Source organism: Williamsia sp., assembly GCF_036566845.1.
In the GTDB taxonomy this organism is placed as follows: domain Bacteria; phylum Actinomycetota; class Actinomycetes; order Mycobacteriales; family Mycobacteriaceae; genus Williamsia.
Map to the genome: position 1 here is coordinate 1 of NZ_DATCVM010000037.1, position 57,671 is coordinate 57,671.

At 62.9% G+C, this 57,671-nt stretch carries 50 protein-coding genes and 2 pseudogenes (1 of these 52 running past the window's edge); 25 read left to right on the top strand and 27 right to left on the bottom strand.

The genetic code is table 11. The annotated features are described in order from the left end of the window. From VIQ49_RS02985 to VIQ49_RS03030, 10 genes and pseudogenes are all read left to right on the top strand, one after another. Positions 1-603 (top strand): ABC transporter permease (locus VIQ49_RS02985; RefSeq protein WP_331880580.1); only part of this gene is annotated, 603 nt, incomplete at its 5' end. Beyond that, entirely contained in the window at positions 600-1,625 is a 1,026-nt protein-coding gene (locus VIQ49_RS02990; protein WP_331880582.1) for an MlaD family protein, read from the top strand. The genes VIQ49_RS02985 and VIQ49_RS02990, both read left to right, overlap by 4 nt. After that, the gene (locus tag VIQ49_RS02995) at positions 1,622-2,632 is read left to right on the top strand and encodes an MlaD family protein (RefSeq protein WP_331880585.1); all 1,011 of its coding nucleotides are present in this window, start codon (positions 1,622-1,624) and stop codon (positions 2,630-2,632) included. Before VIQ49_RS02990 ends, VIQ49_RS02995 begins: the two co-directional genes overlap by 4 nt. After that, on the top strand, positions 2,620-3,636 hold the full coding sequence (locus tag VIQ49_RS03000) for an MlaD family protein (protein WP_331880588.1): 1,017 nt from the start codon (positions 2,620-2,622) through the stop codon (positions 3,634-3,636). The genes VIQ49_RS02995 and VIQ49_RS03000 overlap by 13 nt, the downstream gene beginning before the upstream one ends. Positions 3,637-3,647: 11 nt before the next feature. Beyond that, entirely contained in the window at positions 3,648-4,751 is a 1,104-nt protein-coding gene (locus VIQ49_RS03005) for an MlaD family protein (RefSeq protein ID WP_331880591.1), read from the top strand. Next, the gene (locus tag VIQ49_RS03010; RefSeq protein ID WP_331880594.1) at positions 4,751-5,782 is read left to right on the top strand and encodes an MlaD family protein; all 1,032 of its coding nucleotides are present in this window, start codon (positions 4,751-4,753) and stop codon (positions 5,780-5,782) included. Before VIQ49_RS03005 ends, VIQ49_RS03010 begins: the two co-directional genes overlap by 1 nt. Next, positions 5,779-6,738: an MlaD family protein gene (locus VIQ49_RS03015; protein ID WP_331880596.1), complete on the top strand. Its 960-nt coding sequence runs from the start codon at positions 5,779-5,781 to the stop codon at positions 6,736-6,738. The genes VIQ49_RS03010 and VIQ49_RS03015 overlap by 4 nt, the downstream gene beginning before the upstream one ends. 12 nt (positions 6,739-6,750) lie before the next feature. After that, positions 6,751-7,536 carry a serine/threonine protein kinase gene (locus VIQ49_RS03020; protein WP_331880598.1) on the top strand — a complete coding sequence of 262 codons (786 nt, stop codon included), beginning with the start codon at positions 6,751-6,753 and terminating at the stop codon, positions 7,534-7,536. Further along, complete coding sequence (locus VIQ49_RS03025; protein ID WP_331880601.1) at positions 7,533-8,066, top strand: hypothetical protein; 534 nt, start codon at positions 7,533-7,535, stop codon at positions 8,064-8,066. Before VIQ49_RS03020 ends, VIQ49_RS03025 begins: the two co-directional genes overlap by 4 nt. Before the next feature lie 43 nt (positions 8,067-8,109). After that, a pseudogene (locus VIQ49_RS03030) lies at positions 8,110-8,328 on the top strand (oxidoreductase); the annotation flags it as partial. 56 nt (positions 8,329-8,384) lie between these two features. Here the strand turns inward: VIQ49_RS03030 and VIQ49_RS03035 are convergent. Further along, on the bottom strand, positions 8,385-8,909 hold the full coding sequence (locus VIQ49_RS03035) for an Lrp/AsnC family transcriptional regulator (RefSeq protein WP_331880604.1): 525 nt from the start codon (positions 8,907-8,909) through the stop codon (positions 8,385-8,387). A gap of 211 nt (positions 8,910-9,120) precedes the next feature. Here VIQ49_RS03035 and hppD point away from each other — a divergent pair, with 211 nt between their 5' ends. After that, a complete protein-coding gene (hppD, locus tag VIQ49_RS03040; protein WP_331880607.1) occupies positions 9,121-10,326 on the top strand; it encodes a 4-hydroxyphenylpyruvate dioxygenase in 1,206 nt (401 codons plus the stop codon). Positions 10,327-10,334: 8 nt separating this feature from the next. On the opposite strand, the gene fahA is transcribed toward hppD, so the two are convergent. The 11 genes from fahA to VIQ49_RS03095 all read right to left on the bottom strand — a co-directional run bounded on the left by fahA (position 10,335) and on the right by VIQ49_RS03095 (position 23,442). Next, positions 10,335-11,519 (bottom strand): fumarylacetoacetase, encoded by a 1,185-nt coding sequence (fahA, locus tag VIQ49_RS03045; RefSeq protein WP_331880709.1) that lies wholly within the window; start codon positions 11,517-11,519, stop codon positions 10,335-10,337. Further along, positions 11,516-12,709, bottom strand: a complete 1,194-nt coding sequence (locus tag VIQ49_RS03050) for a homogentisate 1,2-dioxygenase (RefSeq protein WP_331880610.1) — start codon at positions 12,707-12,709, stop codon at positions 11,516-11,518. Before VIQ49_RS03050 ends, fahA begins: the two co-directional genes overlap by 4 nt. 146 nt (positions 12,710-12,855) lie before the next feature. Beyond that, a complete protein-coding gene (locus VIQ49_RS03055; protein ID WP_331880613.1) occupies positions 12,856-13,476 on the bottom strand; it encodes a DUF1353 domain-containing protein in 621 nt (206 codons plus the stop codon). 78 nt (positions 13,477-13,554) lie between these two features. After that, complete coding sequence (locus VIQ49_RS03060; RefSeq protein ID WP_331880616.1) at positions 13,555-14,085, bottom strand: hypothetical protein; 531 nt, start codon at positions 14,083-14,085, stop codon at positions 13,555-13,557. 233 nt (positions 14,086-14,318) lie between these two features. Continuing rightward, on the bottom strand, positions 14,319-15,008 hold the full coding sequence (locus tag VIQ49_RS03065; protein ID WP_331880619.1) for a response regulator: 690 nt from the start codon (positions 15,006-15,008) through the stop codon (positions 14,319-14,321). Beyond that, a complete protein-coding gene (locus tag VIQ49_RS03070) occupies positions 15,005-17,536 on the bottom strand; it encodes a sensor histidine kinase KdpD (protein WP_331880622.1) in 2,532 nt (843 codons plus the stop codon). The genes VIQ49_RS03065 and VIQ49_RS03070 overlap by 4 nt, the downstream gene beginning before the upstream one ends. 12 nt (positions 17,537-17,548) lie before the next feature. Beyond that, positions 17,549-18,175, bottom strand: a complete 627-nt coding sequence (locus VIQ49_RS03075; protein ID WP_331880624.1) for a potassium-transporting ATPase subunit C — start codon at positions 18,173-18,175, stop codon at positions 17,549-17,551. A gap of 6 nt (positions 18,176-18,181) precedes the next feature. After that, positions 18,182-20,287 (bottom strand): potassium-transporting ATPase subunit KdpB, encoded by a 2,106-nt coding sequence (kdpB, locus tag VIQ49_RS03080; protein WP_331880626.1) that lies wholly within the window; start codon positions 20,285-20,287, stop codon positions 18,182-18,184. Then, the gene (gene kdpA, locus VIQ49_RS03085) at positions 20,284-21,969 is read right to left on the bottom strand and encodes a potassium-transporting ATPase subunit KdpA (RefSeq protein WP_331880628.1); all 1,686 of its coding nucleotides are present in this window, start codon (positions 21,967-21,969) and stop codon (positions 20,284-20,286) included. Before kdpA ends, kdpB begins: the two co-directional genes overlap by 4 nt. A 3-nt stretch (positions 21,970-21,972) precedes the next feature. Continuing rightward, entirely contained in the window at positions 21,973-22,071 is a 99-nt protein-coding gene (gene kdpF, locus VIQ49_RS03090) for a K(+)-transporting ATPase subunit F (RefSeq protein ID WP_331880631.1), read from the bottom strand. A 291-nt stretch (positions 22,072-22,362) separates the two neighbouring features. Further along, entirely contained in the window at positions 22,363-23,442 is a 1,080-nt protein-coding gene (locus tag VIQ49_RS03095) for a hypothetical protein (RefSeq protein WP_331880711.1), read from the bottom strand. Between the two features lie 195 nt (positions 23,443-23,637). On the opposite strand from VIQ49_RS03095, the gene VIQ49_RS03100 reads away from it, so the two are divergent. Together VIQ49_RS03100 and VIQ49_RS03105 are read left to right on the top strand one after the other, a co-directional pair. Next, complete coding sequence (locus VIQ49_RS03100) at positions 23,638-24,240, top strand: TetR/AcrR family transcriptional regulator (RefSeq protein WP_331880633.1); 603 nt, start codon at positions 23,638-23,640, stop codon at positions 24,238-24,240. A gap of 53 nt (positions 24,241-24,293) precedes the next feature. Further along, positions 24,294-24,895, top strand: a pseudogene (locus VIQ49_RS03105) (alpha/beta hydrolase); the annotation flags it as partial. 84 nt (positions 24,896-24,979) lie between these two features. Here VIQ49_RS03105 and VIQ49_RS03110 read toward each other — a convergent pair. Continuing rightward, on the bottom strand, positions 24,980-25,804 hold the full coding sequence (locus tag VIQ49_RS03110) for an SHOCT domain-containing protein (RefSeq protein ID WP_331880636.1): 825 nt from the start codon (positions 25,802-25,804) through the stop codon (positions 24,980-24,982). Positions 25,805-25,954: 150 nt separating this feature from the next. On the opposite strand from VIQ49_RS03110, the gene VIQ49_RS03115 reads away from it, so the two are divergent. Together VIQ49_RS03115 and VIQ49_RS03120 are read left to right on the top strand one after the other, a co-directional pair. After that, a complete protein-coding gene (locus tag VIQ49_RS03115) occupies positions 25,955-26,713 on the top strand; it encodes an ArsR family transcriptional regulator (protein ID WP_331880638.1) in 759 nt (252 codons plus the stop codon). Between the two features lie 11 nt (positions 26,714-26,724). Further along, positions 26,725-27,102, top strand: coding sequence for a VOC family protein (locus tag VIQ49_RS03120; RefSeq protein WP_331880640.1), 378 nt, complete (start codon positions 26,725-26,727; stop codon positions 27,100-27,102). Positions 27,103-27,169: 67 nt separating this feature from the next. On the opposite strand, the gene VIQ49_RS03125 is transcribed toward VIQ49_RS03120, so the two are convergent. Beyond that, on the bottom strand, positions 27,170-27,487 hold the full coding sequence (locus tag VIQ49_RS03125; RefSeq protein WP_331880642.1) for a LysM peptidoglycan-binding domain-containing protein: 318 nt from the start codon (positions 27,485-27,487) through the stop codon (positions 27,170-27,172). 356 nt (positions 27,488-27,843) lie between these two features. Between VIQ49_RS03125 and VIQ49_RS03130 the strand changes: the two genes are divergently transcribed. From VIQ49_RS03130 to VIQ49_RS03140, 3 genes are read left to right on the top strand one after another with little or no spacing between them, the layout of a single operon-like run. Continuing rightward, positions 27,844-29,568, top strand: a complete 1,725-nt coding sequence (locus tag VIQ49_RS03130; protein ID WP_331880645.1) for a caspase family protein — start codon at positions 27,844-27,846, stop codon at positions 29,566-29,568. Between the two features lie 24 nt (positions 29,569-29,592). Beyond that, entirely contained in the window at positions 29,593-30,510 is a 918-nt protein-coding gene (locus tag VIQ49_RS03135) for a hypothetical protein (protein WP_331880648.1), read from the top strand. A gap of 3 nt (positions 30,511-30,513) precedes the next feature. Continuing rightward, complete coding sequence (locus VIQ49_RS03140) at positions 30,514-32,826, top strand: CHAT domain-containing protein (protein WP_331880651.1); 2,313 nt, start codon at positions 30,514-30,516, stop codon at positions 32,824-32,826. A 55-nt stretch (positions 32,827-32,881) separates the two neighbouring features. On the opposite strand, the gene VIQ49_RS03145 is transcribed toward VIQ49_RS03140, so the two are convergent. The 3 genes from VIQ49_RS03145 to VIQ49_RS03155 form a co-directional block, all read right to left on the bottom strand. Beyond that, on the bottom strand, positions 32,882-33,307 hold the full coding sequence (locus tag VIQ49_RS03145) for an IclR family transcriptional regulator domain-containing protein (protein WP_331880653.1): 426 nt from the start codon (positions 33,305-33,307) through the stop codon (positions 32,882-32,884). A 518-nt stretch (positions 33,308-33,825) separates the two neighbouring features. Next, the gene (locus VIQ49_RS03150; protein WP_331880655.1) at positions 33,826-35,220 is read right to left on the bottom strand and encodes an aspartate aminotransferase family protein; all 1,395 of its coding nucleotides are present in this window, start codon (positions 35,218-35,220) and stop codon (positions 33,826-33,828) included. A gap of 35 nt (positions 35,221-35,255) precedes the next feature. Beyond that, entirely contained in the window at positions 35,256-36,767 is a 1,512-nt protein-coding gene (locus VIQ49_RS03155; protein WP_331880657.1) for a CoA-acylating methylmalonate-semialdehyde dehydrogenase, read from the bottom strand. Positions 36,768-36,847: 80 nt separating this feature from the next. Between VIQ49_RS03155 and VIQ49_RS03160 the strand changes: the two genes are divergently transcribed. Then, positions 36,848-38,464: a PucR family transcriptional regulator gene (locus tag VIQ49_RS03160; RefSeq protein ID WP_331880659.1), complete on the top strand. Its 1,617-nt coding sequence runs from the start codon at positions 36,848-36,850 to the stop codon at positions 38,462-38,464. Between the two features lie 158 nt (positions 38,465-38,622). Here VIQ49_RS03160 and VIQ49_RS03165 read toward each other — a convergent pair whose 3' ends face one another. From VIQ49_RS03165 to VIQ49_RS03175, 3 genes are all read right to left on the bottom strand, one after another. Next, positions 38,623-40,254 (bottom strand): thiamine permease, encoded by a 1,632-nt coding sequence (locus VIQ49_RS03165; RefSeq protein ID WP_331880661.1) that lies wholly within the window; start codon positions 40,252-40,254, stop codon positions 38,623-38,625. A gap of 112 nt (positions 40,255-40,366) precedes the next feature. Further along, the gene (locus VIQ49_RS03170; protein ID WP_331880663.1) at positions 40,367-42,379 is read right to left on the bottom strand and encodes a hydantoinase B/oxoprolinase family protein; all 2,013 of its coding nucleotides are present in this window, start codon (positions 42,377-42,379) and stop codon (positions 40,367-40,369) included. A 43-nt stretch (positions 42,380-42,422) separates the two neighbouring features. Further along, the gene (locus tag VIQ49_RS03175) at positions 42,423-44,474 is read right to left on the bottom strand and encodes a hydantoinase/oxoprolinase family protein (RefSeq protein WP_331880665.1); all 2,052 of its coding nucleotides are present in this window, start codon (positions 44,472-44,474) and stop codon (positions 42,423-42,425) included. A 407-nt stretch (positions 44,475-44,881) separates the two neighbouring features. Here VIQ49_RS03175 and VIQ49_RS03180 point away from each other — a divergent pair, with 407 nt between their 5' ends. Next, a complete protein-coding gene (locus VIQ49_RS03180; RefSeq protein ID WP_331880667.1) occupies positions 44,882-45,973 on the top strand; it encodes a transporter substrate-binding protein in 1,092 nt (363 codons plus the stop codon). On the opposite strand, the gene VIQ49_RS03185 is transcribed toward VIQ49_RS03180, so the two are convergent. The 3 genes from VIQ49_RS03185 to VIQ49_RS03195 all read right to left on the bottom strand — a co-directional run bounded on the left by VIQ49_RS03185 (position 45,923) and on the right by VIQ49_RS03195 (position 49,452). Continuing rightward, on the bottom strand, positions 45,923-47,464 hold the full coding sequence (locus tag VIQ49_RS03185; RefSeq protein ID WP_331880669.1) for a helix-turn-helix domain-containing protein: 1,542 nt from the start codon (positions 47,462-47,464) through the stop codon (positions 45,923-45,925). The genes VIQ49_RS03180 and VIQ49_RS03185 overlap by 51 nt on opposite strands. 317 nt (positions 47,465-47,781) lie before the next feature. After that, positions 47,782-48,987 (bottom strand): cytochrome P450, encoded by a 1,206-nt coding sequence (locus VIQ49_RS03190; protein WP_331880671.1) that lies wholly within the window; start codon positions 48,985-48,987, stop codon positions 47,782-47,784. Positions 48,988-49,203: 216 nt separating this feature from the next. Next, positions 49,204-49,452 (bottom strand): three-helix bundle dimerization domain-containing protein, encoded by a 249-nt coding sequence (locus VIQ49_RS03195; RefSeq protein WP_331880673.1) that lies wholly within the window; start codon positions 49,450-49,452, stop codon positions 49,204-49,206. Positions 49,453-49,570: 118 nt separating this feature from the next. Between VIQ49_RS03195 and VIQ49_RS03200 the strand changes: the two genes are divergently transcribed. Together VIQ49_RS03200 and VIQ49_RS03205 are read left to right on the top strand one after the other, a co-directional pair. Continuing rightward, a complete protein-coding gene (locus tag VIQ49_RS03200; protein ID WP_331880675.1) occupies positions 49,571-49,777 on the top strand; it encodes a hypothetical protein in 207 nt (68 codons plus the stop codon). A 113-nt stretch (positions 49,778-49,890) separates the two neighbouring features. Continuing rightward, positions 49,891-50,994 (top strand): glycosyltransferase, encoded by a 1,104-nt coding sequence (locus VIQ49_RS03205; RefSeq protein ID WP_331880677.1) that lies wholly within the window; start codon positions 49,891-49,893, stop codon positions 50,992-50,994. An 82-nt stretch (positions 50,995-51,076) separates the two neighbouring features. Here VIQ49_RS03205 and VIQ49_RS03210 read toward each other — a convergent pair whose 3' ends face one another. After that, on the bottom strand, positions 51,077-53,443 hold the full coding sequence (locus VIQ49_RS03210; protein ID WP_331880679.1) for an arylsulfatase: 2,367 nt from the start codon (positions 53,441-53,443) through the stop codon (positions 51,077-51,079). 272 nt (positions 53,444-53,715) lie between these two features. On the opposite strand from VIQ49_RS03210, the gene VIQ49_RS03215 reads away from it, so the two are divergent. Then, positions 53,716-54,546, top strand: a complete 831-nt coding sequence (locus VIQ49_RS03215) for an acyl-CoA thioesterase (RefSeq protein ID WP_331880713.1) — start codon at positions 53,716-53,718, stop codon at positions 54,544-54,546. A 5-nt stretch (positions 54,547-54,551) separates the two neighbouring features. Then, a complete protein-coding gene (locus tag VIQ49_RS03220; RefSeq protein WP_331880682.1) occupies positions 54,552-55,022 on the top strand; it encodes a DUF427 domain-containing protein in 471 nt (156 codons plus the stop codon). On the opposite strand, the gene VIQ49_RS03225 is transcribed toward VIQ49_RS03220, so the two are convergent. Further along, the gene (locus tag VIQ49_RS03225) at positions 54,990-55,295 is read right to left on the bottom strand and encodes a putative quinol monooxygenase (RefSeq protein ID WP_331880684.1); all 306 of its coding nucleotides are present in this window, start codon (positions 55,293-55,295) and stop codon (positions 54,990-54,992) included. The two genes, VIQ49_RS03220 and VIQ49_RS03225, sit on opposite strands and share 33 nt — an antisense overlap. Before the next feature lie 461 nt (positions 55,296-55,756). Here VIQ49_RS03225 and VIQ49_RS03230 point away from each other — a divergent pair, with 461 nt between their 5' ends. Further along, a complete protein-coding gene (locus VIQ49_RS03230) occupies positions 55,757-55,972 on the top strand; it encodes a hypothetical protein (RefSeq protein WP_331880687.1) in 216 nt (71 codons plus the stop codon). A gap of 118 nt (positions 55,973-56,090) precedes the next feature. Here the strand turns inward: VIQ49_RS03230 and VIQ49_RS03235 are convergent, their stop codons facing one another. Then, a complete protein-coding gene (locus VIQ49_RS03235; protein ID WP_331880689.1) occupies positions 56,091-57,173 on the bottom strand; it encodes a diacylglycerol kinase in 1,083 nt (360 codons plus the stop codon). A gap of 55 nt (positions 57,174-57,228) precedes the next feature. After that, a protein-coding gene (locus VIQ49_RS03240; RefSeq protein ID WP_331880691.1) for a glucose 1-dehydrogenase crosses the window boundary here: on the bottom strand, positions 57,229-57,671 show its 3' portion. 298 nt of this gene lie beyond the right edge of the window; 443 of the gene's 741 nt are visible here — the last part of the coding sequence; its start codon lies beyond the right edge, outside the window; its stop codon occupies positions 57,229-57,231.

Sequence of the window (57,671 nt, forward strand, 5' to 3'; positions counted from 1 at the left end):
GGCGGCATGATCGGGATCCTGGGTGTCACAAGCCTGTCGTCGCTCAACCTCGGACCCATGTCGGGTCTCATCACCGGCTATGCGGCCACGCGAGAGATGGCGCCTATCATCGCCGCCGTCGGCTTCGCCGCCCAGGCCGGATGCCGCATGACCGCCGAGATCGGCTCGATGCGCATCTCGGAAGAGATCGACGCCCTCGAGGCGCAGGCGATCCGGCCGATCCCGTTTGTTGTCGGTACGCGAGTGATCGCCGGGGTGCTCGCGATCGTGCCGTTCTATCTGATGTCACTCTGTCTGGCCTACCTCGCCTCACGGCTCGTGGTGGGCACCCTCTACGGGCAGTCGACCGGCGCTTACGACCACTACGTCGAAGCGTTCCTCAACCCGATCGATGTCATCTATTCGACGATCAAGGTGGTCGTGTTCGCCATCGTGGTGATCATCGCGCACACCTACTACGGCTTCTTCGCCTCCGGCGGTCCGGAAGGCGTCGGAATCGCCTCGGGCCGAGCGATCCGGGCCAGCCTCGTCCTCATCGTCACCACCGATATGGCCTTGTCCCTCGTCTTCTGGGGACTGAACTCAGGACTCAATTTCGCATGACGACGAATCCTCGTGAACCGTCCGCGGCCAAGCTCCGTGTCCGCGGACTCATCGCCGTCGCCCTCGCCGTCGGATTGATCGTCCTGCTGGTCGTTCAGCCCTTCTCGAAGAGCGACGAGATGGTCAAGTTCTCCATCGTGGCGCCGTCCCTGCCCGACGGAATCCAGAACGGTCTGCCGGTTGATGTTCGCGGTGAGACGGTCGGTTCGGTATGCGGGATCGACATCTCACATCGCGACACGACCACGGTGGACGTGTGCGTCACGAAGTCGCAGGCGGGCGAACTGACCCAGGACGCTGCGGTCAGCTTCGTGTCCCGCAACCTGTTCGGCTCCGACGCATTGCGGTTGGTCCCCACTGGCCGGGGTACGCACGTGTCGCAGGGCAGCGTCATCACGTTGTCACAAGCGCCTTCGGACTACACCGTCACCGCCACCGTTCGCAGCGCCGGCGCGTTCACGATCCCCGTCCTGACGCCAGAGTTGAGCCGACTGCTGCACCAGGTCAGCGACACCACCGTCCGGCTGGCGCCGTTCCTGACCTCCGCGACGATCGCCCTGCAGACCCTCGAGCGCGGCCAAACCGCGCGGCTCTCGACACTGCTGCCGACGGCGGCCGACGCCGTCAGTGGTATCGGCTCCGCAGGCGCCGGCGGAGTCTCGGCCCTACAGATCGTGCTGACCAACCCGCTCTTGGCCGACGAGGGATACACCAATCGCGTGTCGTCCATGATCGGCGACATCGGCAGCCTGTTCACCGGACTGGGCACCTTGTTCAACGGCATCAGCGGTCTCGGCGCGACGCTCGACCTCGTCAACGCCTTCACCACCCCGCTGACCGGTGCCCTCAGCGGGGTGACCGCCGCCCAGCTCGGCGAGCTCATCGACCATGCAGGCGGTGCGTTCCAGACCGATCCAAAGACGGGCAAGACGGTGTTGTCGGTCGAGGCAAATCTGGACATCGTCCCGGGCGTCTCCACGCCGCTGGGACGGCTGTTGGCCGGAACCGAGGAGGGCTCGTGAGAAGCGCTGGAGCGGCGACCAAGCGACTGCTACTCGTCCTGGCGGTTGTCATTCTGGCGGTCTACACAATCGTTCAGGCCATCAACCGACCGGTCGACGGTTCGGTCGAGACCTATCAGGCCGAGTTCTCCGACGCCTTCGGTCTGCACAACAACGCCGACGTCCGCGTCCGCGGTGTGCAGGTCGGCAAGGTCCTCGACGTCGAACTGTTGTCGTCGGGGGTCGCGCTGGTGAAGTTCACCGTGCGCAAACAGGACAGGCTCACGGACACAGACGAATTGGCCATCCGCTTCCAAAATCTCGTCGGACAGCGGTACCTTGCGGTCACCAAGGTCCCGAGCGATGCACCCGCAGTTGTTTCGGGCACGACGATCCCGGCGACCAAGACCACCGGATCGTTCGACATCACCACGTTGTTCAACGGGCTCCGGCCGATTCTGCAGGGCGCAGATCCGGCGGTGTTCAACACCTTCGCGTCCAACATGCTCGCCCTGATCCAGGGCGAAGGCGGTGTCGGGGTCGGCGACGTGCTCGGCGACGTCGAGCGGCTCACTCAATTCGCAACGGACAAAAGCGCCATGATCCGGATCATCGTGAACAACCTCGGTGTCATCTCGGCTGAGCTGCAAGGCAAATCGGCGATGATCAAGACACTCATGGAAAGCCTCGGAACGTTGTTCGACACGCTCGAGGTCAATCTCGAACTGCTCAAGGGTGCCTTCGGTGAAGGTGCCAAGGTCTTTCCCCCGATCGTCGAGCTCATGACCAAGACCTTCGACCTCGGCCTGGGCGGTCACGACAACGTGTCCGGACGGCTGATGGAGCTGATACCCGATACGCAGCAACTCACCACCGCCTTGGAGTCCATTCCGACCATGCTCGCGAACATCAACGCCATGGGAGGCGCATTCAGTTTCGACGCCGGCTGTTCCCGCGGCGAGGCCCCCCTGCCCGCCATGGGCGACGTACTACTCGGCGGCGGGAGGCTGACGCTGTGCAAGGCCTGAAACAAATCCAGGACTTCGCGGCGCGAGACGAAGTCCCGCGGCGAGCCGAGATGTTGTGGGCGGTAGGTGTTGTGGTTGTCGTCGCGGTGTTGGTGGCGGTGGTCTCGGTCTTCTACATCAACCCACCCGGCCGGGTGGAGTACCGCGCGGAGATGTCTGAGAGCGGGGGTATCAGCGCGGGCACGGAGGTGCGCGTCGCCGGCATCCCGGCAGGGTCGGTGTCCGAGGTGACACTGGCGGAGGACAAGGTCGAGGTGAAGCTGTCGGTGGAGTCGTCGGTGTTCATCGGCGACCAGACCTCGCTGGAGGTTCGGATGCTGACCGTGGTCGGCGGCGCCTACGTGGCCCTGGTCCCCGCCGGCGGCAAACCCTTGGGCAACAACGTGATCCCCATCGATCGCACGACGGTGCCGTACTCGACCGCGCAGGTGCTCGACGCGGCGGCCCACACGGTCGACGACATCGACGCCCAGACCCTCCGCAAGGTGTCGGTGTCGGTGACCGACAGTCTCGACGCGGCGCCGGGTGCAGTGCGGGGCATCATGTCCGACGTCGAGAAGCTGACCTCACTGATCAACCAGCAACAGGACCAGATCAGAGGCGTGGCCGCCATCGGCGACGAGTACACCACCGAATTGGTGGCCCATCGCGAGACGCTCCAGGAGATGATCCGGCGCATCCGTGCGGTGCTGCCGGTCATGGTCGGCTACAAGGACCGCGGCATGGTCACCTACGCCGCGCTGGCGGACATGGTGCTGTACGTCGGCGACATCTTCGGTGAGCCCTACATGACCAGGATCAAGCCGCCGCTGACCGAGCTCATCGGTGCCGCCGACGACACCCAGGCGATGGCGCAGCGGATGGACGAGACGATCACCTCGCTGCGTGGCATCGCCGACAATCTCGCCGGCGTCCTCGGTCCGAACGGTGCGGATCTGGACTTCGGCGACCAGGTCGTCGACAACACCGAGATCTGTATCCCGATAGCGGGTCGCCAATGTTGAGGTCGCCGACGGTGAAGCTGCAAGGACGCTGGACGGCTCTGGTGATCGCCGTAGTCGTGGTCGCGGTGATGTCCGTTGCAGGTCTGGCCTATGCGAAGACATCGGGCAGTCAAGAGCGGGCGTTGTGTGCCGAGCTGGCCGACTCCGCCGGGCTGTATGTCGGTAACGCGGTGAACATCCGCGGAGTGAAAGTAGGCACGGTCAGTTCGGTGTCGGCCGAGGGCGATCATGTCGAGATCGGCATGGACATCGAGAGCCGGCCGCTGAGCTCGGATCTCAAGGTGGTCGCCGTGAACAACTCGGTCCTGGCAGACCGTCGGCTCGAACTCGTCGACGCCGAGGCCAGAGGCGGGTCGGAGCTGGCCGACGACGACTGTGTCGACCTGGCCGACACGTTCACGCCGATCTCGGTCAGTGCGGCGTTCCAGACGTTCACCACGATGTTCGACGAGATCGGCGGCACGGGAGCCGATTCGGACGCTCCGATCGGCGATCTCCTCGATGCGGCCGGAGAGCAGTTCGAGGGCACCGGCGACGACATCAACAAAACCATCAGGAACCTCTCGGGGTTCATGGCCGATCCGAACGAGTTCCTGTCACAGATGCGCAAGATCTTCGACAACCTCGCGGTGCTGACCGCTATCGCCGACGACAACTGGGACTCCATTCGCGACATCGGCAAGAACTCCGCCGACCTCACAGAGTTGATGGGGGCATTGTTCCGGGACTTCGTGTACATCTTCGAGGGTCTGGGTGAGGCGGGCCCCGGGCTCGACGACCTGCTGGGCAACGTACTGCCTCCTGTCCTCGACTTGAGCGAGGCCGCGACGCCGATCATCGACGTCGCACTGTCCCGAGTAGACGACCTCAAGGCGATCATCGAGAACTTGCCAGGAATTGCCACGGGTCTGTCGACATCGGTCAACCATCGGGCGGAGGCCTTTCAGATCACCTACCGGTCACCGAAAGTCGTGGCCGGCACGCCCAACAGTTCGGCGCTGTGCACGCTGATGAATCAGAGTGCCCCGGGCAGCTGCGACCCGCGATCTCCGCGGGCTGCGGCCGTCGACCTGTCTGCCCTGGTGACCAGTGCCGTACAGGGGGGAATCCGTTGATGGTGCGCCGTGGGATCAGCTGGGCGCTGTGCGTCTGCGCGGTCGTTGTGGCACTTGTCGTGGTGACCGCGGGACGTGGTGTCAACCCGGCCAACGTCATTCCACGATTGATGACGTCCTCATCGGACAGTCGGGTGCTCTACGTCGACTTCGTATCCGTGGTCAACCTGCCACTCGGCGCGCGGGTTCTATTGCGTGGAGCCCAGATCGGGACGTTGGAGTCCATCGACCTGATCCCCGAGGCCGCCCGACTGCGGCTCGGCATCGACGAACAGGCGCAGGTCCCGGTCGGCTCCACAGCGGAATTGCGTCAGTCGACGTTGCTGGGCGACATCTATGTCGCGCTCACTCCCCCGCCCGATCAGACCAACGCCAATCTCGGTGACGGGGACACGATTCCACTGCAGGACACCGATCCCGGCCCGCAGATCGAGGACATCATCACCAACCTCGCCGACTTCATGTCCGGCGGCTCGATCCTGCGAGTGCAGGACGCGATCCGCGAGGTGAACGACTCCGTCGACGTCCCTGGAGGCAACCTGCCGGCCGCGGCCCGCGTGGGAGCGGAGGACATCCAGGACCTCGCACGCGGAACAGACGAACTCAACTCGATCATCAGCAGCCTGCAGGACGCCACCACCGAGGTGGCACGCGACCCGGAGGCGCTCGGATACTCCATGGGCCCGGCCGGACAAAAGGGCTTGATCGCCGTATTCGATTCGGTCAATGAAGGTTTCAAGCTGGTTGCCGGATCGGGAGCACTGGCCTTTGGCCTCAATTGGCTGACACCACGATTGGCTGAGCTCAATCCGTTCCTGGACGAGCTGGTCCCGCTCTTGCGTACCTATTCGACGAGCTCCACGCAGATCAACGGCAACCTCGGCAACCTGATCGACGTCGCCCAGACCAAGATCGGTCCGTTCCTGACCAATGGCGCGGTCTCGGTCGACGCTCTGACCGTGAACGGCGACGACACCGACGTCACCCGATCGGTCACCTCGGTGCTACGGATGATCGGAGCCCTGCGTTGAAGGTCCGTTTCCTGGTCTCGATCGTCGCGACAGTGGCGGTGCTGATCGTCTCGTTCGTCTATCTGACGTTCGGCGTTCTCAAGCTGAACGTCGTCAGCGACCAGACCACCGTCACCATCACCGCCCCGAAATCCAACGGGCTCCACGCGGGATCTGCGGTCCTGCTCCGCGGGGTACCGATCGGCGATGTGAAGTCGGTGTCGTACTCCGGTGAGAACGACATCGAGATCGAGATCGCGTATGACGCCGGCTATGCGATCCCGGCCGACACCAAGCTCGTCATCGAGAACCAGTCGATGCTCGGCGAGTCCGGGGTCTTCCTGACTCCCGAGCCCGGGGACAACGGTCCGACCATCACCAGCGGCCAGCGCCTGGTCGCCGCTGTCGTCGAGGTACCGGCCTCGGTGCCGGAGCTTCTCGGTTCTACGCAGACATTGCTCGACCAAGTGGATCCGACTTTGGTGAACAGCTTGGTGGAGACGATCTCGACCGCCCTGTCCGGTCTCGAAGAGCCGGTCGAGCGGTTGACACCTGCTGCGCAGCTTCTGGCCGCGACGATGATCTACTCGCAGCCGGCGTTGGTGAAGATCATCGGGAGCAGCACCACCATGCTGCAGAACGGGGAATGGGTCGGTTCGTCGTTGCGTGCGACCGAACCCGAGTTGATCTATGCCGGTGAAGCATTGCGAGATGTGATCACCCAGGTGAAGCCGTTCGCCGACTTCACCAATGGTGGTCAACTGATCCGTGAGCGCTGGAAGCCGACGCTGGACCGTGCAGCCGTCCTGTCGTCGAAGACCGTACCGGCGATCGGCAGCATCGCCGAGGTCCTCGTCCCGGCGGCGCAGCGGTCGGGGTCACTCCTGGGGACATTGAACATCTCCACCTTGATCGAGCAGGCAATGCCGGCGTTGCCGGGTGACAGCCTGCGACTCAACGTGAAGCTACCGAACTGAACGGATAGGAACATGACAACAAACACATCGGACAGCGCCCAGACCACCAGCGCTGCGGATTCGGAGGCTCCCACCGCGACGAGCACCGGCGAAGCGACCGTCGACGACAAGGCAGCCGCCTCGGCATCCGCGCCCGGGAACCCCACGAGCGAGCCCCTCCAAAAGCCCACCAAGAGTGAACACTTCAGAGAATATGTAAACCCGCGCAAGCACCCCGTGGTCGCCGGTGTCTCACTCCTGTGCGTGGTGGCATTGGTGGCCACAATCGTCTTCGCGGTACTGTTCGATCGCCGATCCGACGAACTCTCCTCGCTACAGCAACTCAACAAGAACACCGAGACCGCCGAGACGATCGCCGGGCAATATGCGGTCGGCGCAGCGACATTCAGCTACGAGGACCTGAAACCATGGTCAGCCGGCCTGAAGCAGGGTACCGCGGAAGAACTGAACTCCAGATTCGACGTCGCAGTCACGACGTTGACCCCGCTCATCCAGGAAGTCCAGTGGTCGCAGACGGCCACCCTGATTGCCGCCACCACGGTCGACATCCGATCCGACCGACAGTACGTCGTTCAGGTCTTCGTCTCCACACAGATGACGAGCACACAGAATCCAGCCGGGCTCAACACGATTACGCCATACACCATCACGCTCGACCGCGACGACGATTGGCTCATCACCGACGTAGCCGGAATCGCGGGAACCGCACAGGACGGATCGACGGGTGACGGCACACCAGACCTGGCCCCGACCACACCCGCACCACCGGCTGCACCCACGGTCCCACCGACCCCGTGATCGAGCCCGGTGCGTTGAGCCGGCGGTCGATCGCGCTGCTGGGGGTCGCGGCGCTGACAGCCGTGACGGTATCGATGACCTGGGTACGCGCCGAGGGATCGCCCGTTCCGTCGACGGCCGACATCTCGCGTGCCGAAGTCGACAGAGCAGGTGCCTCCGAGACCATCCACGCCAGCGGTCTCAGCACGACTGCAGGGGTGGTACTCCTGACGCTCGCGTGTGCGCTCAGCGCTCTCGCGCTGTGGTGTGTGAGCCCGTCCTACCGCCCCGCATGGGCGGGCTATCTGACAATTACCCTCTCTGCCATGGGAATCGCGACCGTGCTGTGGTTCACCGGCGACGAGCAGCACTCCCTCGCCGCGCTGGCCGGATCGGCGGACATCAACTCCGATTCCGTACAGCTGAGTTCCTGGCCGTGGGCGACATTGTGTTGCCTGGCAACGGCTTGCGTTCTCGGGATACTGCTGGTGCCCCATGCCGAGCACTCAGAAGACCTACGGCCGAGGACCTCGACTGGACGAGCCGCGTGAACACCTTGTCTGGGCGAGTTCAGTTCAGGAATCGCATTCACCGGTGCCGTGCCTGAGCCGCCAGCAGTGGTCCGGGCGCATCGGTTACATCGGCGACGCCCTGGTCGAGGACATCGCATCATGCAAGAACTACTCCGCCTACCTCTGCGGACCACCGGCGATGGTTGAAGCAGGCGTCAAGGCACTCAAACGGCGACGTATGCCGCCCCGCCATATCCATCGGGAAAAGTACGAGCCTTCAACACAACTGACCGCAGTCTGAGCCAAGGGTATCCACACTCCCCCAGTGTCGGGATCGCATGGCTCCTGATCTCGGATTCACGGTCGAGTCTTCCGAAAGGCAGGAGCCTTCGTATCCCGGGTTGGAACCAGGGTCTTCATCAGCGGCATGGTCCGCAGCGGAATGATCACCGACAGTGCGATGACGCTTGTCGAGCGGGTCACGACCGTGGACCGGTTGAGCTCGATCAACGTGGCCTGAAGGCCGTCGTGCGATGCTGCAGCGATACGACAGAGCACATCCCCCGCACCAGTGGTGGCGTACGCCTCCAAAACACCTAGTATCGAAGCCAATTCGATGGTCACACTGTCCAGGTCACCCTGCGCGATCTCCAGTGTCACAAACGCTTGGACTCCGAATCCTGCAGCAGCAAGGCCGATCGTCGGCTCGTACCCCGCAATCACCCCGGACTCTTCGAGCCTGCGAAGGCGCGCCTGGACGGTTGCGCGGGCGACGCTCAGCTGTCGCGACAGCTCCAGCGCGCCCGCCCGAGGGTATTCGTGCATTGCGTCCAGCAACGCAAAGTCCAACTCATCGAGGACTGTTGCTTCAGGAAACATCATGCCCCCTTCGTGGAACCCGCAGAGATATACAGATTGTATAGCAATGACCGACCAGCGCCACCGATTCTCACCAGCATGACTAGATGATTGCGTGTCGATTGACCAGAATACGGTCCGGGAGGTTACCTGTTTGCAGGGCGCTCGGGAACTGAATCGATCGATCACCGACCAAGCCTCGCCCTGCACAGCGATGTACCCGGAAAGGCCCCTGATGAGCATCGAATACCGCCTCGACAACGCAGAACATGCGGTGGACCTCGACCTCGATCAACTCCGGAGGCTTGTCGGTCTTGTCGACTACGACAGCCGATGCGATCCGTTCCCGGTCAGCGACTGGGACGCGCTGATCTGGATTGTTGGAAATGCCACGCAGACGTCACACTTCTTTCAGTCGGCCTTCGGGATGGAACTGGTTGCATACTCCGGCCCGTCGACCGGAAACCGAGATCACCACGCTTTTGTACTCACAAGTGGCGCAGTTCGGTTCGTGATCAAGGGTGCGGTGGATCCAGCCAGCGAACTGATCGGGCACCAGCGCAAGCACGGAGACGGAATCGTCGACATCGCGCTGTCGGTGCCCGACGTCGACACGTGCATCACGAACGCCCGTGCACAGGGGGCAACAGTTCTCCGCGAACCACATGACGTATCTGACGAGAACGGCACCGTCCGGCTGGCGACGATCGCCACCTACGGAGACACTCGGCACATGCTGGTTGATCGTTCCGGATACGCCGGAAGCTACCTGCCCGGTTACGTGGAGCGAACGTCGTCGTATATGAAGCGTGATGGTGCACCCCGGAGAATCTTCCAGGCACTCGATCATGTTGTCGGGAACGTCGAGTTGGGAGCGATGGAGCGCTGGGTGAACTTCTACAACCGGGTCATGGGGTTCACCACCATGGCCGAGTTCGTCGGTGACGACATCGCCACCGACTACTCCGCGCTGATGAGCAAGGTCGTCACCAATGGGAATCATCGAGTGAAGCTCCCGCTCAATGAACCGGCCATCGCGAAGAAACGGTCACAGATCGATGAATACCTGGAGTACTACCGGGGTCCGGGCGTGCAGCACCTCGCGCTCGCCACCGATGACATCCTGGCCGCCGTGGACACCCTGGTGGAGGAAGGTATCGAATTTCTGGCCACCCCGGATTCCTACTATGAGGATCCGGAACTGCGCGCACGGATCGGTGAGGTGAGGGCTCCCATCGAGGCACTGCAGAAGCGTGGCATCCTGGTCGACCGCGACGACGACGGTTACCTGCTGCAGATCTTCACCAAGCCCGTGGTCGACCGCCCTACGCTCTTCTTCGAACTCATCGAACGGCACGGTTCCCTGGGTTTCGGATTGGGCAACTTCAAAGCACTCTTCGAGGCCATCGAGCGGGAGCAGAAAGCCCGCGGCAACTTCTGACGCACAGGTCACAGCTCGACAATTCGTCCTCGCACATCGCCGAAACCGATCCGTGTCCCGTCCGGACCCGGCGCGCTCGCCGAGATGATGACCTCGTCGCCGTCTTCGAGGAAGGTACGGGTCTCGTCGCCGACCGCAACAGGTTCGGCTCCTCCCCAGGTCAATTCGATGAATGCGCCCCGCTGCTGCTTGTCCGGCCCGGAGATCGTCCCGGAGGCGAACAGATCGCCGGTACGTGATGACGCTCCGTTGACGGTGATGTGCGCAAGCATCTGCGCCGGAGACCAATACATCGCACCGTACGGAGGTCGCGACACCTCGTGTCCGTTCCATTCGACGGTGAGGTCGATGTCGAGTGCCCACGATTCGCTTTCGCGGAGGTACGGCAGGGGCTCGGGGTCCTGGACCGGGGTGTTGATCCTGGCTTCTTCCAGTGCCGACAGTGGGACCACCCATGGCGAGACCGACGTCGCGAAGCTCTTCCCGAGGAATGGACCGAGCGGCACATATTCCCAGGCCTGGATGTCGCGTGCCGACCAGTCATTGACTATGACCGCGCCAAAGACGTGTTCCGCGAATTGATCCGGCGTGATCGGGACTCCGTGTTCGGATGGAACTCCCACGACGAAGCCCATTTCGGCCTCGATGTCCAACTGGCGACTGGGACCGAAGTCCGGTGCGCGCTGGGATGGAGTCTTGCGCTGGCCGGCGGGCCTGACGATGTCGGTACCGGAGACCACAACCGTGCCGGCGCGACCGTGATAACCCACCGGCAGGTGCTTCCAGTTGGGCATCAACGGTTCGCAGCCCGGCCGCATCAGCCGGCCGAGATTGGCGGCATGATGCTCGGAGGCGTAGAAATCGACGTAGTCGGCCACCTCGAACGGCAGATGCAGGGCCACAGCACCGATCTCGTGCAAAGCCCCAACCGGTACGCCGTCAGCAATCAGTGCTGCGATCTGTGCACGCACATCGACCCAGCGGTCGCGGCCCTGTGCCATAAAGGGATTCAGTGACGGATTCGTGAATACGTCATCACCGAGGGCAACCGACAGATCGACCACCGAATCGCCGATCCGCACACCGGCGCGCTTCTCGGTCTCCAGGGTGGAGAAGATGCAGTAGGGCAGATTGTTGACGCCGAACAAAGTGTCCGTGGGGACGTCGAGGTCGGTCTTGCCGGAACCACTCATGCGCTCGGCCCGCGTCCTGCCCACGACCACGCATAGTTGTTGTCCTCGCACGCCGCCGCACCTTCACCGAGTTCGAGCGGCCGGAAGGTGTCAACCATGACCGCCAGTTCGTCGAAGAACTCGACGCCGATGCTCCGTTCGTACGCGCCCGGCTGCGGTCCGTGGGAATGCCCACTCGGGTGGATCGAGATCGATCCCGGACCGATACCGGACCCCTTGCGCGCTTCGTAATCACCGCCGACATAGAACATGATCTCGTCCGAGTCGACGTTCGAGTGGTAGTACGGGACCGGAATCGACAGCGGGTGGTAGTCCACCTTGCGGGGCACAAAGCTGCAGATGACAAAATTTTCGCCCTCGAATGTCTGGTGCGCGGGAGGCGGCTGGTGGACCCGGCCGGTGATCGGCTCGAAGTCCGAGATGTTGAACGTGTACGGGTAGAAGCATCCGTCCCAGCCGATCACGTCGAACGGGTGGTTCGCGTAGACGTATCGCGTGCCTACGATCGAGGCCGCCCCACGGTGCTTGACCAGGACTTCTACGTCAGACCCGTCGCACAGAATCGTCTCGGTCGGACCATGGAGGTCTCGCTCGCAAAATGGCGCATGCTCCAACATCTGACCGAACTTCGACAGGTACCGTATCGGCGGCACGATGTGACTGTTGGCCTCCATCACGTAGGCCCGAATCTGTCCTTCGGGTATCCACCGGTGGGTGGTCGATCTCGGGATGAGAACATAGTCACCCCCTGTGGCGTTCAGCGAACCGAACACGGTCTCGACTGTGGCCGAACCGGATTCGATGAAAACGATCTCGTCGCCTATCGAGTTCCGGTACAACGGCGACGCTTTCGAAGCCACCACGTACGAGATGCGGATATCTGCGTTGCCGAGGATCAATCGCCGCCCCGTGACGACATCGGCGGCAGCAGCGACGTCAACGGGAAAGAGCGTGTGCAGCTTCAGGTGGCGCGGTTTGAGGGGATGATTCGGCGTGGTGGTCAGGTCCGGCAGGTCCCAGATTGTCGCGTCTACGATCGCCGAGGGAATGTAACGGTGATAGAGCAGCGACGAATCCGACGCGAAGCCCTCCTCCCCCATCAGCTCCTCGTAGAACAACTGCCCATCGTCATCTCGATGCTGGGTATGTCGCTTTGGTGGGATTGCGCCGAGTTGACGGTAGTAGGCCACGTTGGCTCCTCACGAAGCAGTGTGGTGCCGTGTCAGCCCCGACACCCGGGGATTCATAGATCAACTATTCATGGCGCTCTGTCGATGCACAAGCATCCGCTACGTCTTCGCAACCAGCAGAATGAGATCTCCGGCGTGACCAGAACTCAGGTATGGGTTGTGAATCGCGGCCGGTTCAGCTGTTTCTCGGGCTCGCGGGCCGTGCTCCTCTTCACGAGCCGACCGATACTCAGAATGACCCAAGCCACCGTTTCGTAGACGAGAAATACCAGGTAGGACAACGCAATAACGATTGCGGGCAGCAGCAATACCGGCAACGCCACGATCGACGTCGCGAGCACCAGCGGAGCGTCGCGCCACCACTCTCGCAGGCCACCAGCGCGGAACTCGGTCAGTGCACCCCATCGCACACCGGCCCACATCACCCAGCGCTGCAGGAACGGGACGCCGTCCTCGCGCATCACCCGCCGGAAGATTCCATCGGCGTCCCGCCAGGGGAAGTCCCCGTTGCGCGCCCGCGCAGCCAGATGATCGTGCAGAATCGCTGCCCGGGTGTAGCGACCGTAGCGCGGTATGAACCACGCGAACACCCTTGGTACAGAAGCAAAATCAGTTCGAAACCCTGGCTCGATGTAGAAATGGTCACCGCGTCCGCCGGTGTACTCGATCGGGTCGATGGTCTTCCAGAACTTCCACGGGTCTGTGCCGATGATCAGCTTGCGCTCGGCTGCTGTCAACTGACGGACCGTGATCGGCGTCGAGGACATGGTTTCTAGTTTCGCACCGTCCTCGGGCCGGCGCAGGGGGTTTGCCCGACAGCGCACCGACTAGCGTGGCTCGGGGCACTAGCGTTGCGGGGTGATCGCGGACCTGATCTGAGGCTCCTCCGGCTCCGATGCTGCCCAGTCCCCCGCCGCCGCGCTCGAGTTCGGTGTATTTGACTGCAGTTCCACCGATTTGAGTGCAACCAATATTGGTGCTCCCGATCGGAGCGACGGTGGAGCTTCGGCGTGGATGGTTCGTCGGTGCTGCCCCTGATCTATCAGGGTGATATCGATGAGGCGGCCACCGGCCAGTGAGGCTCCTGGAAACGCTGTGTCGGTGACCGCCGCGGTGATGGGCAGGTATGCCTCGATAGCGCACTCGAGGTGATTCGGCGAATCCCACCGCACCGCGACCAGGCGTGCGGCGAGCATCGGCAGCACCACGTCGAGCGGGCACAGTTGTTGGCAGGTCGGGATACCGTTGGCGTCGACATAGAACGCGTCCTTTCGACGTGAGTATTCGCCCAGAATCGAGTGCCCGCCCACCTCGATGTCGTCGCCGCGTGCGCATACTGATGGACCCCAGGAACGGGTGTCGAATGATCTGTTCACAGTTATCGCTTTCAATGAGGGCATCAACTCGAAGAGTGTCACCACCCCACTATTGCTCGTAGACGTGCACTCAGACAACATATTTGGGCGATAAAAATCAATCAAAACTGGCGGATCTATCGGGCGGGCGCCGAGCCCCGAGAGTCCAGCGCATTTGAAGTACCTCGTCGACGGCGGATCCAGTGGGCGCGTCGACAGCGAGCTCTGGGCCGCCCGGAGTGATCGTGGGACGATCACCTGACGAAGCGGTACCCCATGCCGGCTTCGGTCAGCAGATGGCGCGGATGGGTGGGGTCAGGTTCCAGTTTGCGCCGTAGACTTGCGAGATAGACACGAAGATAGTTGGTTTGGGTTACGTACGAAGCGCCCCAGACCTGGTTGAGAATCTCTGAGTGTCCGATGAGTTTGCCTTCATTGCGCACCAACAGCTCGAGAATGCCCCACTCGGTCGGCGTCAGGTGGATGTTCACGCCATCGCGTGTGACCTTCTTGCTGCGTAGATCAACCGTGAACGCGCTGGTTTCGACCACCGGATGCTCCGTCTCGTCGGCAGCGCTGCCGCGGCGCACCGCGGCACGTAACCTCGCCAGGAACTCCTCCATGCCAAAGGGTTTGGTGACGTAGTCGTCGGCGCCGGCATCGAGGGCCAGCACCTTGTCGGAGGCGTCGGAGCGTGCCGACAGTACGATGACCGGGACGTTGGTCCATCCACGCAAGCCCGCCAGCACGGTGACGCCGTCGATGTCGGGGAGCCCGAGATCGAGGACGACGACGTGCGGGTTCGTTCTGCCGGCGGCGGTGAGTGCTCCGGCCCCGGTGGACGCCGTGGTGACGTCGAAGCCGCGGGCCTTCAGATTGATGCGCAGCGTACGCAGGATCTGCGGTTCGTCGTCGACGACCAGTACACGAACCTTTCCGGTCATGATGCGCTCCGCCCGTCCGGAGTCGTGGGTAGGTCGATCACCATCGTCAATCCTCCACCTGGCGTCTCCAGCGGCCTGATGGTTCCACCCATGGCTCTCATGAAGCCGTCTGCGACCGAAAGTCCCAATCCCACACCGATACCCACGTTCTGATCACCGAGTCGCTGGAAGGCGGTGAACACCTTGTCACGGTCCTCCGCGGGTATCCCGGCGCCATGGTCTGCGACGGTGACGATGGCCCGCGGCGGATCGGCGGCGGTCAAGCGGGCCGTGATCGATATCGGTGACGTCGTGGCACTGTGGCGGAGTGCGTTGTCGATGACGTTCGCCAGCACACGTTCCAGCAGGCCCGGATCGGCATGAACCAGCAAATGGTCCACATCGACCTCGAGACGTTTCGCGCCGTCCGCGTCGAGTCGCGAGATCCCGGCGGTTGTCCGGTCGACGATTTCGGTCAGGTAGGCCATCTGCAGATCCGGACGCACCGCACCGGCGGCGAGTCGGGAGGAGTCGAGGAGATTTCCGACCAGGGCGGTGAGGTGATCGGTGGATTCTTCGATGGTGGCCAACAGTTCGGCGGTGTCGCCCGGGGAAAAGGTCACGTCGGTGCTTCGCAGACTCGAGACCGAGGCCTTGACCGCGGCGAGCGGGGTACGCAGGTCGTGGCTCACCGCCGACAGCAGTGCCCTGCGAAGTTGATCGGTCTCGGCCAATGCCCGCGCCTCGGCGGCTTCGGCGGCGAGTTGCCGCCGTTCCACCACATCCGCGGCCTGGGTGGCGACGGCGGTGAGTGGCCGGCGGTCCCGTCCCCCGAGTGTGGGCCCACGCAGCAGCATCTCGAACTCACCACCGGCGACCGGGCATACCGTGTCCGCGTCACGGGCCGCGGCCGGCGGATTGCCACCGACCGACCCCTCGATGATGTTCGGTTCGCGGTTGCCGACCCTGACGATGGCCACCGCGTCCTGGTCATAGGTCTCACGGACACGTTCCAGTAGCCCGTCGAGGCCTTCCCCACTCAATACCGCTCCGGCGAACGTGGCCATCAATTCGGCGTCGCGGGTGGCACGTTGGGCCTGCACCCGCCTAACGGTCGCCGAGTCGACGAGCGCTGCCACCGCGATGGCGATCATCAGCATCACGACGATGGTGATGAGATTGTCTGGTTCGTTGATGGTGAGCGTGTAACGCGGCGAGGTGAAGAAATAGTTCAGCAGCAAACCCGACACGATCGCTGACAGCGCTGCCGGACCGATCCCACCGAGCATCGACACCGCGAGGACGACAAGGAGGAACAGCGCCGATTCACTGGCGATCCCGAGCCATTGGTCGAGCAATCCGAGTAAAGCCGCCCCGGCACACGGCACCAGCACCGCAGAAACCCAGCTCAGGGGCCGATGGAACCGGGTGTGTCTGATGTCCAACGGGTTTCGCGCTGTGGTCTCCTCATGGGTGACCATGTGCACGTCGATCTTTCCCGATTCTCGGACCACCGTGGTCCCGACGCCTTCGTCGAAAAGTCGCTGCCAACGCGACCGGCGCGAGGTACCGAGAACCAGCTGTGTGGCGTTCACGCCGCGCGCGAACTCCAGCAGTGCAGTGGGCACGTCGTCGCCGACAATCGTGTGGACCTGAGCTCCGAATCCCTTGGCGAGTTCGGAGAGTTCGGTGAAGTCCACCGTCGCCGGTCCGGCGAGGCCATCACCCCGAACAATGTGCACCACAATCAATTCCGCGCTCGATCGCGAGGCTATTCGGCTCGCACGGCGCAACAGGGTCGCCGATTCAGGCCCACCGGTGATGGCGACCACCACCCGTTCGCGAGCCTCCCAGGTCGCGGTGATGGCATGCGCGGCCCGGTAATCGGCAAGATTGTCGTCGACCTGGTCGGCCAGCCAGAGCAACGCGAGTTCCCGCAGCGCCGTCAGGTTGCCCTGCCGGAAATAGTTGGCCAGGGCGCCCCCGACCCGATCACCGGCGTACACCTTGCCGGCCGAAAGTCGCTGCCGCAAGGCTTGAGGCGCGATGTCGACGAGTTCGATGTCGTCGGCGTTGCGCACCACATCATCGGGAACGGTCTCGCGTTGCACCACCCCGGTGATCTGCTGCACCACGTCGTTGAGGCTCTCGAGGTGCTGGATGTTGATCGTCGACAGGACATCGATACCGGCGTCACGCAGCATTTCGATGTCCTGCCAGCGTTTGGCGTTCCGCGAGCCCGGCGCGTTGGTGTGCGCGAGTTCATCGACGAGTGCCACCTGCGGCTTGCGCGCAAGCACCGCGTCGACGTCCATTTCTTCGAGGGTCGTCCCGCGGTAGGCGATCGCATGCCGCGGCACGGCTTCGAGACCTTCGGCCATCGTCTCGGTGGCCACGCGTCCGTGTGACTCAACGACAGCAACCACCACATCGGTGCCCTCGGCGACCAACGTATGCGCCTTGGCGAGCATTTCGTAGGTCTTGCCCACGCCCGGGGCACACCCGAGATAGACCTCGAGTGTGCCCCGGTTCTCGGCAGTGTGTGCCATCCCGTGTGGACGCTATCCGCAGCTCGGTGCGGTCAGGCCCAGTCCGAGATTGACCAGGAGGACATTCACCGTCGGCTGACCGAGAAATCCGAGCCGGCGACCATCGGTGTTGGCGTCGATGACCTCACGTACCCGAGCCTCGGTGATCCCGTTCTCGCGGGCGATCCGCGGCACCTGCAACTGCGCGTACGCCTCACTGATGTGCGGGTCCAGGCTCGACCCCGATCCGGTCACGGCATCGACCGGAACCTGTTCCGGAGTCACACCTTCCCGGCTCGCGATCAATTGTCTGCGTGTTTCGATCCAGCCGGCGAGCTTCTCGCTGTTCGGACCTTGGTTGCCGGCCGCCGACGCGGACGGGTCACCCGGGGCCATCGGGTCTTCGCTCGACCCGAGCACCCGGGCATGCAGATACTTGTCGGCCTCACCCGCAGGCACCTGCGGATCGATGCCGATCAGGCTCGAACCGACGACGCAGCCATTGCTGTCGGTGACCGCAGACCCTTCGGCGGAGGTCGAGCCGATCCGCGAGATCCCCCAGACGACAGCGGGGTACGCGACACCCAGAATCACGGTCATCGCCAACAGAATCGACAGGCCCACCACACATTGCCGGAGCCAAGCCGTCACAGTATTCATATCGAACTACCCCATTCCCGGGAGAAGGCGGACCACGTGGTCGATCAGCCAAATTCCGACGAACGGCGTGATCACACCTCCCAGTCCGTAGACGAGCAGGTTGCGGCCCAACAGTTTCGACGCAGAACTCGGCCGATAGCGCACACCACGCAGCGACAACGGGATGAGTGCCACGATGATGAGTGCGTTGAAGATGACGGCCGAGACGATGGCCGACTGCGCCGAGTGCAGCCCCATGATGTTGAGCTTGTCGAGCTGCGGGTAGACCCCCGCGAACAATGCCGGCAGGATCGCGAAGTACTTCGCGAGATCGTTGGCCAGCGAGAACGTGGTCAGGGCGCCGCGAGTGATCAGCAGCTGTTTGCCGATGGCCACCACCTCGATCAGTTTCGTCGGATCCGAATCCAGGTCGACCATGTTCCCGGCCTCTTTGGCCGCCGACGTGCCGGTGTTCATCGCCAGACCGACATCGGCTTGCGCCAGCGCGGGGGCATCGTTGGTGCCGTCGCCGGTCATCGCGACCAGCCGGCCACCGGCCTGTTCCTTGCGTATCAGCGCGAGCTTGTCCTCGGGCGTGGCCTCGGCGACGAAGTCGTCGACACCGGCCTGCGCCGCGATGGCCTCTGCGGTCCGGGGGTTGTCGCCGGTGACCATCACCGTGCGGATACCCATCTCGCGCAATTGTGCAAACCGTTTGGCCATACCGGGTTTGACCACATCCGAGAGCGAGATCGTGCCCAGTACCTGGGCCGGACCCCCGTTGGTCCGGACACCCACGACCAGTGGCGTCCCACCACCGGACGAGATCCGGTCGACCTCGTCGGATACCTCGACAGGCGGGTGTCCACCACAGTCTGCGACCCAGCGCAGCAGCGAGTCTGCCGCACCCTTGCGGATGCTCTGCGGTCCGGCTCCGGTGGTGATGTCCATGCCGGACATGCGGGTCTCGGCGGTGAACGGAACGACTTCCCGGTTTGCCTGATCTGCGGCCTCGAGCGCCTCGGGATCCTGCCCGAACTCCTCACGGCACAGGTCGATGATGCTGCGACCCTCCGGGGTGTCGTCGGCAAGGCTCGACTGACACGCCGCCCGCGCCAGTTCGGACACTGTCACGCCCGGCGCCGGCACCAACGCGGTGGCGCGCCGGTTGCCGAAGGTGATGGTGCCGGTCTTGTCCATCAGAAGGGTGTCGATGTCACCGGCGGCCTCCACGGCCCGCCCTGACATCGCCAGAACGTTGCGCTGCACCAGCCGGTCCATACCCGCGATGCCGATCGACGACAGCAGGGCCCCGATGGTTGTCGGGATCAAACAGATCAGCAACGCGATGAGTTTCACCGCGTCCGGGGTCTGCCCGGCGTATTGCTGCATCGGTCCGACAGCCACCACCGCGAGCAGGAAGATGATGGTCAGGCTCGCGAGCAGGATGTCGAGGGCGATCTCGTTGGGGGTCTTCTTACGTGACGCCCCCTCGACCAGCGCGATCATCCGATCGACGAACGACTCACCGGGCGACGTGGTGATCTTCACGATGATCTTGTCCGACAACACAACCGTGCCACCGGTCACCGCGCTGCGGTCACCGCCGGATTCGCGGACCACCGGAGCCGATTCACCGGTGATCGCCGATTCGTCGACGGTGGCGATGCCTTCGACGACATCGCCGTCGCCGGCGATCACCTCTCCGGCCTCGACCACGATCCGGTCACCGATGACCAGGTCGCCGCCGGAGATCTCCGTGATGCTCCCGTCTGCATCGATCCGGCGGGCCATGGTGTCCTGTTTGATCTTTCGCAGACTTGCTGCTTGCGCGCGTCCACGTCCCTCGGCAACCGCTTCGGCCAGGTTCGCGAACAACACCGTGAACCACAGCCAGAAGACAACCGCGAAGGAGAACCACGACGGCTGCCAGAACGCCAGGACAGTGGTGATGATTGCCCCGAGGTAGACGACGAACATCACCGGATTGCGAGCCTGGTCGCGGGGATTGAGCTTTCGGAGTGCCTGCGGCACCGAAGTGACGAGCTGGCGCAGGTCGAATGCCCCGCTGCCCGCGAGTTCGTCGGGTCCGGTGTCGGTCGGAGGAGCGTCGGACGCAACCCCTGTGGTCATGAGAGTGCCTCTGCTATCGGTCCCAGCGCCATCGCCGGGAAGAAGGTGAGTCCGGCCACCAACAGGACGGTGCCGGTCAACAGGCCGCCGTACAGCAGCCCATGTGTCGGGAGGGTCGCCGTGGTCGTCTGCCTTGTCTTCTGCGTCGCCAGCAATCCGGCAAGCGCCAATACGAAGATGATCGGCAGGAATCGGCCGAGCAGCATCGCGAATCCCAGAGAAGTCTGGAACCAGTCGCTGGTGACGGTCAATCCGCCGAACGCGCTGCCGTTGTTGTTGGCGGCGGATGCGTACGCGTACAGAACCTCGGAGAATCCGTGGATGGATTCCGGGGTACCCGGGTCGCCGCTGTTGCCCTGGAAACCCGTTGTCGTGGACAAGATCACGGTGATCGCAGTCCCGATCAGGACCAGGGCCGGCATCACCAGGATGGACAAGGCGGCCATGGTGATCTCCTGCTGACCGATCTTCTTGCCGAGGAACTGCGGGGTGCGGCCGACCAGCAGGCCGCCCACGAACACGGCGATGATGGCCAGCACCAGCATGCCGTACAGGCCGGTTCCGACACCGCCGGGTGCGATCTCGCCGAGCAACATGTTCCAGATCAGTGCGCCTCCACCGCCGGCGGAGTAGCTATCGTGAGCTGAATTGACTGCACCGGTGGATGTTCCGGTGGTCGAGACCGCGAACAGTACCGATCCGGCGACTCCGAATCGCTGTTCTTTGCCTTCCATCATCGCACCGGCGGCCTCGGCTGCAACGCCATTGGTGTGCGACTCGAAGGCCCAGACCACCGCCAGCATTCCCGACCAGATCACCGCCATGACGCCGAGGATCGTCAGGCCCTGTCGTCGATCACCGACGAGGGTGCCGTACGTGCGTGTCAAACACACCGGAATGATGAGCAGTGCAATGACTTCCACGACGTTGCTCAGCGGCGTCGGATTGGAGAACGGGTGCGCCGCGTTCGCCGACAGGGTGCCGCCACCATTGGTGCCCAGTTCCTTGATCGCCTCCTGGGAAGCGAACGGTCCCACGATGCTCCGTCCTGAAGAACCGTCGAGGCCGATGAAGTCGAAGCCACTCTTGAACGACTGGATGGCGCCCTGCGTGAGCAGCAGCACTGCAATGACAATGCTCAAGGGCAACAGGATTCGCAAGGTCGCCCGGGTCAGGTCGACCCAGAAGTTGCCGAGGTGACCGTCACCCTTCCTTGCGATGATTCCACGGATCAAGGCGATCGCCACCGCGAGTCCGACTGCAGCAGAGAGGAAGTTCTGTACCGCCAGGCCGAGCATCTGGGTCAGGTTGCTCATCACCATTTCAGGTGAGAACGACTGCCAGTTGGTGTTCGCCACAAAGGAGATGGCGGTGTTGAACGCCATCGCCGGACTCACGGCCGCGCGGCCGTCGCTCCACGGCAACACTCCTTGAAGCCGTTGCAGCAGGTACAGAAACAGGACACCCATGAACGAGAACGCGATGACCGCCATCGCATAGCCGGTCCAGGTTTGCTCGCGTTTGGGGTCGACTCGCACGAGTTTGTACAGCAGGCGCTCGGGCGCCCAATCGCGAGCTCCGGAGAACACTCGCGCCATGTAGTCGCCCAACGGCACATAGGCCGCAGCGAGAATGAAGACCACCACCCCCACCTGCAGGGCGGCGGCCACAGAGGTATTCACGCGCTAGAACCTTTCGGGGAAGATCAGCGCTGCGAACAGATACAGCACGACCGCGACCGCAACAACCACCAACACCACGGTGATGGCGCCGTCCGCGGTCACCGGCGGGTCCTCGCGCCGATACTGCGAAGGACGAGTGCGCAGAGCGCAAACCCGCCCAAAATCGCCAGAACGAACCAAAAGTCTGCCACGTCCACTCCTGAAAACACCCCGGGTCACTCCGTCGAACCCGGCTGGTGTTCACAGCATGCGACGCAATCGCAGCGTCTGACCCCGGCGTTAACGACACCCATACGCCCACGCCCGGCATCAATACGAAATCTTTACGGCCTGGCCACTACGGCAGGCGCCAACCAGCCGGTGTCAGTCCGACCCCCTGCCCGTCAGGTTTGGTCACACGCGAGCGGCAACACCCGAGTGGCCCTCGCTGCGTTCTCTGTTCCAGATTCCTGCAGGCGCACACGGCAAGCCCACATCCTTGAGGGTCAGAATCCCCGCCGGCGCCGCGGCGACGTTGAACGCAGCGCTGACCGCCGGCATGGCGGTCATCGTGTCCCATTCGTGGTTGCCCCAGTGCTCGGGCGGGACGAAACGTATGCGGGTCCGGACTTCGGGTTCGCCCTTGATGACAACCTGGTAGTGATCGTCGTCGAACACCCAGTCCCCGTTCAGCTTCTTGGTGAGATACCAGGCGACGTTGGACTGGACGACCGTCTTTCCGTCGACCTTGCCATTCCACCCGGCACGGATCGCGGCGATGGTGTCTTTCTTCATCAGCAGCCAGCCGAGATCGACGTCCTCCGAAGCGGTTTGGTGTTCGATGAAGAACTCCATGTCGTCGAGGTCGTAGTGCAGCGCGAGCGCCATGCGACCGACGGAGTCGCGGAACGTGCTCAACCACATTTTCGCCATCTCCAGCACGGCGTCCGAGGCCTCCGGCAGGGAGAAGCCCAGCGCCTGCCAGGTTTCGGCCGACTCATAGACCGAGCAGTCCGCCGACTCGAAGATCGACACCTGCTGGACGTCACGACATACCGCCGTCATCGCCGTCACCATCGTGTTGATCCAGCCGGGATTGATTCCGGAGATGTAGAGCGAGCTGTTGCCACGCTCACACGCAGCCGCGAGCTTCTCCTCGGTCTCGCCTTGAATACCGCCGATGTTGAGGAACAGGTTGGTGCTGATCACGTCGAGTCCGCTTTCGAGCAGTCGGACGACGTGATCGAGGTCGGCCATGAACGGGTTGTAGAAGACGGTGTCGGCACCCAGTGCGATCAGCGCGTCGATGTCGGTGGTCGCGACCACCCCGGTATCGGGCCGCCCACACAGGGGTCCGGCGTCGGTGCCGGCCTTGTCGTCCGAGTACGCGTAGACACCGACCAGTTCCAGCCGCGGATCATCGAGAATGCCCCGCAGACTGAGCTTTCCGACCTTGCCGGTGGTCCACTGGATGACCCGCAGCTTGTTCTGCAACTTGTCCATGGCTTCCTTCGGTTCGACACCTGTCGGCCCATCGGGTCGCACGGTGAGGCGTAGACGGTTTCCGGGTCGATGTCCCGGCGTGATCGAGTCGGGCTAATACTAGACATTCCTTCTCGTAATTCGCGGGCTTTTGGCGAACCAGGTCGAACCCCTCGTCGAGGTAGACGACGACCGTAAGCTGCCCCCATGGAAGCAGTGCCGCGCCCCGGCCGACCCCGGAGCCAAGCGACCCACGACGCGATCCTCGAAGCGGTACGCGACATCCTGGTCACCGGCGGCTATTCGGACGTCGCCATGGACCACGTCGCCAACCTCGCCGGCGTCGGGAAACAGAGCCTCTATCGCCGCTGGCCATCGAAAGCACCGCTGGTCGCCGAAGCAGTCATGGACGCCTACGGGCAGAATCGCCAGTTCGAGTTGCCCGACACCGGCGACATCCGCGCCGACCTGCGCACCTGGCTCCACGGGCAGGCGGCCTACCTCGGCTCGCCGCGCAACGTTGCCCTCAGTCGAGCGCTCGCAGTCGCCGCCGCCGACAATTCGCTCGATGGCGACGCCCTCTACAGCCAACTCGCCGGACCCCACCATGACGCGTTGCTCCACCGACTCACCGGTGCGACACACGCCGGAGACATCCGGGCCGGGGTCGACCTCGAAGCGGTCGCCGACGCGCTGATCGGCGCCACCCTGTACCGCATCCTCACCCACGTCAGACCCGTCGAGGAAACGACCAGGCACTTCGACGGCCTCGTCGACGCCCTGATGATCGGATTACAGGTACCGAAGTAGTCTTCCCACGCAAAGCCACCAGATGCGGTGGGTTTGTGGCCTCGAACACCGTGGGACCGGCTGTCATGATGGTCCATGGATTCCCCGAAAACTGGTGGGAATGGCACGAATTGATGGGACCGCTGGTGGCCGACGGGTATCGCGTCCTGTGTCCCGATCTGCGCGGCGCGGGCTGGAGCTAGGCTCCACGCGACCGCTACCGCTACCGCAAAGCAGACATGGCCGACGATCTGGTCGCCATCCTCGACCGGTTGGGGGTGGCCAAGGTCCGGCTGGTGGCGCACGACTGGGGCGGCCCCGTTGCCTCGATCCTGATGGCACGCCACCCCGAAAAGTCGTCGGGTTCTTCGGACTCAACACACTCGGCCCCTGGGTCACGGCAGATCGGACCGTGATCGCCGATCTGTGGCGGCTCTGGTACCAGTTTCCCGTGGTGATCCCGATGGTAGGACCGAAGATCATCGCCGACCCCGAGGGCCGATACCTGCGATTCATCGGCCGTTGGGCCGGTGCCGGATTCCTACCGCCCGGTGCCGATCTCTACGTGCGCAGACTGAGCGAGCCGGGCCACGCAGTTGCGGGTTCACGCTGGTATCGGACGTCGCTCACCGGCGAGATGCTCAGGTGGGTTCGCGGCGAGTACGCAGACGTCCGGCGGGCAGCGTCCGGAACTCGTCCTCGATCGACTCCGCGCATTTTTACGCGAGCTATGACTCGACGGCGACCATCACCCGTCGCCTCAGAGTCGACCGAGCAGTTCGGACTTCTTCGCGGCGAACTCCTCGTCGGTGAGAATGCCCCGTTGATGTAGTCCGGCCAAGGATTCGATCGCGGCAACGATTGCGTCGGCGTCACTGGACGGACCTGAAGAGGACGACTGACCCGGGGTCGCGAAAGTGGTTGTGGGACCAGGGATGTTCTGTACGTCGGGCGCCGCGGCCGGTGCAGGTTGCGACATCTGCCCCGCCGAAGGTGCGGCGACGGGAGTATCGGCGACCTGTTGCGTCCCGAGCTCTCGGAGACTCGACACGTCGAACGTCCCGAACTGACTGGTGAAGTTCACCGAGCCGTAGGCGCCACCCTGCTGCTGCTGAACGCCGCCGATGGAATGGTCGCCGGTGTCGAAAACCCTTGTGCGACCATCTACTTGGATCGCAAGACGCCGAGTGTTCGGAAAGATGGCGTAGCGGGTGTTGTTCTGCCCCCCAGATGAGCTCGGCATGCCGAGGTCACTCGGCCACCAGTTGCCCGACGTGTTACCTCCCGAGGAATCCACCGTTGCGCGAGGAAACACCGTGACGGTGGAGAGGAGTTGGGACAATTCGCCGCACAGCGCGTCGACCCTCGACTTCAGGCCGTTGTCGAACATGTTGCCGACCATCGTCATGCCGCCCCGCATCCATTGGCCCGATCCACCGAGCTCGGGAATCGAGAACTGGGCCATAGTGCCGCCACCGGAATTGACGGCGAACAGCATCGCCAGTACGGCATCCTGCGACAACGCATGGCGGTCCGCGATATCGGCGACCGCGCGTTCGGCTTCGGGGGTGAGAGTTGCCCTCATGATGGTGGATCCTTCGTCGGCTGGATTCGTCGTGAGCCTACACAAATCCGGCCCGAGCCGACGGTCGGAGGATCGTTCGGACGGCCCACAGCGCATATGTCGGCTCAATACATCAAACTGATTTGATGTATCGGGTGTACGCTTGAAGGTGTGGTGGCATCACGACACACCGTCCCGCCTTTTCTGCATCTGGCAGCCCATCCATTGCGGTGGCGGTTGATGGCGTTGTTGTCCTCCGGCGACTACCGCGTTGGAGAGCTGGTGACACTGATGAACGAGTCCCAGAATCTGATTTCCTACCACTTGCGCTTGCTGCGAAATGGCGGGCTGGTCAGGGCCGCACGCAGCTCTTTCGATGGCCGCGACACTTACTACCACCTCGAACTCGACCGCTGCGCCGAGATGCTGACAGGCACCGGGACGGCATTGCATCCGGCGCTCGATCCGGCACCCACACCCCATCCGTTCGTGCACACAAAGCCGATGAATGTGCTGTTCGTATGCACGGGAAACAGTGCTCGCTCAGCAATCGCGGAAGCGCTGCTCCACGTTCGAACCAGTGGCCGGGTCGGCGCGGTCAGCGCCGGCACCCGGCCGAAGCCGGACATGCATCCCAACACGATCCGGGTCCTGCGAGAGGAGTTCGGTATCGACATCTCCGATCAGCCGCCCCGTCACGTCGACACCTTCGAGCGTCGACGGTTCGACACCGTGATCACCCTGTGCGACAAGGCCCGCGAAGTCTGCCCGGAGTTCGGCGGCGAGAGCCGACGAATCCACTGGAGCATTCCCGACCCGGCCGCAACCTGCGGCTCCGACGACGAGATCTACGCGCAATTCCAGGCCACTGCCGCCGAGATCGACACCCGGATCCGCCATCTGCTTCCGACCCTGTCCACCGAAACCTGAATGGAGTAATGATGTCTGCGCCAACCGAATACGCCAGCGTCCGTTACATCGTCGATGACGTGCCCGCCGCGATCGACTTCTATACCAACAGCCTCGGATTCACACTGCACACCAACCCCGCGCCTGCCTTCGCGGATGTCATCCGCGGCTCGCTGCGACTGTTGCTGTCCGGCCCGGCCAGTTCAGGGGCCCGCGCCACCCCGGCCGACACCTCCGGCGCAGGCCGCAATCGCATCCACCTCATCGTCGGCGACCTCGATTCCGAGATCACCCACCTCCGCGATGCAGGCGTCACATTCCGCAGCGAAGCGGTCACCGGACCAGGTGGTCGCCAGGTCCTGATCGCCGATCCTGCCGGCAACCTGGTCGAGTTGTTTCAGCCGGCCTGACACCACGTCAGGCACGGAACTTTCCGTGGGCGGTCAGACCCTTCTGGCGGGGGCAACAACCCCCGACTCAGAGGTCGGGTATCCGGAGTATCTGGCCGACTGTGATGAAGTCTGGATCGGAGAGTTGATTGGCCGCCGCGATCAGCGGGAACATCGAGCTGTCCCCGTAGAACTTTGCTGCCAATTCCGAGAGCGTGTCTCCCGCAACCACTTTGTACTTCTTGGTCAGTCCCGGGATCAACAGTACTTGCCCGGTCCTGATGACATCCGGATCGGGCAGCTCGTTCGCGATCGCGATCACTTCGAACAGATCGGCATCGCCGTAGAACCGTTTTGCCAATGCCGACAATGTGTCACCTGAGACCACCTTGTATTTCTTGGCCATGATCATGTCCTCTCGCCTTGTGATTTCCGCACCGCCCGTGGCCCGGTGCGCCTGGGACCGATCGTGGTCTGACCGCTGACCGAAGTAACGAGTAGTGCGCTACGTCAATCGTTCGACACCGGGACATGCGGCGACGAGTAATAGTGCTGCGACCGCCCCCTCAGATGGGCCAGGTAGTCGTCGTCCAAGACAGGTAGTGCACTACTCGTGTGTTCATCGACCACACGTCAGACGATTGAAGGAATCCCCCGCATTGGAGGTTCGCCAAGCAGACGCACTTCGGCCACAGCTCTGCTGACACCCACTTGTGCCCGCGAGCCAGTTTCACGACAATCCTTTGACAGAAGGGCTTTTCGATGCATCGGGGAGCAGTGTTCATCGGCGTCGACCGGACAGGCGCCGGCATGCCGGTGTTGCGCGCCGCGGCGTCGGGCGCGCGGCAGATGCACGACTGGGCAGTCGATCCTGAACGCGGTGGGATGGAACCGGCAAACGTCCGCCTGCTCACCGACGCAGGCACCAAGGTCACCTCGGACGGGGTCCTGACCGCGGTCGAGGAACTCGTCGCCGCCGGTGTCGACCAATTGATCGTCTACTTCGCGGGCCACGGACTGCTGGTCGACATGATCGAAACCTGGATGCTGTCGGACGCACCGAACCGCGGCAACGCCGCCATCAGTGTCGGCAAGAGCATCCAAGCGGCCAAACGGGGCAAGACGCCGCACGTCGTGATCATCTCGGATGCCTGCAGAACACCCGCGCACGACCTCGACACGCAGTCACTCACCCCGGTCTCCGCGTTTCCCAACAGTCTGGGCACGGGATCTCGACCGCGTGTTGACGTCTTCTACGCAAGCGCGCAGGGCGAGGCCGCAATCGAGATCAATACCGTTGCCGCCGAGGGGATCTACACTTCGGTACTCCATGAGGCGCTCCACGGTCGGCTCTACGATGCGCAGGGACTGGAGCGCGATGTGATGGTGCGCGGCAACCACGGCGACCCACGCTGGTACATCTACACCAATCCGCTCTGCGTCTATCTCGAGGCTGCGGTCAGCGCGCGCCTCGCCGAGCTGGATCTCGACATGGATCAGTCGCCGACGTTCGACGTTCAGGTCGGTGTGAACAAGCGATGGCTCGCCAGCGTGGATCGCGGCGACGACGGGCCCATACTCCGCGGTATCGGCGCCACCAACTTGGAGAGCACGGTGTCCCGGCGGTCGCTGTCCACGATCACGGCGGACCTCTACCGGGCGGCAGTCGGTCCGCCGGAGGCATTCGAGAGCGAACTCGTGCTGGCCGAATCCGAGGGCGCAGGACGGTTCGCCAGCTCGATTCGTTCGCTGCTCGATCCGGTGGCAACCGGAGATGCGGCACCGCCGGCGAAGGGTGGCCGGCGTTGCCTCCGTGTACGGGGTGCGTCGATTCGTCGGGCGATGTCGCCCGGCGGGGCGGTGGCCACCGATGGCGGGGTCGTCGACTTTTCTGGATCAGGCACACACATGGTGACACTCGAACTCGACAATGACACGGCGACAATGCTTCCCATGGTCGAGGGTCAGGTATTGGAGGTGCATGTCGTCGGACGCCACATCAGCGCAGTCTTCTTTGAACCGGATACAACCACGGGTCGGGAGCAGAACCTTCGGCGGATCAAGGCGATCGCCACCGCGTCGGCACAGCGTCGTCGCCACCCGGATGTTCTGGACGGCGTCGATCTGGCAGCTCTGCTGTCCCGCGGCCGGCCGGACGACCTGACCCTCTCCGTGTATCAGGCGTACGCGCTCCACAGCCGCCAGGATCTGGATCGCTTGGCAGAACTGCGAACGCGACTGGCCGAGCAGCGCAACGGTATCGAATTCCTTGATCTCGCCCTGCTGGATGCCGAGTCGTCATCTCGGCCAGGATTCGGCGCACAACTCGTGACGCCGTTCCCACTACTGACGCAGGGCTGGGATCTCATCCCGGACGACCGCCCGGCGCTGTGGTCCCGTACCGGCCAACTCCGAGGCCATCTCCTGCCATCGCTGTGGACGGTCTTCGGCAGTGCCGCAACTGATCTGTTGTTCGAACCCGCTTGATCCGATCCGACACGAGGAGAACAAATGTCCCGAGAGATCATCTTCATCCACGGTCGATCGCAGCAGGGCAAAGACCCGGCCGCACTCAAACAGGAGTGGATCGACAGCCTCAATGAGGGACTCGCGAAAAGCGATCCGGCACTGGCTCCGATCACCACCGACCAGGTCCGATTCCCGTTCTACGGCGACACCCTCGACCGCATGGCAAAAGGCTTCACAGACGGCGACGTCCCAGATGTCATCCTGCGTGGTGAACCGACCCTCAACAGCGAAGCACAGCGATTCATGTTCGAGGTCCTCACGAAAGTGCAGCAACAGCAGGAGATTTCCGATGCGGAGGTATGTGCCCAGGGCGGAATATCCGCCACGGAACGTGGCCCCCTGAACTGGAGGTGGATGCGCGCACTCTTGCAGAAGCTCGACCAGAACGGCAGCCTGAGTGCGGTGACCATCGCGTTGGCCACCTATGACGTCTTCCAGTACCTCACCAACCGCACCATCCGCGGTCGCATCGACGATGGGGTGATCGGAGCCTTCACACCGGGCGCCGACAGTGTTGTCGTCGCGCACTCGCTGGGCACCGTTGTCGCCTACACGCTCCTGATGCGCGAGGGCGAGAACCGGAACTGGAAGGTACCGCAGTTGATCACCGTCGGGAGTCCGTTGGCCGTCAATGCGATCCGTGATCGAGCACCGGGAATCGGGGATGTCGGCGGCAACCGTACACCTCCGTGTGTCAGAGCCTGGTTCAACGCCATGGATCCACACGACGCGGTCGCGCTGCGCCCTCTCGATGCCACGCATTTCACGATCAATCCACCGACGCCGGCCATCGAGAACAAGATCGATGTCGACAACCGAACGCCGAATCAGCATGGCATCAGCGGGTACCTGAGTGATCCCGTGGTGGCGCGGCGAATCCACGACGCCCTGCAGGAGTAGGCCATGGCCACCGGAGAGATCGACTTTCATCTCGAGATCGGCCCCTATCCGCATGCGGATCACCCCGACCGCTACCTGGCAAGAGTGATCAGGGCACCGTCGGGTGGACGTCCGTCCGCGGTGTTCGACCTCGATATCCACGACATCGTGAACCGGCGCGATGACCTCGAGAACGCGATCCTGGCCGCATCCGTCTCGGCCCGGCGCGCCATACCGGTCAGCGAGCAGTCATTACACGAGGTCGGCACAGGGTTGTTTCGTGCAGTGTTCGACGGTGCCGTCAACAACGCATATCGGGCCAGCCTCGGGGCTGCGCAGCACCAGCGCAAACGACTTCGGCTGGTGCTGAGCCTCACGGCCCCCGAGTTGGCGGCGGTCCCATGGGAGATGTTGTTCGATCCCGACGATGGGAGGTATCTCTGCCGGCAGAGGCCGCTCGTCCGGCACATCCCGGCACCGGACTTCGACCCATTACCCCTCGAGGTGACACCTCCCCTGCGCGTGCTGTGCTTCGTAGCGTCTCCGAGAAATCTCGGAGCGCTGAACACCGAGGCCGAGATCGCCCAGCTGAGAGCGGCTTTGCGTGAAGAGATCGACCAGCATCGGATCGAGTTGGTCTGTGTGCCCCAGGCATCGTGGAGCACCGTGCATCGTTATCTGCTCTCCGGGACGTGGCATGTGGTGCACTTCATCGGTCACGGCGACTACGACCCGGTGAAGGCCGAGGGATGCATCGCGCTGGTGGGTGAGGACGGCCGCGCCGATATGGTCGAGGCATCACGCCTGACAGAGTTGCTCGACGAAGCCGAGCCCACTCCGCGTCTTGTTGTGCTGAACTCGTGCTCGTCAGGGCGCGCCGCATCGGACGACCTTTTCGCGGGCACTGCCGCCGCCCTCGCTCGTGGCGGTGTCAGTGCCGTTGCCGCAATGCAGTTCACCGTCAGCGATGCCGCTGCCATCGAGTTCGCCCGCGGCTTTTACACGGCTGTAGCCGAGGGTCGCGACATCGACCGCGCCGTCCTCAGCGGACGAAAATCCATCCTCGGACTGCCCAACACCCTGGAGTGGGTGACACCGGTGCTGTACATCCGGGGTGGGTCGACGCGGCTGTTCCGTCTGACGGATCAGTCACCGAGGACACCGTCGAATCCGTTGCCGACCACCGTGCCCAATCCACCGTCAAACCCCGCCCCGGTGCAGGCGCCACCGGAGCAACGCAGCTTCCCACCCATTTCGTTTCCGGTTTCAGAGCCGCGGTTGTCTCCGGCGTCAGAGCCGCAGCCGGATCTGACGTCGCGGCCGGTATCGGGACAGCCGTCGTTTCCGGTTCCAGAACAATGGCCGGATCGGCGGTCGCGGCAGGAATCGGGTCCAGTGGGACAACCGAGCCGGCGACCGGTTGACCCTCCCGGCCCGACCCCGCGTCCAGAACGCCGCGTAGCCCCGCGTCCCGACGCGTCGGATCAGGCACCGGCCAACACCAAACCAGTCGCACCGAGTTTGATGCTGTGTCTGGTTGCCGCCGGTCTGGCCATCCTCGGGGCCGCGCTGATGTTTGTGCACCCGTTTGTGCCCTTTGCAAATGACGGTTCCGGCAAAACACTGCTGACCACAGATGAATTCCGGATCCGCATGGTCCCGATACTCTCGTTCGCCCTCATCGCCGGCCTTGCCGGAGTTCTCGCCAGTTCTGGACGCACACGTCAGATCGGCTTCGGATTGATGCTGAGCGGCGTTGTGATCGGTCCGTGGCTACTCTTCACGCTGTGGATCAGTGAGGGAGGCTCGCTGTCAGCTTGGAGCAGCGATTGGGGTATCGCCATATGGATACTGATCATCGGGGCCTCGAGCTGGATCGTCGCCGCGGGCGTGGCGATTCTTGCGTTGTTGTCTACCCGCGTGAATTCACCTCGACCACGACTCCCCCTCAGCGATAGGCACTTTCAGGTTGCTCTTCTGATGGGCGGATCGGCTTGCATTGTGATCTTGGTGCATCACTACTCCATGCCCGATACATGGCCTGCATTAGGGCGAATCAGTCAGCCGCTCGGTGGGCTTTGGATCGCGGCAGCAGCATTACTCGTACCGCTTGTCGCGTCCGCAATCCACGAGCATTCTCTTCAGGTCGGGCTCGTCATCGGGTGGGCCGGGGTATCCACTGCTTTCCTCTTCGACCGCTTTCGGGAACTCTACGAGCTGCACGACGACTCGGCCGCCCCAATGATTCTGGCCATCATCTTCGGACTCCTCGTCGTTGCGTGTGTCGTGTTGTTCACCCGCACTTGGCGGAACGGGGGCCGCCTGGTACAGGCGTAGTCGGGTCGACCGGAACTTCCTGATTGCGCGGGTTGCATCGTTTGGCTTTTCGGGCTCACAGTCGCGATTCACTCGCATGCTTCTGAATCAGATCGACGAGGTCGGAATCCGATACCGCGAACCGACTGGTCCGCCCGATCACCCTCAATGCACCGGCGACTTGACGGTTCTCCCCCAAAACAAGCGCCGCAATGGCGCTTCGGCCCATTCGTGATTCGTCGACTTCTGTGGCGATACCCGTGACGCGGATCTGGTCGAGATGCGTATCGAGGGCATCGCGGTCGGTGGTGGTGAGTGGGGTCAGTTGCCGAAGTGTGTCGTTACGATCGATTCCAATACTGGCCAACATGATCTTGCCGATGGCCGAGGCGAGCGGATTCTGGCGCATCACGGTCGCGCCCGGTAACTCATGATCCGGATCTCGGTCGATGAGCCGGATCTGGTTACCTGAACAAGAGGCGAGAAGGACCGCGTAGCGCACCGAAAGTGGTGTTGCTCCAACTGAATCAGGGGACTCAGCGTGAGTGCCGGCGTCTCCGTCGGCGCCGCTGGTGCTGTATTCGGTCGCTGCGGTCTGGTCCTATGCTGTGACGACCGAGTCCGCGACACCGTCGAGATCGTATTCAACATTCTCAGCCATGGTGGTTACCTCGATCGTGATGTGTCGACCCAGAGGTCAAGTACGACGACGAACCAGACTCTGTTGTCGGAAGGTAGATCTCGCGAATGTGCAAGACCCCGAGAATGCGAGACCAAGGACCTACGCGTGGGTGAGCGGATGGCGGTGGCACTCGCACCGGCGGCCAGTTCGTTGTCTCGCAGCATCCGGCGGCCCCGAAGAATCTGCACCGAATGACAATTCGGGCCTTCGCATAGGGCCATGCTACTTAGCAGATGCAACGCTTGTCTGACGCCCGCAGCCTCTCTCACCAGCGGAAATGCAAACTCCGTCCGCCGAACGGTCGACACATCAGCTGTTCTGTTGGATAGCCCGTTCCCTCAACCGACTGTTGTCCCGACGTACCTGTCGGCGAGTGAGAGGGTCGCGTCGAGGATCTTCAGGCCCTCGCGAACCTCTGATTCGGTGACCGTGCACGGCGGCACCGCATGGATGCGGTTGAAGTTGGCGAACGGGAGCAGCCCTGAGGACTTGCACGCGGCGATGACCTCGTTCATCGCCGCGCTCGATGAACCATAGGGTGCCAACGGTTCCCGCGTCTGTTGATCTACGACGAGTTCGATCGCCCAGAAGACGCCGAGGCCACGCACCTCGCCCACTGACGGGTGCCTGCGGGCGAGGTCCCGCAGTCCGGGGCCCAGGACCTCGGCCCCGATCCGTGCCGCATTGTCGACGATGCCCTCTTCGGTCATCGCATTGATGGTGGCAACGGCGGCCGCTGTTGCCAGCGGATGACCGGAGTACGTCAGTCCGCCGGGGTACGGACGGTCGGCGAATGTCGCGGCGATCTTCTCGTTGATCGCGACACCGCCGAGCGGAACGTAGCCCGAGTTGACTCCCTTCGCGAAGGTGATCAAGTCTGGCGTGACGTCGAAATGATCGATGGCGAACCATTTTCCGGTGCGCCCGAAGCCGGCCATCACCTCGTCGGCGATGTACACGATCCCGTAACGGTCGCAGATCTCCCGGACCCCGGCGAGGTAACCCGGTGGAGGAACCATGATCCCGGCGGTTCCGGGCACTGATTCCAGGATGATCGCGGCGAACGAGTCGGGGCCTTCGAGCCGGATCAGCTGATCGAGATGGTCCAGGGCGCGCTCGGTCTCCTGCGTCTCGTCGGCCGAGTGGAAGGCCGAACGGTACAGGAAGGGCCCGGAGAAGTGCACGACGCCGCTGTTTCCGTAGTCGTTGGGCCAGCGGCGTGGATCGCCGGTGAGATTGATCGCGGTGTCGGTGCCGCCGTGGTACGACCGGTACCGGGCGAGCACCTTGTGACGCCCCGTGTGCAGCCGGGCCATCCGCACCGCGTGCTCCACCGCATCGGCCCCACCGTTGGTGAAAAAGATCTTGTTCAGGTCGCCCGGAGTGCGCTCGGCGATCAACCGGGCAGCCTCCGAGCGGGCGTCGTTGACATGTGCTGGTGCGATTGTGCAGAGCTTGTTCGCCTGCTCCGCGATCGCGGCCACGACCTTCGGATGTTGGTGCCCTATGTTGGTGTTGACCATCTGCGACGAGAAGTCCAGCAAACGGTTCCCGTCGCCGTCCCACACGTACGACCCCGAGGCGGCCACGATGGTCATAGGGGTCAGATGCGCCTGCGCCGACCACGAATGGAAGACGTGTTCCCTGTCGAGCTGGTATGCGCGTCGACCCTCTTCGATCGCGGTGTCGAGATCCAGGTCGTTCGGGAGTCGGTTTCTGACAAACGCTGTCATTGTCGAATTCCTCGGTGCTCGTTGCGGTCTGGGATCTAGTTGTTCTCGGGGAACCCGAGATTGATGCCGCCGTGGCTCGGGTCGAGCCAGCGGGTGGTGACAACCTTTCCGCGAGTGAAGAAATGCACCCCTTCCATGCCGTGGGCATGGGTGTCGCCGAACAGGGAATTCTTCCAGCCGCCGAAACTGTAGTACGCAGTGGGCACCGGGATCGGGACGTTGATCCCAACCATGCCGACCTCGATTTCATTCTGGAAACGTCGCGCCGCCCCACCGTCATTGGTGAAGATGGCAGTGCCGTTCCCAAACGGACCGGAGTTCACCAGATCAATCGCCTCGTCGTAGGTCTCGACTCGTACAACAGAGAGAACGGGCCCGAAGATCTCGTCCGTGTAGACACTCATGTCGGTGGTGACATGGTCGATCAGCGTTGGTCCGAGCCAGAACCCGGAGTTGTCGCCGTCGACGGCGACGCCCCTGCCGTCGACGACGATCGTGGCACCGTCCGCTTCCCCGGCATCGACATAGCTCGCCACCTTGTCTCGATGTGCCTGTGTGACCAGCGGTCCCATATCTGTGTTGCGCGTTCCGTCGCCGACCTTGAGTCCGGCGGTGCGCTGGGCGATTTTCGCGACCAGCTCATCGGCGATGTCGCCGACGGCGACGAGCGCCGAGATCGCCATGCACCGCTCCCCCGCCGAACCGAATCCGGCGTTCACCATCGCGTCCGCCGCCAGATCCAGATCGGCGTCCGGCAAGACGATCGCATGGTTCTTGGCTCCGCCCAACGCCTGAACACGTTTGCCGTGCGCGGTACCTGTCGAATAGACGTATTGGGCGATCGGTGTCGACCCCACAAACGAAATGGCCTTGATCGTGCGGTTGGTCAATAGTTCGTCGACCGCGACCTTGTCACCTTGCAGCACATTGAATACGCCGTCAGGCAGACCGGCTTCGGCCCACAGCTTCGCCATCCAGATCGCCGCCGACGGATCCTTCTCACTCGGCTTGAGCACCACCGTGTTTCCGGCGGCGATCGCGATCGGAAAGAACCACATCGGAACCATGGCCGGGAAGTTGAACGGCGAGATGATCGCCACCGGCCCCAGCGGCTGTCGCAACGACGCCACGTCGACCTTGGTCGAGGCGTTTTCGGTCATGCCGCCCTTGAGCAGATGTGCGATGCCGCAGGCGAACTCGACCACTTCCTGACCCCGGCTGATCTCACCGATCGCATCGGAGATCACCTTGCCATGCTCGGCGGTGATGATCTCCGCGAGTTCGTGCTTACGAGCGTTCAACAACTCACGGAACGCGAACAGCACCGACGTGCGCTTGGCCAGCGAGGTGTCACGCCAGGCCGGGAAGGCCGCCGCGGCGGCATCGATCACGGCTTTGGCATCGGTCGCGCTCGCAAGTGCGACAGCCCCGGTGACGGCGCCCGTGGCCGGGTTCGTCACCGATGCGGTGCGGTCGCTCGAGCCGGCGAATCCGGCGCCGGTGGCCCAGTGGGAGATGGTGCGTGTTTCCGTTGGCGCAAGTGTCATGTCCACAGCTTGCCGCACCGAATCCGAGATCAGACCCACCATCTTGTATTGGAAACCCGCCAACTCTTTACACTCTGTACATGCAGCCGACCATCGCCGACATTTTGGAACTCCCCGTCGTGCAAGCTGGCGCACCCGAGGTCGTGTGCGACGGATCGCTGGATCAGCCAGTGCGCTGGGTCCATGTCAGCGATCTCCCCGACCTGTCCGACCTGCTGCAAGGTGGTGAGCTCGTCTTGACCACCGGTCCCGCGCTCACCGAGATCGGCGCCGGCGGCAGATACCTCGAGGGCCTGGCGGCCGCAGGGGCGGTCGGGCTGGTCCTCGAACTCGGAGTCCATGTCGCCGAAGTCCCGGCGGACGTCATTCTCGCGGGACGGTCACTGCGGTTTCCCGTGATCGCGCTCCATCGGCAAACCCGATTTGTGGCGATCACCGAAGCTGTACATCGCAGTATCGTCGCCGACCAGTACTCCGAGGTCGACTACGCACGCCGTGTCCACGAGATCTTCACCGACCTGGGGATGCGGCGGGCGTCGCTGGCCGAGATCGTCGCTGCCGCAGCCGGACTCCTGGAAGGATCAGTGGTCCTGGAAGACCTGAACAGGCAGGTTCTGGCATTTACCGCCGTCGACATCAGTACCACCGACCTGCTGGAGGAGTGGCAACGCCGTTCGCGTCTGGGAGGTCCGGTGGATGCGGCCGGTGAACCGATCTGGACCATCACATCGGTAGGCCCCACGGGACAGGAGTGGGGCAGGCTCATCGCCCCGGCCGCCACCGCCCCGGGCCAGCGTATCCGGATGACTCTCGAACGCGCGGCTCAGGCACTCGCGTTGCGGCGCATGGTCGAGCAGGACCTCACCACACTCGAACTGCAAGCGCAGAGCGGACTCATCGATGAGTTGCGAACCGGAACCATCACCGACGAAGCCGAAGCACTCACCCGGGCACGTGCGCTCGGCCTCGGATCCACAGCGGACTATCTACCGTTGACCATCCGGCTCCGTCGGCACAGCACTTCCGATCAAGTTGCCGCACAGCAACTCCGGGTCCGCGCACTCGACGCCGCCACACATGCAGTGGGCGTCGCCCGGATGACCGCACTCACCGCCGGACGTCGGCCCGACCAGATCGACGTGTTGCTGGCCCACCCCACCAACAGTTCCGACCAGGACCTCGCCACCCTGTGCACCGGGGTCCGCACAGCGCTACTTCGGATCACCGGAATCGACCATTGCGTCATCGGGGTCGGGTCATCGTCGCACCGATTGCTCGACGCGGCGCGAGGTCTCGCCGAGTCCGATCACGTTGCCGAAGTGGCATTGTCCTTTCCTGAGTCCGACCGACCGTTCCATCGCGTCGGCGACATTCGATTGCGCGGTCTCATCGCTCTCATTCGTGACGATCCGAGAGTGCAGCGGTTCGCCGAGACCGAACTCCGCAACATCCTCGATTATCAAGCCCGCCACGATGGCAACGACGTCGAGATCCTCCGAGCCTTCCTCGACGTCGGCGGTAACAAGACAGAACTTGCTGCCCGCCTACACATCTCACGACCCAGCTTGTATGCTCGACTGGCCCGCATCGAGAAACTCCTCGGCGTCTCCCTCGAGGACGCCGAATCGCGGACGTCGCTGCACACGGCACTACTCATACTCGATTCACGCCACAGCACCGGCAGCGGTGAATACTGATCACCCCTGCCGGTGCCGGCGAGTAACGACTGCGCAGACAATGACGTCGGCGGAAAATCTATCCGTAGCGCGCACGCACTACGAGAAGGTGGTGACCGACAACCACAGGTTCATACCGACGCGGAGTGTCGACGTCACGATCTCCGCGGCCAGATGACTCAGTGCCTCGTAGCTGTTCGGAAGTGCCGAGCCTCCGCGTCCGCGGCCCGTTGGAAATCGAGATCATCGGAGGCGCAGGCCAAGCAGATCGGTGCATGGCCGACGGAGGGGTCCCGGTCCATCTCGTAGGCGATATAGCTGTCTTCGCATCGGTGACATTGAATCCGGGCTTCCCACATGTCATCGACATCGTCACGGGGATCGTGGGGACGACGCATGGTGAACCAGCCGTCGCGACTGAAACCGAGCGCGACGCCGTAGATGGCGGCTGCCAGAACAAACGACACCGGAGGCGCCCACACCGCACCCACCGCTCCCCCTGCGGCAACCATGACGATCCCGACCGCAGAGCTGACTCCCCATGCGATCACGCCCGCCGGGTTCACCGCGGGCACGCGACCGGGCCGAAACTCCAGGGAATCGGCAGGGATCGACCGTAGGCGCATCCATACTATGTGGGTCAGCGCGATCGCCACCCATCCGACGATCACCACGCCCTGGTACTGCAGTGCCTGCACGATCCATGTCAGCACGTTGGTCAGCATCATCAGGTAGACGAGAGCTGCAACCACCACGACCCAGAACGTGCGGGGCATCGAGAACTTCAGCGTGCGTGCGAAGAAGTTCTGAAAGTTCGTCGACGCCAGGTAAAAGTTGCCACTGTTGACCCTGGTTTGACTCACGACGACCCACAGCAAACCCCAGATCCCCATCATGCCGACAATCCCCAAGATCGCGGATTCCTCGGACACCGGACCGGCGATCGTGATGGTCTGCGCCAGGAAGATCCCGACCATCGCATTCACCAACAGGGTGACGATGTAGAAAGGAGTGCCAAAGCTGAACCGAGCGTTGAACTTTGCATCTTCGGGTCGCCCGAATCGGGCGTAGTCCCACGCCATCATGGTCACGACCCAAACGCCCATGTAGATCACGAATGCGTACCACCAGCCGGGTACCCCGAGATCGGCGGTGGATTCCGGCGTGTAAGTGAGCCAATCGTTGCTGTAGCCATACTCGGCAATGGTCCACACCACCGAGCCGACCAAGCCGATCACGTACAGCGGCAACAGCACTCCGTTGAGCTTGTCGAGCCACGTTGTCACTCCACGCCACGCCAGTGGCGCCTGATAGAGGACAACAACCAGCGACCAGAACGCGATCGGCAACGCCCCGAAATAGGCATGCAGCGCCGATGCGACGATGGACCCTTCAGCCACCACATAGTAGGCGATGGTGATTCCGAACAGTGCTGCTGCGAAAGCTGATCCGGCGCGACCGAACAGGACTCTCGAGAACAGGGACACGCTGGTGCCGGTCTCGTTCGCAACCCTGGCAGCAACCGAATTGATGGCCCCGTAGGCCACCACCGACAGGCCGATTCCGATGATCGAGTTGATGGTGCCGACTGCCAGCGCGACCGTCGCGCCGATGACGACAAAGAACATCGCGCTCATCAATCCGAACCAGGCCATCGACACCGACGTCCGGGAGGTCCGCCAGGATCTCGGCACAATGTGCATCGAATAGTCTTCACCGGCCGCTTTGGCCAGTACGTGGGGATCGTCGGTGAATGTGACTGCGAGGTCGGGTACTTCACTGGCCGCAGGTCTGCGTGCTTCTGTGGTCATGACTGGTTCCTATGTGAGTTGTGACGCGGAACAGATATTGAGGTGAGCGAAAGCGGGTCTGGGTGCCCCCGCGGCCCTGAGGAGGCACCCAGACAGCAGGATTCAAGTCGAGCTAGACGGTCGCGTAGTCCTGAGCGGTCAGCGTTCCCTTGATATAGTCGACGCTCGCATCATCGGTCCAGTGGACGATGGTGCGACGCGAAAGCATGGCGCGGAACTGTTCGGTGGTCGTCGTCAAGACCTCTCCGCTACCCCAATCCAGGATCACGCCGTACTGGCGCAGGCAGTCCATCTCGTTGATGAGCCCCGACTTGTATTCGGCGGAGACGGCAAGCGGATCCCGCGTCATCCATGCGTGTCGATTGCTGCGGATGTATTCGCGCGCTGCGAGTGTGGCGTCGACGTCCACTTCGTAGTCGAAGATCTCGGGATCGATCTCCTTGACGACAACCCCGTAGTCCTTCTCGGCCCGCGCGATGGTGACGTAGCCGTCGACAACGTCTTCGAGGACGGAGTCGACGTCGCGTTGGAGCGGATCGCCCAGACCGCCGCCACCGGCCGATGGCCGGGTGAACTCGTCGCCGGCCTTGATCGGGACCGCAGCGAAGATCGAACCGAGGTACTCCTCACGGTCGGTTCCTTTGTTGAGCCACACTCCGTGCGGGATGGACGGCAGTCCGCCCCACAGGCCCCAGGTCACCGACCGTTCGCGGTCACAGCAGTAGGACATCACCGTCTTGCTGCTGTCTGTCAGGTAACCGCCTTTTTCGGCGCCGACACCTCCGCGGAACTTGCCGGGGCCACCCGAATCCGGTACCACTTCATGGCGTGTGGTGAGAACGGGCGCCAGACGCTCCTGACCTTCGAAAGGCTGTGTGCCGTACTGGACTCCGAACACCGCGGCCGAGACATTGTGTCCGTCACCACCGTTGCGGGCTCCCCAGCCTCCCATCATCCAGTCGTACCACATGAAGCTGGTGTCGCCGTCTTTCCGCTTGTCCCGTCCGCCCACCAACAGGTACTCGAGGTTGAACGTGCATGCCATGGCGCGCTCCGGCTGAATGTCGGACCAGATCTCGAAGACCGAACTCATGATCTTTTCGAAAGGGCCAGAACAGAATCCGGCGCAGGGTGAGGGCCAGTCGGCGTTGACGACCGAGCCGACCGGACCGAGGTCAGCGGTGACGACCCGATAGAAGCCCGAGTTCAAGGGGATGTCCGGGAACTGCATCTTGGTTCCGGCCACGATGCCGGCGAAGGAACCGCCGAACCCGGCGTTGAGCATCGACGCGATCGACGCGTGCGATCCACTGAGGTCGTAGTGGACGGTGTCACCCGCGATGGTCATCTTCATGGTGACGGGAATCAGGCCTTCTTCCTCACCCGGATCCTGGTCGATGTAGTCCTCGGTGTACCAGACACCATCGGGCAGGGCACTGATCTTGGCCCGCGTCAGATCTTCGACGTAGTTCTGTACATCGGCCATTGCGGTCTTGACCGTCTCGACGCCGTATTTGTCGCAGAGACGCTGGATTTCGCGCTCCGCAACCCGGGTCGCTTCGGCCTGGGCCTGCATGTCACCGATGATGTCGCGGGGATTGCGGGTGTTCTTGGCAATCAGATACGCGACGTCCTCGAGGAACTGGTCCTTGCTCCACAGGCGGGTCGGGGGAATCCGCAGGCCTTCACCCATGTGGTCGAGTGCCTTGACATTGAACGAGCCCGGAGTCGCCCCACCCACATCGGCCCAGTGTCCGTTGGCCTGGGCGTAACCGAGCAGTTCTCCCTTGTAGTAAATCGGGCGGATGATCCGGGTGTCGTTGAAGTGGCTGCCGCCTTCATACACATCGTTGATGACGAATACGTCGCCGGGGTGGATGTCACCGTCGAACTGCCGGATCACGGCTTTGGCCGTGTAGTGGAGGGTGCCGACGTGAGCGGCGATGTCGCCGGTGCCCTGCATCACGGTGTCTCCGTTGGTGTCGCAGAGTGCCGACGAGAAGTCGCGCGAGTAGATGACAAAGGAGTAGCAGGTTCGCAGAATCTGCTCTGCCATCTGGTCGACGGTGTTGATGAAGGCGTTCTTGAGGACTTCGAACGTCACTGGATCAAGTGAAGTTGGCATGTCATATCCCTCTAACGGTAGGTGTTGTGTGTCAGATACAGTGTCAGACAAAATGATTGAGGATCAGGTTGCCCCAGGCGTCAACACGGGCGGAGGTGTGCGGCGGAACAACGGTGGTGGAGTCGAGCTGATCGACGATGCATGGGCCGACGAACGCGGCACCGGCAGGCAATTCAGTCCTGTCGTACACCGGGGTCTCGAGTCGAGCCGTCTCGTCGGGGAACAGGACCTGACGGATCTCCGTCGGCACCGGGGTGAAGTCGGCGGGATCGATCAGTTCGGCGGGCTTGGCGTCGACTCGTGGGGTCAGGCCGATGGCACGAACCGAGATTCGGTAGATCTCCACGCCTGCATCGTCGCTCGCGTAGTTGTGCTCTTTGAGGTGGGTGGCATGGAATGTCGCCACCACGTCATCGAGACCACTGAACGGCATGGTGACCGGTACCGCGATCGCCCGCCACTGGCCGTTGTAGCGCATGTCGAGGTAATACTCGAACACCATGTCCTCGTTGTCGACGTGCTCTGCGGTCAGTCGCTCGCGGCCTTCTTCTTGGAGTTCCTTGAAGGTCTCGGCGAGATGACCGAGGTCCGCGTCCGCGGAGTCGGTGAGATACATCCTCGTGATGTCGTGTTGGACGTCCACGAGCATGCAGCCCATCGCCGATGTGACGCCCGGGTGCGGCGGAACGATGACCGTCGGAATGCCGAGTTCTCTCGCCAGATACGCGACGTGCAATGGACCGGCGCCACCGAATCCGACCAGGGCGAAGTCGCGAGGGTCGTGACCTTTGCGGATCGAGATCAGCCGAACCGCGTCCGCCATGTTCGCGTTGGCGACCTTGATGATGGACTGGGCCGCGGTTTCCACATCGAGACCCAATGGTGCGGCGACCTTCTCGACCGCCTTGAACGCAGACGCCTCGTCGAGTTCCTTGACACCTCCGGCCAGCTTCTTGCCGATGGTCCCCAGGATCAGGTTGGCGTCAGTGTTGGTCGCGAGTTCACCGGCAGCTCCGTAACACGCCGGTCCGGGATCAGACCCAGCAGACTGCGGGCCATTGCGCAGCGATCCGGCGTCGTCGAGCCAGGCGATCGACCCACCTCCGGCTCCGATCGTCAGCACCTCGATACTCGGGAAGCAGATCGGGTATCCGAACTCGACACTCCACATGTTGGTCGTGCCCAGAACCCCGTTGTCGGTCAGGGACACATCCGTGGACGTACCACCCATGTCGAATCCGATCGAGTTCTCGTAGCCGCACTGTCGCGCGATATGACGGCTTGCGATTGCCCCGGCGGCGATGCCCGACGCAGCCAGGCGCGCACCATACTTCTCGGCCATCTTCGGGGTCATCACGCCACCGCCCGAGTGCAGGAGCAAGACGTCGTTTGTATAGCCGCTCTCCTCCAGCCGGGCCTCCAGCGTACGTGCGTATGGCCCGATGATCGGAACGAGTGCCGCATTGGCAACTGTCGTCGAGAATCGTTCGTACTCAAAGATTTCCGGGAGAACATCACTCGAGGTGGTCACCGCGACGCCGGGAAGCTCCTCCGCGAGGATCTCCGCCATCCGGTTCTCATGGACTGGGTTGGTGAACGCGTTGATGAAACACACTGCCACGGTTTCGATTCCACGACGCTTCAGGATCCGGGCGATGTCACGAGCACCGGCCTCGTCCAGGGGCTCGAGGATCTTGCCGTCGTAGTCGATCCGCTCTGCCACCGTGAGTCGGTGGCGACGCGGCACAAATGGCTTGCCGACCTCTTCGTACGGGTCCCAGGACTCGCGGTCACCACGACGGATCTCGATGACGTCGCGAAATCCTTCAGTGGTCACGAGGGCAATCTTCGGGAAAGTTCGGGTGATCAGTGCATTGGTCGCGATTGTTGTTCCGTGAGAGAAGAATTCGACGTCCTCCCAGCTGACGCCCGCCCGAGCCATACCGGCAAGGACGCCTTCGATCGGGTCGGACTGGGTCGGGTACTTCGCGGTGGTGATCGCACCGTCGCCGTGCTGGACAAAGATATCGGTGAACGTTCCACCGATGTCGACGGCCGTGCGAATCTTCCGCGGCCTGCTGATGGCTTCGGTCATGTGTGCCTCCTCGACGGGTAACTCGGACGGTCATACGAAACCTCCTCAGGGCGAGACCGACAATTGGCTCATCACCCAACACCGGCACCGATAGCACTGGAGATTGACACACCTCCACGGCTCGACGGCTCTGCGACCTGCGACTTTCGCGCGGGTTCCGCGTAACGGCCAGATGACCGACACACCAACGAAACGTTTGGTCATGGAAACGAAACCTCGCTCGGGCCGTCATTCGGCAGTACGCACACAGGTCGATTGGGATCTGGACGATCGTCGCGTGAATGCGAGAACCACTGTGCAACGGCAGGATCGGGCCGCAAGGCATCGCCTACGTCGAAGATGCGGCTACAGTGGCATTGTCATCCGCCGACAGACTCACAGACGGGAACGTGTAAGTGAAGATTGGCATGCTTTTCTCGCTTACCGGGCCGCAAGCTCAGATGGAGCAATCGATCCTTGACGGCGCGCTGCTCGCCGTCGACGAGATCAACAACGATGGCGGCATCCGAGGCCAGGAACTACTCGCCGCGATATACGACGATCACTCCGAGGTGCTGTCGAGCGCACGCGGAATCAATCATCTGTGCCAGAACGAAGACGTGAGTGTCATCGTCGGCGGATACACCTCCGCGAGCCGCATCGCGATGCTTCCGGCGGTACATGCCAACCGCGCATTGCTGATGTACCCGACCTATTTCGAAGGTGAAGAGACCGATTCACGCGTCTTCTACTGTGGTGCGGCGCCGAATCAATATCTCGCGGACTACTTGAGGTGGGTAGCTGACAACCTCGGCCGCAAGGTTTACACCATCGGATCCGACTACGTGTACCCGCGCGTGTTGGCAGAAGCCATCGCTCGGCACGGAGTGCATCTCGATATGGAAACGGTCGGAACCTGGTACGCCCCACTCGGCGAGACAAACTTCCAATCGGCGCTGGACGACATCGGTCGCAAGCAGCCGTCAGTTGTCATGTGCAACCTGGTCGGTCTGGATTCCACAACTGAGTTCTACGCACAGTTCAATCGCGCGGGATTCGATGCGTCCACGCTCCCCATAGCTGCGACCGTCACGACAGAAGTCGACGTGGCACACATGCCCGCCGCCCTGACCGACGGTCACTACATGGTGGGAAGTTACTTCTCCGGGATCGATTCCGAGGTGAACATCTCATATCGGCAGTCTCTCCTGGAAGTTCGCGACCAACGCTGGGCGCACCCTGCCCAGGTCGGGGCGTACAACGCGGTCCATGCAGTGCGGATCGCGGCCGAACACGCGGATTCCACTGAATCCGCGCATCTGTCGGCTGCCTTGCTCGGCGTCCGATTCGACCGTAATCCCGAAGGGTTGCCCTTCCACTTTCTCAACGATCATTACAGCGCTCATCCGTCATACGTTGCACGAGCACGAAACGGTCGATACGACGTGATCGACGAGTTCTCACCACGGCTACCCGAGCCGTGGTGGTCCGGAAGTCGGCCCTTGGCCACGCCGCGATGACTCGCGCAAACACAGCGCCAGATAATAGTCCGAGCGATCGGCTGTGGTTTGGAGTCCGCGTCCGGTCAGTCGCTCGATCCGCTTGAGTCGGTACCGCAGAGTGTTGATGTGAATGCCCAATGCGGTTGCTGTTCCGGCCCATTGACCGTCGAGTGCCAAGAATGTGCGCAACGATTCCAGGTAGCTGGTGCCCTTCTCTCGGTCGTAGTCGATCACGGGTTGCAGTAGCGCGCGATCGAGTACGGAGGCGAGTTCTGGTTCCGAAGCCAGCAGAGTTGCCGACAGTGGCACCGCAAGGGGCAAAGGCTCGGCGATCGAGACATTGGAACGTGCGTCGCGATCAGCAAGTTGCCGGGCATTGATGAGACCCCGAACCAGGTCATCACTGCTCCGAAGTACACATGAGCTGACGCCCAGGGGCAGGGACTGGGCGCTTCGAAACTCGAAGAGATCGGTCAGCTGCTTCAACCGTTGTTCGAAGCCGTTGAACTCATTCGAACTCCCGAACTCGCCGTCAGCGAGTGTGGTGATGGCATAAGCACAATCCCCATGCGTACCTGCCACGCAGATCCCGCCATCGAGCAAGCCCAGATCATGGAACGCCTCTACAACCTGCTCGCCGCGCGATGCCACACCGTCCGGCAGGACTGCCGCAATCGTCCGAACACGGCTGCCAGTGACGAGATCAAATGATCTGACCCATGGATCGAGTGTCGCAGATGCGGCATCTGCCTCGACAAGCTCTCGAATCAATGCCTTTTCGATTTGACGACGAGCCATACGTTGAATCTCGATCGCCTGCGCGTGGCTGTCCAGAGCATCTGCGAGTTCATTGATGTGCATGAGATCGAGAGGTACCCGCGCAGGATTGGCGATCGCCAGCGTATGCCCGGACCGGGACAGAACGACTTTGATCGCCGTCGATGCGTTGACGCTCTGCTTCAGAGGAGTCGGCTTTCGCGACAGGATCTTGGTGAGCAGTGCCGTATCGATTGGTGCCGAGTCCGGCACCACACCTCCCTGCAGAACCAACCAGGCCTGGGTTCGGGTGCCGCCCGCAAAGCTCTCCAGGCGACGGCGCAGCGCGTCAATGTCCGACTCTGTTGAAGGTTGGTTCATCGACGCGGTAACCCGCTGCACGAGAACGGCTTCCAACTCCGCGAAGGACACTGTTTGTGGCAGCAGGTAGACCGGCAATCCCTCGTGTACGCATGCCTCGATGAACTCCGGTGGCAGATTCAGATCGTCGTTGTTCACCACCACGGCGAGCGCGCCTGTCGATGTGAGCTGCGCAGGAAGCAACTCGGGTGATGACAGGGAATGCCAGCTCGCCGAGGGAACGTAGACGACTGCCCCGGTCTCGAAGTTCGGCGCCACCCCTGCGTTCAGCTCGGCCACCGCCATGACCACTCGAGTTCGAATCCGCTCTGCTGGTCCGGGAGTGAGCGCGCGAAGGCCCGCACGACCGACCAAATCGTCGATCGTGGCCATTCAGACTCCCTACCGGTTCAGACGAGAACGGAACCCGGCTTCTGCCTGCGGGCTTCCTGGCGAACCGGGTCGAGCGCCTGCAGTGGGATCCGAGTACCACCTGCAAGAGTATCGGGAATCGCTCTCCACCACCGGCCTCCGCCGCTAGCTACCACAAAACGGGCGGCTCTCGACCGACAACAGACGAACACTGCCACACCCCGAATTCGACTGCACCTATCGCAGATTCGGAGGGTCCGCGGCGCCACTATTCATCGAAGCAGTGTTACAACAGATCACGCTGAAAGTTCAAGAGAACCGCACTGCCTCAACAATTTTCACGTCAGCACCCGGACGGGAACGTTGTTGTAGCCCGCGACATTCTGCATCGTGACGCGAGTGCACCGATCCAGATCGACCTCGAACCGAGGCATGAAATCGAGCAGACGATCGAGTGCGATGGAGCTCTCCAGCCGGGCCAATGCCGCGCCGAGGCAACTGTGAATGCCGTAGCCGAACGCGAGACTTGCCACCTGGGATCGATCCCGGTCGATGTCGAGCACGTCGGGGTCGGGGAAAGCGTCCGGATCACGGTTAGCTGATCCAAGCAAGAGAAAGACCGGTTTGCCTGCCGGGATCGTCACGCCGTGAAGTGTCACGTCCTTCAACGAGTAGCGGACGTTGTACTGGTTCGGCGATTCGTACCGCAACAGTTCCTCGACAGCATCCGGAATCTTGCTCCGATCCTGCCGCAATTCGTCCCACTGATCCGGGAACCGCGCGAACGCGACGCCGGCACCACCGATCAGTTTCGCAACCGTCTCGGCTCCCGCACCGCCGAGCAACGACGCGAACATCGCGATCTCCATGTTGCTCAACGTCGGCGGCTGATCGTCATCGCGCTCGATCTCGGCCTGGACCAGGCGGCTGATCATGTCGTCACGAGGATCCGCACGCCGCGCCTTGGCGAGCCCGTAGTAATACCGCGAGATCTCCACGACCGCCTGGAATCCGGCGTCCGACATCTCGATCTGCCCGATCTCGCGATGCAGCAGCTCATCGGTCCACAGCCAGACCTGGGTGCGTTCGCCTTCGGGTACACCGAGCATCCGCGAAATGATCTCCATCGGGAACAGCGCCGAAAAGTCTTGTACGAGATCGAATCCGGCCGGCGTAATAGCGCCGAGGAAGCGGTCGATCTGTTCACTGACCATCGGCCGAAGCTCCGCGATGGCGCGGGGTGTGAACACCTTCGAGACAATCCCCCGAACGTGGCGATGTTCGGGCGGATCCATCACGATGATGGATCGGTGCGGCGGCACTTCACCGCGGCGAACGGTGGCGAGGTCGAGCCCACGCGCCGATGAGTACGTGGTGTGGTCACGATAGGCCGCAGCCACATCCGCGTGCCGGCTCAGTGCGTAGAAGTCATACTTCTCGCTGTAGTAGACCGGCGCCTCTTCGCGCAGCCGTGCATACAGCTCATGCGCGCCATCGAAGAACTCCTGCGAGAAGGGATCGAATTCCAACTCCGCGATAGACATACCCACTCCCCTGCACTACGGACGCGCCAACCCATCGCGCGGCCCCCTTCGGAGGAAACCACTCGCCGGCGACGCCGCCAAACCAACATACTGTAAGAATTACAGTACAACAGTCAGCAAGCATCCGGCGCGTGTGGTAGAGCCCAAACGGTGGCGCCCATCCCTCTGGCGCACTTCACAGATGGACGCGGTGCGTCACCGCATCATCGTGGACGGTCAGCTGAAGTCGTCGAGTGATTCTGGCGTTGCGGTGGCCCGGTCACCGAGCTTTTCGTGGGCCCGACGCTCGACCAGCAGGGGCACGAAGTCGCGGATCGGTTGATCGTCGAAACGGTGGTACGCCTCCTCGACGACCAGTGCGACGTCGTCGGCGGAGAGGCTACTGTGTTGTTTGATCAGTTTCTCGGCAATGAGATCGATGTGCTGCTGTTCGTCCTGCTTTTGCTTGTCGGCAAAGGTGGTCATAGATTTCACCCTACGACCGAATCAGCAAGCCCGACAGTCGTTCATCCTCTGTTTCCCACACGTTTGTGTGCCGTTCATTTTGCGCCTTTTCGGTGTCGGGAGTCTTAAGATCCTAACCATGGCACCCTCAGCCAGGCAGGGAGCGGACGTCGAACAGGCGCGCTATTTTGCACTCGAACTCGCGCGCTGGATCGACAAACTCGAGCACGAGATCGGTCATGTCGGCGAGACCACAACGGTGATCACCGCGAAACGCCACGAACTCGATGACGTACGGCGTCAGCTGGATGCGTTGCGGACAAGCTTCCCTGCTGCATTTTTGTAGCACTCCACCTCTAAGAACGAGCGCGCCGGCACCCGCGCAATATTCGCCTGGTGTTTACGCACCACCCACCCGGCGTTCCACGCGACGGTCAGGTCCACGCTGACACTTCGAGAATGCAGATTGTCCAGATCGCGAACTTCTACGGTCCTCGTTCAGGTGGCCTGCGGACCGCGATCGACGAACTCGGCGCCGGCTACTCCCAGCGTGGCCACGAGGTTGCCCTGGTGGTGCCCGGAGCCGACGCCGATCAGCAGGTTCTCCCGTCCGGGGTCCTGCGAATCGCGGTTCCGGCGCCCAAACTTCCCCTGACCGGTGGATACCGGGCGGCAAGCCGTAAGGCCGTCTCCGCCATCACCGCCTCCCTTCGACCCGATGTGATCGAGGTGTCGGATCGACTGACCTTGCGCGGCATGGGATCGTGGGCGCAGCGCCACGGGGTGCGCAGCGTGATGATCTCCCACGAACGACTCGACCGACTTCTCGAGCAGGCCCTGCCCGACACGGTTGCTCGGTCTGTCGCGGACCAGGCCAACAGGGCAACAGCCCGCGACTACGACACCGTGGTCTGTACCACCGCCTTCGCTCGTGAGGAGTTCGACCGGATCGGTGCCGCCAATCTGGCCCGCGTACCCCTGGGCGTGGATCTCGATGTCTTTCACCCCGATCGGTACGACGAGGCACTGCACACCCGGTTGCGACGCGGCAACAGCTTTGCCATGGTCCACTGCGGTCGGCTCTCGATGGAAAAGCATGTTCACCGCAGCATCGACGCGGTGTCACTCCTCCACGACGCAGGCATCGGCGTGCATCTGATGGTCGTCGGCGACGGTCCCCGGCGTCCGAGCCTCGAACGCCGCGCGGTCGGGTTGCCGATCGAGTTCGTCGGTTTCGTCAGCGACCGCACCCTCGTGGCTTCGCTACTGGCATCTGCGGATGTCGCGATCGCACCGGGACCGCACGAGACGTTCGGACTCGCCGCATTGGAAGCCCTCGCTGCCGGAACCCCGGTTGTGGTCTCGCGGAGTTCGGCGCTCGCAGAAATCATCACGCCCCGCTGTGGAGCGGCGGCATCGGACACGGCAGCGAGTTTTGCCGAGGCCATCGCAGCCGTTCTGAGCCTTCCACTCGACGACCGCAAGATCGGAGCCCGCCACCGTGGCGAACAATTCGGCTGGCCACCTGCAGTCGACGGAATGCTGGCCGCGCTCGCCGTCTGAACACCCACCGAACGATCACCCTTCCCGATCCGGCAGCCCGCCAGGAATCCGTCCACCGTCCGGTTGACCGATCCGCCGTGTGTCACTGTCGTGAAATCGCCACTCGCGAGATGTCTTCGGGGTCGATGAGGTGGGAATGATCGTCGTCGCCGATGTCGATCTGAACCACGTCGATGCGTCCGTTGAACTTGCTGGCCCCGGCGTAGGCAGCGCTGACCGGCAGTCCGTAATCGTCGCCGATGTCGGTGGTCTCGTCAGCGGAGAAGATCATCGGTTGTGTCTGTTCCACCCGCCCCGTGCCGACAGCGGCACCGTCATAGAACAGGGTCACGTCGCCACCCTTGGCGAGTCCCCCTCCGTCATAAGCAAATTCGGCGCGGACCTGATGACTTCCGCCCGGCAGAACCTGGTCTGCCACGGTGGTGAACTCGGCCATACCCAACAGGTTGTAGACAAAAGCGGCGTATCCGTCCTTCATGTACAGCGCCCAGCCCCCGAAGCGGCCGCCTTGGGCGATGATCACGCCACTGGTGGCACCCACCTTGGCACTGTCGATCGCCGCAGTGACGCGAAAGGACCGGTTCTTGATGTCGATCACGCTGTGTTCGCTGAGCCGCTTCATACCTGGGAACAACACCTGGGTGGTGCCCTTGATCAGTTGCGGCCGACCGGCGATCGTGGGGTTCAACCGTTCGAAACGCCGGTCATCGATGGGTAGGACCTTGTACTTCACCGCCTCGATCAGCCACAGCCTCTGCAAGGCGGCCAGTCTTTCTGGCTGCTCGCGCGACAGGTCAACGGCTTGAGTCCAGTCGTTCGCCCCGTCGTAGAGTTCCCAGACGTCGTCGTCGAGGGCCACCAGTTCTTCCGCCGGAAGCCAGGGCGTGCTGTGACGGGTTACCGCACTCCAGCCCTTGAAATAGATCCCCCGATTGCCGGCCATCTCGAAATATTGCAGATCGTGACGCTCAGGCGCCTCGGCCGCATCGAATGTGTACTGCATGCTTGTACCTTCGATCGGCGCCTGCTGGACGCCGTTCACAAACGTCGGTTCCGGCAGGCCGGCGGCTTCGAGGATCGTCGGCGCGACATCGATCACATGCGTGAACTGTGATCGCACTTCACCTTTGCTCGAAATCCCGGCGGGCCAATGCACGATGGTCCCGTTGCGGGTACCACCCCAGTGTGAAGCGACCTGTTTGGTCCACTGAAACGGCGTACACATCGCCCACGCCCAGCCCACCGAGTAATGGTTGTAGGAATCGACGCCGCCCAGCTTGTCCTTCATCTCCGCCATGAACTCCGGCGTCTCGATCGCGGCAAGACCGTTGAAGTTGGCCATTTCGTTGAACGCACCGTTGACGGTCCCCTCGGCCGAGGCCCCATTGTCGCCGATGATGTAATAGATCAACGTATTGTCCAGGGCACCAAGCGATTCCACGGCATCAATGACACGTCCGACGTGAAAGTCGGTGTGCTCGAGGAATCCTGCGTAGATCTCCATCTGCCTCTCCAGCACGGGTTTGAGATCGTCACTCATCTCATCCCACGACGGGATCGCATCCGGACGCGGCGTGAGTTCGGCGTCTGCCGGGACCACACCGAGTTCCTTCTGCCTGGCAATGATCGCCTCCCGCTGCGCGTCCCAGCCTCCGGCAAACTTTCCGGCGTATTTGTCGGCCCATTCCGAAGGCACGTGGTGGGGTGCGTGAGTCGCGCCCGGTGCGAAGTAGACAAAGAACGGCTTATCGGGGGCCAGCGCCTTCTGGGTACGCACCCAGTCGATCGCCCGGTCGGCCAGGTCTTCGGTGAGGTGGTAGCCCTCTTCCGGGGTCTTGTCAGCCTCGACCGGAGTGGTTCCTTCATACAGCGCCGGGTAGTACTGATTGTTCTCGCCGCCGATGAAGCCGTAGAAGTGCTCGAATCCCCCACCTCCGGTCGGCCACGCATCGAACGGACCCACCGGCGAGGTTTGCCATGGCGGCACCTCGTGGCACTTTCCGAACTGCGCTGTCGAGTAGCCGTTGAGTTTCAACGTCATCGGGAGCGCCGCCTTGGTGTTCGGCCGCAGCCCCGACGAACCCGGCGCCGACGTGGCGGTTTCGGTGATCATCCCCATCCCGACCGAATGATGGTTGCGGCCACTGAGCAGGGCAGCGCGCGTCGGTGCGCACAATGCCGTTGTGTGAAACCGGTTGTAGGTCAGGCCCCCGGCCTGTAGACGCTGCGCCGTCGGTGTGTTCGACGGTCCGCCGAACGCACTGCTGGCGCCATAACCGACGTCGTCGAGCAAGATGACGAGCACATTGGGCGCCCCCTCGGGAGGCAACAACGGCTCGATCGGCGGAAAACTGGTGTCAGGATCCTTCGCGTCGTAGGTCACCAACCCCAGGAACTCGCGATCCGGGATCGGAAGATTCCCGCGCCCAGCACTCGACATATCCACCATCGCCGACTCCTCATCGTGGCTGACCACTGTCAGGCGACGCTCGGTACGCGAGCTGCCGAGACCTCACCGGAATGGAGATACCGACCCACTTCTGTCGCCTCGGCCCAGTCTGAGGTGGTCTCCCCCACTTCGCCTCACCCGCGATGGGTGAATGACCTGGTCTGTTAGGTTCGTTTCGATCGCAGCTTCCCCCATCCAGATCGCGAGTCAGGATCTACACAGTGGCACCCACGGAATCCACAACCGAGTTCCCCGAGTCGTCCGTCCAACGAATGCTCGATGTCTTCGATGTCGCGGAGGCCGGTGCCGACCGGTTCACCGGCACCAGCGATGGCGGCGCGCGTCAGGTGGTCGACGGCACCCAATTGCTGGCTCAGTCGATTGTGGCGACCGCCAAACGTCTTCCGGGCAAGTCGATCAGGTCTGCTCGTGCGGTTTTCACCCGAGCGGTCGATGCGACAGCGCCTGTCGATTTCGAGGTTGACGTGATCCACGAGGGCCGATCGATGGCCAGCGCGAATGTGGCGGTGTGTCAAGGCGGCCGTCGATGCGCGATGGTGTCAGTACTCGCCGATGTGCCGACCGAAGACATCATCCGGCACTCGGCTCCCCGCCCGGATGTGGCGTCACCCGCCGAGTCCAACGCGCGAGACATGCCCATGGTCGGACGCGAGGTCCGGCTCGTCGACGTCATCGACGTCAACAGCCCTGACGAGGTCGGGCCGCCCGAGTTATACGCGTGGCTCAAGTACGATCCGGTCCCGGCCCGCGACGATCTGGCGAAGGCTTTGCTCGCCCATTTCACCGGTCACCTGTCGGTGGCCACCACAATGCGGGCGCATGCCGGCATCGGCGCGAGTCAGGCCCATCAGACCGTGTCCACCGGAGTCATGACCGTGACTGTCGGCTTCCACGAGCCGGTGACCTGGGACGGGTGGATTCTGTATTCGCACGAAAGCACGCAGGTCGGTGCCGGTATGACATACGTGCGCGGCCAGGTGCACACCGAGGCCGGCGAGTTGCTGGCCTCGTTCACCCAGGAGGCCATCATCCGGCCGATCCGGACCGGCGACTCGAGCGTGCCCGAGGCCAAGCGGTTGTGAACGGCATGACGCCGCCGGGCACCAGCGCCTTCGTGGACAGGCCCGACTATCGGGTGGACATCTACGCCCGCCGAAATGTGGTGACGGCATCTGCCGACGGCCGGCTCCTGGCCCAGACGTCCCGTTCCCTCCTCGTCGACGAGCAAGACCACGGGCTCGTCTTCTATTTCCCTCGCGACGACATCCGCATCGAATTGACGCCAGATCCAGCAACGAAGAGTCGATGCCCATTCAAAGGCGAAGCGACACATTGGCGTTTCGACGGAGATGGCGACTCCGCGATCTGCTGGAGCTACGAGAACCCGTTCAATGAGGTGACCCGTCTCCGTGGATATGTTGCGTTCTACCAAGATTCGGTCGACGTTCGAGTAGGACAAGCACATCCGGCCGTCTCCTGGCGCCCGCCGCCGGAAACCGGCGCCCGGGTTGACGGCACACCGGGCTCAGACAGTGAATCCGACGGCAGCGATCGGTGACACGGCGTTCATCCGTGGCGGCCCCGACATCAGTGGCCCGATCGCCGCGGTCGCCGTTTGCATCGCGGCCGTTCGGCCGTGGATCTGCATCGCGTTTTCGTCTTCCATGAGCGCGAAGAACCAGTAGGTCCCGTTGTCTCCGCGATGATACGAATAAATTTCCACACCAGGTTCGGCTGCTGCGGCCTCCACCATTCCGTCGAGCGCTGCCTCGAACTCCACCGACTTCCCCGGAACACAGGACATCGTGCCCACCATTGCGGTCTTTGCCATGTGAACTCCTCGGGGACTGCACGGATCGGACGCGGACCAGATCGGCTCTCTCGACGAGTCTGCGCTCCCTGACACCGATACTCAAGACCTGCCCGGCCGCGGTCACCTTCTGTCGACGGTACGGCCAACGACGAAACGGACATCATTGCCCCGTCGGTCGAATATTCGGGCCATAATCGGTCTCGCAGCCGAGAACCGGCGCTCCGGGAATCTGGATTCTCCTGTGTCACAGTCGATCTTGAGACATGCAGTCGACTTGGCCCTTCTTTGTGCGGCCGGGCCGACGACTACGCGAGATCCGGGTGTCTCACCGACCACGCGCTCGGGGGGGCACCCGACGGAATCTCACGGGAAATAGTTGGTCCGAGTTTCGATGGAACATTTTGTGGCCGCGCCTGCTCCTATCTACGAGCACCGAGAACACGACCTGCCACCGACCACCACACCAAAGGATCCCCATCATGAGCGTTGAAATCTACGACACCAACTACGACGGCTGGACCGACACCGTCCTCACCGACACCAATGGCGACGGCTGGGCCGATGTCGAGGAGTACGACACCAACTACGACGGATACATCGACACCGTCCTCACCGACACCGACTACGACGGATACATCGACGTCGAGGAATACGACACCAACTACGACGGATACATCGACACGGTTGTCGCCTGACCGAACCCGCCGCCCCAGCTTCACACAGCGAAGACCCTGAACGCCCCACGGTTCAGGGTCTTCGCCATGTCGCCTCCGGAGTCCGGAGCCCGACCCGCGAATGCAATGCGGGCCGAAGTCAGTCGACCGAGCCCGTATACAGGCCCTTCCCGGTCACGAGTGGCAGATCCAGCGTGGTGCGGAGTCCGGCCGGCGCGTCCAAGACCACCGGGATCGCGTTGACGATGCGACCCGCCGCCGCGACGATCGCGGCATGGTTGTGATCACCCTTTTCGCTGGTCGGGCAGATGTCGACGGCGTAGCTGGGTTCTCCGATGATCTCGATGCGGTAGGAACCACCCTCTTGGGCGGGGCGCGCCCAGTCGGGCCGGAGGTCGTCGCGCAACCTGGTCACGTGCTCGACAACGATCGCGGAGTGGCCGTTGACCTTCCCGTGGATCTCGAAGCGCATGGCGGCGACGGTCCCCTTGTCGATCCGTCCGACCGCGACGTCGAACGCCTCGGGAGCCGGCTCCTGCTCGAACGTCTCGGTGATCTCGTCGACCTCGATACCGAGGCCGACCGCGAGCTGCCGGATCGTCGTGCCCCAGGTGAGTCCGAGCACGCCGGGCTGGAAGAGGACCGGCACCTCATCGAGCGGCCGGCCGAACCCCATGACGTCGACCATCACTGTCGCGCCGTCATAGGTGGCGTAGTCCGCGATCTCCATGACACGGATCTGCTCGACGCGCTGGCAGGTACCCGCCAAGGCCAGCGGAAGGAGATCGTTGGCGAAACCGGGGTCGACTCCGGTGATGAAGATGCTGACGTCACCCTGCTGGGCCGACGCTTCCACCCGGTCGATGTACTTGTCCGGCAACAGCTTCCACGGAAACTGCAGAATCACCGGCGCTGAACCCACGACGTTGATCCCGGCCTCGAGAATCTTCTGGCAGTCCTTGATGGCCGGACCGGTCCGCGTGTCGCCCATCGCGCAGTACACAACGCAGTCCGGTCTTGTTGCGATCAGCGCGTCGAGGTCGTCGGTGGCGGTGACGCCGGTGACGATGTCGAGGCCGGCCAGCTCGCCGGCATCCTTGCCGATCTTCGATTCCGTCGAGACACCGACGGCCATCAATTCGTAATCGGGGCTGGTGATGAGTTGGATCAACGCCAGATGGCCGACGTTGCCGGTACCTATCAGGGCGACGCGAATCGCCATGTTTGTCTCCTCGAAAAGTGCTGCGCGATTGCAGATTCGACTGATGGACGGAAAGCTATGGCGATTTGTGCGGTACGTCCGTGACGAGACCGCCGTCGACGACGAACTCGGTGCCGGTCGCGTAAGACGACTCGTCACTGGCCAGGAACAGCACAAACGTCGAGATCTCTTCGGAATTGCCAGGGCGGCCGAGAGGAATGGTCACCACGTCGTCCGGGAACTTCTCGGTCATCGGCGTGCGGATGAGTCCCGGATGCAGTGAGTTGACCCGGATGTTGTGCGGTGCCAGTTCCAGGGCCACAGACTTCGCGAGTCCTCGCACGGCCCATTTCGTGGCCACGTATCCGTGTGCCCAGGGCGCTCCGCGAAGGCCCTCGATCGACGACACGTTGATGATCGATCCACAGCCGGCGGCGATCATCGGCTCGGTCGAGGCCTGGATACCGAAGAAGGTACCGGTCAGATTGACGTCGATGATCTTCTGCCATTTGTCGTGCT

What these genes read in the sequence shown, in the direction of transcription:
- VIQ49_RS03235 (WP_331880689.1), bottom strand. Translation starts at nt 57,173, where the DNA reads ATGGCGATTCGCGTCGCCCTGATAGGTACCGGCAACGTCGGCCATCTG.
- VIQ49_RS03205 (WP_331880677.1), top strand. Translation starts at nt 49,891, where the DNA reads ATGCAGATTGTCCAGATCGCGAACTTCTACGGTCCTCGTTCAGGTGGC.
- VIQ49_RS03210 (WP_331880679.1), bottom strand. Translation starts at nt 53,443, where the DNA reads ATGGTGGATATGTCGAGTGCTGGGCGCGGGAATCTTCCGATCCCGGAT.
- VIQ49_RS03170 (WP_331880663.1), bottom strand. Translation starts at nt 42,379, where the DNA reads ATGCCAACTTCACTTGATCCAGTGACGTTCGAAGTCCTCAAGAACGCC.
- VIQ49_RS03130 (WP_331880645.1), top strand. Translation starts at nt 27,844, where the DNA reads ATGCATCGGGGAGCAGTGTTCATCGGCGTCGACCGGACAGGCGCCGGC.
- VIQ49_RS03150 (WP_331880655.1), bottom strand. Translation starts at nt 35,220, where the DNA reads ATGACAGCGTTTGTCAGAAACCGACTCCCGAACGACCTGGATCTCGAC.
- VIQ49_RS03070 (WP_331880622.1), bottom strand. Translation starts at nt 17,536, where the DNA reads ATGGCACACACTGCCGAGAACCGGGGCACACTCGAGGTCTATCTCGGG.
- VIQ49_RS03200 (WP_331880675.1), top strand. Translation starts at nt 49,571, where the DNA reads ATGGCACCCTCAGCCAGGCAGGGAGCGGACGTCGAACAGGCGCGCTAT.
- VIQ49_RS03075 (WP_331880624.1), bottom strand. Translation starts at nt 18,175, where the DNA reads ATGAATACTGTGACGGCTTGGCTCCGGCAATGTGTGGTGGGCCTGTCG.
- VIQ49_RS03125 (WP_331880642.1), bottom strand. Translation starts at nt 27,487, where the DNA reads ATGGCCAAGAAATACAAGGTGGTCTCAGGTGACACATTGTCGGCATTG.
- VIQ49_RS03140 (WP_331880651.1), top strand. Translation starts at nt 30,514, where the DNA reads ATGGCCACCGGAGAGATCGACTTTCATCTCGAGATCGGCCCCTATCCG.
- VIQ49_RS03195 (WP_331880673.1), bottom strand. Translation starts at nt 49,452, where the DNA reads ATGACCACCTTTGCCGACAAGCAAAAGCAGGACGAACAGCAGCACATC.
- VIQ49_RS03225 (WP_331880684.1), bottom strand. Translation starts at nt 55,295, where the DNA reads ATGGCAAAGACCGCAATGGTGGGCACGATGTCCTGTGTTCCGGGGAAG.
- VIQ49_RS03190 (WP_331880671.1), bottom strand. Translation starts at nt 48,987, where the DNA reads ATGTCTATCGCGGAGTTGGAATTCGATCCCTTCTCGCAGGAGTTCTTC.
- VIQ49_RS03100 (WP_331880633.1), top strand. Translation starts at nt 23,638, where the DNA reads ATGGAAGCAGTGCCGCGCCCCGGCCGACCCCGGAGCCAAGCGACCCAC.
- VIQ49_RS03165 (WP_331880661.1), bottom strand. Translation starts at nt 40,254, where the DNA reads ATGACCACAGAAGCACGCAGACCTGCGGCCAGTGAAGTACCCGACCTC.
- VIQ49_RS03180 (WP_331880667.1), top strand. Translation starts at nt 44,882, where the DNA reads ATGCTTTTCTCGCTTACCGGGCCGCAAGCTCAGATGGAGCAATCGATC.
- VIQ49_RS03215 (WP_331880713.1), top strand. Translation starts at nt 53,716, where the DNA reads ATGCTCGATGTCTTCGATGTCGCGGAGGCCGGTGCCGACCGGTTCACC.
- VIQ49_RS03035 (WP_331880604.1), bottom strand. Translation starts at nt 8,909, where the DNA reads ATGATGTTTCCTGAAGCAACAGTCCTCGATGAGTTGGACTTTGCGTTG.
- VIQ49_RS03110 (WP_331880636.1), bottom strand. Translation starts at nt 25,804, where the DNA reads ATGAGGGCAACTCTCACCCCCGAAGCCGAACGCGCGGTCGCCGATATC.
- VIQ49_RS03120 (WP_331880640.1), top strand. Translation starts at nt 26,725, where the DNA reads ATGTCTGCGCCAACCGAATACGCCAGCGTCCGTTACATCGTCGATGAC.
- VIQ49_RS02990 (WP_331880582.1), top strand. Translation starts at nt 600, where the DNA reads ATGACGACGAATCCTCGTGAACCGTCCGCGGCCAAGCTCCGTGTCCGC.
- VIQ49_RS03155 (WP_331880657.1), bottom strand. Translation starts at nt 36,767, where the DNA reads ATGACACTTGCGCCAACGGAAACACGCACCATCTCCCACTGGGCCACC.
- VIQ49_RS03065 (WP_331880619.1), bottom strand. Translation starts at nt 15,008, where the DNA reads ATGACCGGAAAGGTTCGTGTACTGGTCGTCGACGACGAACCGCAGATC.
- VIQ49_RS03055 (WP_331880613.1), bottom strand. Translation starts at nt 13,476, where the DNA reads ATGTCCTCGACGCCGATCACGGTCCGTCAGTTGACAGCAGCCGAGCGC.
- fahA (WP_331880709.1), bottom strand. Translation starts at nt 11,519, where the DNA reads ATGAGTGGTTCCGGCAAGACCGACCTCGACGTCCCCACGGACACTTTG.
- VIQ49_RS03160 (WP_331880659.1), top strand. Translation starts at nt 36,848, where the DNA reads ATGCAGCCGACCATCGCCGACATTTTGGAACTCCCCGTCGTGCAAGCT.
- VIQ49_RS03010 (WP_331880594.1), top strand. Translation starts at nt 4,751, where the DNA reads ATGGTGCGCCGTGGGATCAGCTGGGCGCTGTGCGTCTGCGCGGTCGTT.
- VIQ49_RS03230 (WP_331880687.1), top strand. Translation starts at nt 55,757, where the DNA reads ATGAGCGTTGAAATCTACGACACCAACTACGACGGCTGGACCGACACC.
- VIQ49_RS03220 (WP_331880682.1), top strand. Translation starts at nt 54,552, where the DNA reads ATGACGCCGCCGGGCACCAGCGCCTTCGTGGACAGGCCCGACTATCGG.
- kdpB (WP_331880626.1), bottom strand. Translation starts at nt 20,287, where the DNA reads ATGACCACAGGGGTTGCGTCCGACGCTCCTCCGACCGACACCGGACCC.
- VIQ49_RS03135 (WP_331880648.1), top strand. Translation starts at nt 29,593, where the DNA reads ATGTCCCGAGAGATCATCTTCATCCACGGTCGATCGCAGCAGGGCAAA.
- VIQ49_RS03020 (WP_331880598.1), top strand. Translation starts at nt 6,751, where the DNA reads ATGACAACAAACACATCGGACAGCGCCCAGACCACCAGCGCTGCGGAT.
- VIQ49_RS03185 (WP_331880669.1), bottom strand. Translation starts at nt 47,464, where the DNA reads ATGGCCACGATCGACGATTTGGTCGGTCGTGCGGGCCTTCGCGCGCTC.
- VIQ49_RS03175 (WP_331880665.1), bottom strand. Translation starts at nt 44,474, where the DNA reads ATGACCGAAGCCATCAGCAGGCCGCGGAAGATTCGCACGGCCGTCGAC.
- hppD (WP_331880607.1), top strand. Translation starts at nt 9,121, where the DNA reads ATGAGCATCGAATACCGCCTCGACAACGCAGAACATGCGGTGGACCTC.